This is a genomic window from Citrobacter sp. Cy070 (genome assembly GCF_030332245.1).
GTDB classification, from domain to species: domain Bacteria; phylum Pseudomonadota; class Gammaproteobacteria; order Enterobacterales; family Enterobacteriaceae; genus Citrobacter; species Citrobacter youngae.
Genome location: NZ_JAOWIG010000053.1, coordinates 56792 through 113451 on the forward strand (window position 1 = coordinate 56792; position 56660 = coordinate 113451).

The following is a 56660-nucleotide window of genomic DNA, read 5'->3' on the forward strand; positions in this document are numbered from 1 at the left end:
ATGAGCATCCCGCAGGCTGGTATCTGCAACCGATTATAACGGATACTTAACCTCAAGCGTGAAGTCAGCACATATTTATTACATGTAAAGATTACTCGTCTTTTTGTCCCGGATGTTGGCGGCCGAAAATAACTTCCATGCGCGCTCCGCCCAGCAGACTGTCGCCAGCGATAATCTGCCCGTCATATTGCTCGGTGATCTCACGTGCGACAGCCAAACCCACGCCTTGCCCGGGGCGTAAGGTATCCACGCGCTGACCACGGTCGAACACCACTTCACGTTTACTGTGTGGAATACCGGGGCCGTCATCTTCTACCACAATGTGCAGATGGTCTTCCGTTAATTGCGCTGAGATCTCGACAAATTCCAGGCAATATTTACAGGCGTTATCCAGGACGTTGCCCAGCACTTCGACGAAATCGTTCTGTTCACCCACAAAGCTTGTCTCAGGCGAAATGTCGAGATTAATGTTAACCCCTTTACGCTGGTACACCTTGTTTAATGCAGAGGTCAGTTTATCCAGCAACGGTGCAACCGGATGCAATTCCCGGCTGAGAAGGGCGCTACTGCCGCGCATGCTGGCACGATGCAGATAATAGCCAATTTGCTGTGAAATACGGCTAATTTGCTCCAGCATGACGGGTTCAGCATCGCTCACGCTCATTTTCTCATTACGCATCGAGCGTAGCGTGCTTTGCAATACGGCCAACGGTGTTTTCAGGCTGTGGGTGAGGTCGGTTAACGTGGTACGGTATTTATCGTAGCGCTCACGTTCGCTCTTTAATAAGCGGTTGAGGTTACGCACCAGACTGGTGAGTTCACGCGTGGTGGCAGGATTAAGCATCTCGCGATGATGCTCTTCAAGCTCACGGACTTCGCGCGCCAGTGATTCGATAGGTCGCAGGCTCCACCAGGCTGCAACCCACAGCAACGGGATAACCAACAGTAAATTGGCAACCAGCACATAAATAAACCAGCTCCAGACCATATATGAGCGTTTGAGCTCAATAGGAATGGTATCAACAACCACAATGGTCAGTTGTGGCATTCTGGCGGTGGCAGGGTAGATGTTCACTGCCACGGAGTGGGTCATTTCTGCATTATCGTCATCTTCTCTGACTTCTCTTAGCTTCTGTTGCGCCGAATGATCCTCGCGTAGCAATGTGCTGGTGGCGTCGACATTGGCTTCAATCTCATGAAAACCATTTGTCTTTAGCCAGTCTGGTTGAATACGTTGTACCAGCCAGGGTACGTCGCGTTGGGCCCAGAGCAGCTTACCGTTTTCATTATAAATCAGCGACATTGTAGGGCTTTGCATATCGAGATTTTCAGGTAGCTCGACATTGATTTTGCCGTTTTCCCATTTCGCCAGGGTATAGAACAGATTACTTTCGCCACGTAGCAGACGAAATGTTGTTTTATCAAAGCTGACGCTATAGCCAACCAAAGCCACCATGCCGTAAGCCAGCGAGAGGACCAGTACAACGCCTGCGGTTGCCAGCAAAAAGCGCAGCCGCAGTGATAACGGGAAAAAATGACGCAGTAATTTATTCATCAGCGCAGTTCAAAAAGATAACCTTGCCCACGTACCGTGGTGATCACATCGTCCGGATATTGCGCCTGAATTTTCTTGCGCAGACGTCCCATTAAGACATCAATGGTGTGACTTTCACGCAGTTCAGCATCCGGGTAGAGCTGTAACATAAGCGAATCTTTACTAACGACTTTGCCGCTATTACGGATCAGCGTCTCCATAATGGTGTATTCGAACGCCGTGAGTTTGATCACTTCATCGTTCACGGACAGTTCGCGGCGAGAAAGGTCCACCTGAAATGGCGGAAGCGAGATTATCTGCGAGGCCAGACCACTATTGCGGCGCATCAATGCCTGCATTCTTGCAACCACTTCTTCAATGTGAAACGGTTTTGTGACGTAATCATCTGCACCGGCACTGAGCACTTCCACTTTGTCCTGCCAGCCTTCACGGGCAGTTAACACCAGAATGGGCAATGAAACGTCATTACTGCGCCAGCGGCGGATCAGTGACAGTCCGTCTTCATCGGGGAGTCCTAAATCGACGATCGCAATATCCGGCAAGTGTTCATTAAGAAAATAGTCTGCTTCCTTTGCATCTTCTGCATCATCCACCTGGTGGCCTAAATCCTGTAGCTGAACCTTAAGGTGGTGGCGTAATAATGCATTATCCTCAACAACCAGCACGCGCATCATTGTTTCTCCCTAAATTCATGGTACGAATAGTTTAACGCTGATTATGTGGCAGTGGGGATAAACATTTAATAAACCGGGGGAAGGGATGTTAATGCGGCGATAAAAAGCCGGAATCGCTTACGCTTATCCGGCTTCTGTTCAGCATCTGGCGGAGTGCAGATTACTTCAGTTCATCAACCATGGTGATGGCGCGACCAATGTAATTGGCCGGCGTCATGGCTTTCAGGCGGGTTTTCTCGTCTTCCGGCAGTGCCAGACCATCGATAAACTGCTTCATGCCTTCAGCGTCAACGCGTTTGCCGCGAGTCAGTTCTTTCAGCTTCTCGTACGGTTTTTCAATGCCATAGCGACGCATCACGGTCTGGATCGGCTCTGCCAGAACTTCCCAGTTATGATCCAGTTCATCCAGCAGATGATCGCGGTTCACTTCCAGTTTGCTCACACCCTTCAGCGTGGACTGATAGGCGATCAGCGCATAGCCAATGCCCACGCCCAGGTTACGCAGAACGGTTGAATCGGTCAGGTCGCGCTGCCAGCGGGAAACCGGCAGTTTGCTCGCCAGGTGTTGCAGAACCGCGTTAGACAGGCCCAGGTTACCCTCAGAGTTTTCGAAATCGATAGGGTTTACTTTGTGCGGCATGGTGGAAGAACCAATTTCACCGGCAACAGTTTTCTGCTTGAAGTGACCCAACGCAATGTAACCCCAGACGTCGCGATCGAAATCGATCAGAATGGTGTTAAAACGGGCGATGCAATCAAACAGCTCAGCAATGTAGTCGTGCGGCTCAATCTGCGTGGTGTAGGGGTTCCACTGGATGCCCAGCGAGGTGACGAACTCTTCGCTAAACTGATGCCAGTCAACTTCCGGGTAAGCGGCGATGTGGGCGTTATAGTTACCCACAGCACCGTTGATTTTACCGAGGATTTCAACCTGGTTGAGCTGGCGATACTGACGTTCCATGCGGTACGCCACGTTTGCCATCTCTTTGCCCATCGTTGACGGGGTGGCAGGTTGACCGTGAGTACGGGAGAGCAGGGGAATATCGCGATATTCAACAGAAAGCGCGGTGATGCCATCAATCAGTTGGCGCCAGTACGGCAGGACTACTTCGTCGCGCGCCGTTTTCAGCATCAGCGCGTGAGACAAGTTGTTGATGTCTTCTGAGGTGCATGCGAAGTGGATAAACTCGGAAACAGCGTGCAGTTCCGGGATATCCGCCACTTTTTCTTTCAGGAAATACTCAACTGCCTTCACGTCATGGTTGGTCGTACGCTCGATGGTTTTGATACGCGCAGCATCTTCTTCATTGAAGTTAGCGACGATCGCATCAAGGTAACCGATTGCGTCGGCAGCAAAAGCAGGAACTTCCTTGATCGCTGCGTGCGCGGCCAGTTTTTGCAGCCAGCGTACTTCAACCTGTACACGGAATTTCAGCAAACCGTATTCGCTGAAAATCCCGCGCAGCGCGCTGACTTTATCGCCGTAGCGTCCATCGACAGGGGAAACGGCGGTCAGTGAGGATAATTCCATAGATCACAACTCCGGGGTTAAATGAGCAAGAATTTGTTTTGCCTGAGTCGTCAGGCGATTACGAGAAAACATGAGTTGCAGACGGCCGCCACCTACCTGATGCCAGAGCACGGCAGCGCGAATGCCAGCCAGCAATGAAGCGCGTACTTTGGCCTGAACCTGTGGGCTCTGCAGGATAGCCGGGGAGCCAGTGACCTGAATACGCGGGCCGAGTGGGCTGATGACGTCAACATAAATGCCGGCCATCGCACTCATCAGTGTTTCTGACTGCAAATCAAAATGGTCCAGTTGGCGCTGCAAGCCGTTGATACGGTCTCCCAGCGTGTCCATGGCGCCTTTGGCGGCTGAAAGCTTACGCTCCAGTACCATCAGGCTTAATGTATAGCGGGTAAGTTCCGCGTTCAGCCCCTGACGGCTGCTGGCGTTGAGCACGCCGAGCATCGTTTCCAGACCGAGACGCAGGTTGGCCTCGCTGCCGCCAAACACGCCCAGCGTAGAGCTGGGATTCATGTCAATGACGCTGTTCAGTGAAACGTGTAATGCATCGGCATCACAATGCCCCTGGTGCGCCAGTTCTTGCACCAGGCGTGCCGACTGACAAATGCCTGCCAGGGCGAGGGTGATGTCATAATAATTCTTTGCCACGTTCACTGCTTCCTTGTATCAAATGTGTAAATAATTATACCGGCAGAGGCAATCGTTGTTCGATAATGCCGCCGCCGAGGCACACTTCGCCATTGTAAAAGACCGCCGACTGACCCGGCGTTACCGCCGCGACGGGTTCATCGAAAATGACTTCAATACGCTCGGCATCCAGTGCCTTAACGGTGCACGGAATGTCGGTCTGACGATAGCGGGTTTTCACCGTGCAGCGCATGGTGCCGGTGAACGGTTGACGGTCGACCCAATGTAATTGCTGTGCAATCAGGCCAACGGACATCAGGCGCGGGTGTTCATGACCCTGAGCGACAACCAGAATGTTGTTCTCAACGTCTTTATCCACCACATACCATGGATCTTCGGTACCTTCTTTTGTTCCGCCAATACCCAGACCTTTACGCTGCCCCAGGGTGTGATACATCAGCCCCTGATGCTGGCCAATTTCTTCACCGTCAACGGTAATGATCTTGCCGGGTTGTGCTGGCAGGTAACGACCGAGGAACTCACGGAACTTACGTTCACCGATGAAGCAGATGCCGGTGGAGTCTTTTTTCTTCGCAGTAACCAGACCCAGATCTTCGGCAATTTTACGTACCTGCGGTTTTTCCAGTTCGCCAACCGGGAACAGGCTTTGCGCGATTTGCTCATGGCCGAGGGTATAGAGGAAATAGCTTTGGTCTTTATTGCCATCAAGCCCACGCAGCAATCGACTTTTACCGTCGACATCCGCGCGACGCACGTAGTGACCGGTGGCGATGTAATCGGCACCTAAATCTTCAGCGGCAAATTCGAGGAAGGCTTTAAACTTAATTTCTTTGTTGCACAGAATATCCGGGTTCGGCGTACGACCCGCTTTGTACTCTTCAAGGAACAGTTCAAAGACGTTGTCCCAATATTCTGCGGCAAAGTTGACGGTATGCAGCTCAATGCCGAGTTTGTCACAGACAGCCTGAGCATCCGCAAGGTCGGCGGCTGCTGTGCAATATTCCTCGCCATCGTCCTCTTCCCAGTTCTTCATGAACAGGCCTTCTACCTGATAACCCTGTTGTTGCAACAGCCAGGCAGAAACGGAGGAATCGACACCGCCGGACATGCCGACGATCACTTTTTTTGGGCTTTCAGACATAGGAATACTCACGACATTGAACTTCAAGGCGGCATATTCTAGCACGCAGCCCCTTACTTGACACCCTCTGTAAACGGCCAGTTAAATTCACCGATCATCGCCAGCGGGTAGCGTTGTCCGCTCTGGTAGCAGCGAATGCTCTCCGCAACCAGCGGTGAGCGCAGGTTTGGCGCGCAGAGAACCTCTTCTGCGCTGACCCAGTGACAGCAATCTATATCGCTGTCATGAGGTTCGGTAGCGCACATATTGGCAAGCTCGATAGAAAACAGAAAACGTAAAAAGGGCGTTTTATCCGGCGCAATCCATTGATGCATTCGAATGAAATGCTGTGGCTGTGCGTGGATACCTGTCTCTTCCCAGAGCTCGCGCGCGGCGGCCTGCACTAACGTCTCATCCGCTTCCAGATGTCCTGCTGGTTGATTCCACAAGGCTTTGCCATTGATTGTTTCCTCAACGACCAAAAACTTATCTTCTGCATGCACAATGCAGGCGACCGTGACGTGCGGTTTGAACATACCTGTTCCTTATTCAGTTAGTTACATCCCGCCATTGACCATTGGCGAGATTATCCAGTGTGTAATCCCCCATGGCGTAGCGAATGAGACGCAGCGTCGGGAATCCAACGTGGGCTGTCATGCGGCGAACCTGGCGGTTGCGGCCTTCATATAAGATCACTTTCAGCCAGGTGGTGGGGATATTTTTCCGCTCCCGAATGGGCGGGTTTCTCGGCCACAGCCATGCAGGCTCTTCTACCACTTCAACGCCTGCGGGCAGCGTGGGGCCATCGTTAAGCGTTACGCCTGTGCGTAGCGCATCCAGCGCTTCTGCAGTTGGCTCGCCTTCAACCTGCACGTAATAAATTTTCCCGGTGCGCTTTCCGGGTTGTGTTAAACGGGCCTGCAGTGCACCGTCATTGGTCAGCACCAAAAGCCCTTCACTGTCCCGGTCGAGTCGGCCCGCAGCATAGATTCCCGGCACGGGAATAAAATCTTTTAACGTGCTTCTGCCTGCCTCGTCCGTAAATTGCGGCAAAACATCGTAGGGTTTATTGAACAAAACCACGCGTTTTGGCTGGTTTTCTTTACGCTGCCTGGTGACTTGTCGTGAGCTGAATCGCTCAACCCGGTGATTTCTAAAAGAAGTTTTTTGCATGGTATTTTCAGATTATATCAATTGCCGCATTATAGCCTAAGAACGAGTGTCTTTCATGGCGGCAAACATTAGGGTAGTATTGACATGCTCATTACAAAACATTAACAAAAAATTGCTCTAACGCATTCGTGCAGCAGGACGCAAACGCACATGCAGCGCGATGACAGACGAGCAGAACCAGAAGCGCTCGAAGGAGAGGTGAATGGAAAGCAAAGTAGTTGTTCCGGCGGAAGGTAAGAAGATCACCCTGCAAAACGGCAAACTCAACGTTCCTGAAAATCCGATTATCCCGTTCATTGAAGGCGACGGTATCGGCGTTGATGTAACCCCACCGATGATCAAAGTTGTCGATGCTGCTGTCGAGAAAGCCTATAAAGGCGAGCGTAAAATCTCCTGGATGGAAATCTACACCGGTGAGAAATCCACTCAGGTTTATGGCCAGGACGTCTGGCTGCCTGCTGAAACCCTTGATCTTATTCGTGAATATCGTGTTGCCATCAAAGGCCCACTGACCACTCCAGTTGGCGGCGGTATTCGCTCTCTGAACGTTGCCCTGCGTCAGGAACTTGACCTGTATGTCTGCCTGCGTCCGGTGCGTTATTACCAGGGTACACCTAGCCCGGTTAAACACCCAGAACTGACCGACATGGTCATCTTCCGTGAAAACTCAGAAGATATCTATGCGGGGATTGAGTGGAAAGCTGACTCCGCTGATGCTGAGAAAGTGATTAAATTCCTGCGCGAAGAGATGGGCGTGAAGAAAATCCGCTTCCCGGAACATTGCGGTATCGGTATCAAGCCGTGTTCCGAAGAAGGGACCAAGCGTCTGGTTCGTGCAGCGATTGAGTACGCCATCGCTAACGATCGTGATTCTGTTACCCTGGTTCATAAAGGTAACATTATGAAATTCACCGAAGGCGCGTTCAAAGACTGGGGTTACCAGTTGGCGCGTGAAGAGTTCGGTGGTGAACTGATTGATGGCGGTCCGTGGGTTAAAATCAAGAACCCGAAAACTGGTAAAGAGATCGTGGTTAAGGACGTTATCGCCGATGCGTTCCTGCAACAGATCCTGCTGCGTCCCGCTGAGTACGATGTTATCGCGTGTATGAACCTGAACGGTGACTACATCTCCGATGCGCTGGCAGCACAGGTTGGTGGTATTGGTATCGCACCGGGTGCCAACATTGGTGACGAATGTGCGCTGTTTGAAGCAACCCACGGTACTGCACCGAAGTACGCAGGCCAGGATAAAGTGAACCCAGGTTCCATCATCCTGTCTGCAGAAATGATGCTGCGCCACATGGGTTGGGTTGAAGCGGCTGACCTGATTGTTAAAGGTATGGAAGGCGCGATTAACGCGAAAACCGTCACTTACGATTTCGAACGTCTGATGGACGGCGCTAAGCTGCTGAAATGTTCAGAGTTTGGTGACGCGATCATCGAAAACATGTAATCCAGATTCTGGGTTGTGTGAGAACGGGAACCGGGTGGTTCCCGTTTTTTTTTCAATGGAATTCGGTGGCGATTAAAACCGCTTTAAACCTGCCGGGGCTCTACGCCAGATTTGTATTTTTTACCCTCATGGTATTTGTGATTAGTGTTGGCGAACACAAATTGATATTTACGTCTGGTCTGTAAGCTCAATGACGCGGTTCTTGCCAGGATATCTCGACCCGACAAGCAATCATATTTTTTATAGATGAGCTGCAAAACCAGGTTCTGGTGATTCATTGCACAGCACTCATTCGATGAGAGGCGTGAAACCCTCTGCCGGAAAAACAATATCCTGCTGTTGCCTGAAAAAATAGACCTTTATATTTATGTGTGTTTATTTTTACCACTTAAACAGGCAGCTTATTTTTTGTACGGTGGTAGCGAAATTTACTGTGTCGCAAATAACAGCAATGGCCTTTTTTAAGCAATGTCAAAAAATAAATTTAGATTAACTCTTTGATTTTAATGGGCTAAAAGATGGGGATGCTTACAGTATCAATAATCGCTGGGCAGCATGTGTAAATAGCATAATAACTAAATTATAATTCTCTTACATTCGATAGATTGGTGAGGTTAGAATGCGGTTAATTGTCATGTTGTTAAGCTTTGTCGTCACTACCCAGGCCTGGGCCGGTGAACTTTCCAAACCTGTCGGTAAAGTCCTTTTAACAGTGTCCGGTAATATAGAAAATACCAATGAAGACGGGAAAGCCATTTTTGATATCGCCAGTCTCGAGAATCTGGGCACGGTAAGTTTCCAGACCTCCTCACCCTGGTATAATGGACGCACTACCTTTACGGGTATCTCACTGCAAAAGCTCATGGATTATGTCGGGGCAAAAGGTTCTGTTGTTAAAGTCACTGCGCTCAATGACTACACCACCGTTATCCCACTCAGTGATTTCAAAAAATATAATGTTATTCTTGCTCTAAAAATCAACGGAGAATATATGCGCATCCGTGATAAAGGCCCACTATTCATCGTGTATCCCTATGACAGCATTCCTGAACTGAATAATCAGATTTTTTATTCAAGGTCAGCATGGCAGGTCAGCTCAATGAAAATTGAGTAGGGGTTCAGAGGACCATCATGAACAGAATACTGGCTGGCATTATATTCTTCCTTTTTATATCTACCGGATATATATCTTTTCTTGTGCACGAAAGACAACAAGAACTACAGAAACTGACTCACTACACCGACTCATGGTCTGCTGTTCAAATGGTATCAGAATATTACCGATTTGAATCGTGGCTTGGTCTCTACATTAGTGATGATACGATGACGCTCGATGCTGTGCGCCTGCGTCTCGATATTATGCTCAGCCAGAGCGATTTAATAAAGGAAGGTGATTTAGGGCATTATATAGAGAGCAATCAAGCGCATTATGAACTGGCTATACAGCTTGAAAAAATGCTTAATTATCTGGATGTTCATCTTGAGAAAATGAATCGTTCAGAACTCAAGGCATACCTGAAAGAAATGCATGCGCTTGATGCACCGCTAGCCCGTCTTTCATCCGGTGCGTTAGATAAAGATGTTAGCTCGATTAATAATACAAATATTAATATTCAAACCCTGTATTATATTTATTCAGCTATTTCAGTATTGCTTATAATATTGAGTGCGATACTGGGGGTTCTGATTTTTTTTCAGAACAGAAACATTTTGAGAGCACATCTCCAGGTTAAGTGCCTTGCTGAGGAACTTCAGGAATCTAAAGAAAAACTGCAGATCCAGAATGCAAAACTGGAGTATGACGTCTATCACGACTCTCTCACCGAGATGAACAATCGCCAGTTGTTCTGGGGGGATTTAAATAAAACCATCGAGATGGCAGAAAAAAACAATGACTCTGTGACGGTGATGTTGTTCGATTTAGATCGATTCAAAGAGGTAAATGATACGTATGGCCATGATGCCGGTGATATGTTATTACGTCAGATATCCCATCGTTTGATTTCTATGAGCCAGGGTTCCGACACGCTATATCGTTTAGGCGGCGATGAGTTTGCTTTTCTTTCGAGCGGTCTGACAGAGAGTCATGCTGTTTCCCGAGCCCAAAAAATATGTGATTTTATCAACCAACCCTACACTATTTATAACGCAATTATAAATATAACCACTTGTGTTGGTATTGTTATCTCTGAAACTGAACGCCGTTCCGACTATCTTTATAAATTTGCCGATCTGGCGCTTTATGAAGCGAAAAATGAAGGCTCGGGTAAAATAAAAGTCTTCCGACAGCGGATGTTAGAAAAGCTGCAAGAAAGCAGAACTCTTGAGCATGATATGGCAATGGCCATAGTGAATAAAGAATTCGTGGTTTATTATCAGCCTATTGTCGATTCTTTCAGCCAGGAAATTTACAGCTATGAAGCCCTTATTCGTTGGATACATCCTCTAAAAGGGCTTCTGTCGCCGGATAGTTTTATTCCTGTTGCAGAAAAAACAGGAATGATTAACGAGATGGGAAAATCTGTGCTTGAAATTGCATGCAGGGAAGCAGCGTCCTGGACCGTACCGGTTAAAATTTCAGTCAATGTTTCACCTGTCCAGCTAAGCAGCAAGGCCTTTGCCGGAATCGTGCTGTCCATTCTGAAAGAAACCGGACTTCCGGCAGACCGTCTCGAGCTGGAAGTGACGGAATCCTCTCTCTTTACGGAGAGCAATACGCCGATGAATACGCTTAACAAGCTCAGAGCTCTGGGGGTAAAAATCTCCATCGATGATTTTGGTACCGGATACTCTTCTCTTTCGCGACTGAGTCGGCTTGCTTTCGATAAAATCAAAATAGACAAGTCCTTTGTGCATTCGATATCTACGCAGGAAGACGCCCTTAATATCATCAGGCTTATTACTGGTATGGCGAAATCGCTGAATATGAAAGCTGTTGCAGAAGGTGTCGAAACAGAGGAACAGCTGGCGAGCCTTCAGGCTTTGGGCTGCGATTTCGCGCAAGGGTATCTGTTTGGTAAACCGCAGCCGGGTATCAATGGGAAAATCAGAAACGGTTAAATAACGCCCGTTCCTCGTGCCCTGGCGATATGCTAAATCAGCGTAACGACAACGTACTTGCCAGCGCTAAGACGTTGGCAATTGCCGCTTTCGCTTGCGGACTGTTTTTCCAGCATGTCGAGCCGACCATTGACGCCGCTTGCTGGGTAATATCGTCGACAGTAGAGTTTTTAAGATCGGCAAGCGAGTGGAAACCAAGTTGCTCAAGCCGCTCGATGACTTTGGGGCCAACGCCTTTTAATGACAGAAGTGCCTGACGCTCAGTGGTTGAAAAGGGCATTGTCTCTCCTTACGTATGCGCAATACTGACAATCCGCTTACGAATACATGCTGATAGCGGCCAGGCTATCAGTTATAGCCTGGCCAACAGAGGTAAGCAAAACTAGAACTGGTAGTTTAAGGATACCCAGTAGTTACGGCCCGGGTTGACGTATCCGGTCGTGGATTGTGCAGTCTGATAGTAGTCGCCTGCATAAGTACTATTGCGGCCAACCTGATACAGCGTGACGTCACTAAAGTCTTTATCCAGCACGTTGTTCACCGCCGTATTCAGCGTCAGTTCTTTGGTCAGTTTATAAGACATCCCCATGTCCAGAACGGTCCAGGCTTTTAAATTTGCACCTTTGTCGTCATACACCGCCTTTTGGACGGCGCTGAGGTTGTCGTAATTCTCCGTATAGCGTGGAGCCTTACCGCGGTAGCGAGCGCTCAGCCAGGCGTTCATATCTTCCGTTGCCTGCCAGTTCAGACGGGCGTTCGCCATGTGTTTCGGGGTATAACTCAGTGGCGCGCCTTTATTCTCGCCATCTTTTTGCTTGCTCTGGGTATAGGTGTAGTTGAGAGATAAACTCAGCGAGTCCGACCATAGCGGGAATGTACTGGCAAACTCGATACCATCGGTTCTTGCTTTACCGCTGTTGGTGTAGCTGTTGGTATTATCATCGATAGAATACGAAACGATTTTATTTTTGTATTCAGTATAGAAACCCGTGACGTTGGCGTTCAGCCCAGCGTCATTCTCATAGTAAAGCCCGGTTTCGTAACTGGTACTTTCTTCAGGTTTAAGGTTCGGGTTCCCGACGGTATTGACCGTCCCCTGTGCCGTTACGCCACTGATGCCATTATGAAGTTGGCTGAGTGATGGCGCTTTATAACCCGTTGTGACGCCGCCTTTGAGGGTCCACTCATCGGATACGTCCCAGACCATATAGGCACGTGGGCTGAGGTGCCCACCAAAGACGTCATTATGTTCATAGCGAGTCCCCACGGTTAAGGCCAGAGAATCGAGGATATGCCATTCATCTTCAGCATAGGCCGACCATGTTTTCTGGTGGAATGTCTCGCCGGTATTGGCCAGCACGACACCATCCTTCATGCGGGCATCCCAGTATTCTCCCCCGAGAGTCAACAGGTGCGAGTCACCTAACGGCGTCAGCAGCATGGAATCCAAAATAACGTTGGTGTTCTTCAGTTCACGTGCGTCGCCGGCCCGGCTCGCGTTCTCTGGTGTCAGTGCCGAGGAGACCAACTGGCGGCCTTTGTTCTCGGTTTCATTCCAGCCTACAGAGGATTTCCAGGTACCAAATGTTAATGCGGTATCGTGGCCGAGCGTCACTTTGTTACGCTCATAACGCAGCGTCTTATCATATCCGCCGGTCAGATTGCCAAGCTGTCCATCATCGTTATCGTAGCGTTGTCTGGCGGAATCGAGATCCAGCCACAACGTATTGCTGTCACTGGTTTTCCAGTCCAGGCGAGTGCCGATATTGTAATTCTCAGATTCCGTAGGATACGGCACGCGGGTGGAAGAGGTATCGCTCAGCGAAGTGACACTGGAGCCTTGACGCTGCGTGGTGCTGCCGCGAACTTGCATATCCAGTACACCGGCGATCAATGGGCCGCTTGACCAGAAGTTGGCGACAGTGCTGTTACCCCATTTATTACTTTCTTGCAGGTTAACGCCGGTATTAATGGACGTGCTCCATTTATCGGTGCTCTTTTTGGTGATGATATTGACGACGCCGCCAATGGCATCGGAACCGTATAACGTCGACATCGGACCGCGGATCACTTCAATATGGTCGATTGCCGCCAGTGGAGGCATAAAGCTGGTGTTCATGGCTGAAAAGCCGTTCGGTGTCACGTCGCTGCTACCATTTTGACGGATACCGTCAATCAAGAGCAGGGTATAGCTGGCGGGCATACCACGGATGCTAATTTCCAGACCGCCGGTTTTACCCGTGCTACTTTCGACATCCACACCTTCCACAGAACGCAGAGCTTCACCTAAATCGTTATATTTATTGGTTTGTAACTCTTGCTGTGAAATAACGGAAACGCTGGCAGCCGCATTGGTGATCTTTTTTTCGTAACCAGAAGCGGTTACTACCATCACGTCTTCAGCGAAGACAAAGGGGCTGGTAAACCCTATACAGGACAGAACGACAGAGGCAACAGGTTTTAAACGCATAGTCAAACTTCCTTTGTTAAAAATTCAAAGGCAGTAAGATAATTGATGAAAATGATAATACAAATAATTATCATTATATATTTACATAACTTGTCACTTATTGTGTCTTTCTTTAATAAATATACATAAATTGTCATGAATTTGAGGTAGGTAAAAACCGAAGCTGGTGAATAGTTTTTCCTGCAACTATTGCTTCTTATTTAATATAAAGGCGAGTAAATACGGTGATTTTGCTTAGGCACTTCAGCGAAGTGAGAGGTGAAAGTACCGGGTATTAGAAAGTCGTATGATGTTTTTTAAAAATCGTCATACTTTTCTGCGCTGCATCATTTTTTTCGACATTGCTGTCCGCCATAATCCCTTCCCCAGGAGACCGTCTAACGTAAATTGTTCGTTAAACGCGATAAAAATAACGTAAATCTGGATAAGAGAATGATTAAAGGCAAGCTGGCACTGCTGACGTGCGCACTGACTCTCGCATTAACCTCACCACTCCTCGCTGCGCAAAATGCAGACGAAGGCCAGACGTTAAAACTGGCCATTGGGCCCGAGCCGACGGAGGGATTTGACCCAATGTTGGGCTGGAGTCATGGCAGCTATCTGTTGTTGCATGCACCTGTGTTAAAGCAAAATGCGGATATGAGCTGGGGAAACCTGCTGACGGAAAAAGTGGTGACCAGTGCCGACGGCAAAACCTGGACGCTGACGCTTAAGCCCGATCTCAAATTCTCTGATGGTTCGCCGCTAACGGCTGAAGATGTGGTCTTCACCTATAACAAAGCCGCAAAAAGTGGTGGGAAAATTGACATGGGGAATTTCACCCATGCCCGCGTGATAGACAACCGCACGGCAGAAATTACGCTTAGCCATCCGCAGAGCACTTTTGTGAACGTGCTCGGTTCGTTAGGTATTGTTCCGGCAAAACAGTATGACGAAAAAACATTTGCCAAAAATCCGATTGGCGCAGGTCCTTACCGCCTGGTGAGCTTTCAACCAGGGCAGCAACTGATCGTGGAAGCAAACCCGTGGTATGCCGGTAAGAAGAATGATTTCAACCGGCTTGTGTTTGTATTCCTCGATGAGGATAACGCATACGCCGCAGCGCGTAGTGGCCAACTGGGACTGGTACGTATTGCGCCGTCGATGGCGGTGGCGCCCGCACAGCAGAATTTAAAACTGTGGGTTCGCGACAGTGTAGAAAACCGCGGTATTGTTTTCCCAATGGTTCCGGCTGGGAAGAAAGATGCTAATGGTTATCCGGTTGGGAACGATATTACAGCCGATATTGCTATCAGGCGTGCGATCAATTACGCCATTGACCGTAAGCAGCTTGCCGGGCAGGTTATGGAGGGGCATGCGATCCCCGCGTATAGCGCGGTTCAGGGGTTGCCATGGCAGGGGACTTCGGTGTCATTCAAAGATGGCGACGCTGAAAAAGCCCGGACGATTCTGGATCAGGCCGGCTGGAAAGTGGGCAAAGACGGCGTACGGGTGAAAGACGGTGAAGAGGCGCGTCTGACGTTGTGGTACGCCAGCGGCGACAGTACGCGCCGGGATTTAGCCGAGGCCGTACGTGCGATGCTGGAGCCAGTGGGTATTCAGATTTCGCTGCAGTCGGGTAGCTGGGAAACCGTTGAACGTCATATGCATGCTAATCCTACGCTGTTTGGCTGGGGAAGCCTGGACCCGATGGAGCTTTTCCATCACTACAGCGGGCAGGCGGCGGGTGTGGAGTATTACAACCCGGGCTACTACAGCAATCCGGTGGTCGAGCAACATCTCAAGCAGGCCATTGATGCACCAGACTGGCAAAAAGCGTTGCCTTTCTGGCAACAGGTTGAGTGGGATGGTAAACAAGGCGCAGGCGTACAAGGGGATGCCGCATGGGCATGGCTGCTGAATATTCAGCACACCTATCTGGCGAATCCGTGCATCGATCTGGGCAAAGGTGCACCGGAAATTCACGGTAGCTGGTCACTGCTCAATAATCTGGACGAATGGACCTGGACCTGCCGTTGATGAAGTCTGTTTTAGGCCATGTATTACGGCTGATAGTGTTGTTAGTGCTGGTCGCGGCTGGCACTTTCATCTTGCTCAGCTTTTCGCCGGTCGATCCAATCCGGGCCTATATTGGCAACGATTTGCTGCATGTTCCGCCGGAGCAATATGCACGTATTGCTGCTCGTTGGGGCCTGGATCAACCCCTGTGGGAGCGTTTTTTCCACTGGTTCTTACGCGTGCTACAGGGCGACCTTGGTTACTCGATGTTGTTTAATGCCCCTGTTGCCAGCGTGATTAAGGAGCGGTTTGCGACCTCGTTTGCGCTGCTGAGCGGTGCGTGGCTGGTTTCCGGTTTATTGGGAACGACAATGGGGTTTGTTGCCGGCCGCTACCTGAACCGTTGGCCGGATAAAGCCATCTGCCGACTTAGCTATCTGCTTTCTTCCTTACCGACCTTTTGGATTGGCATGCTGCTGTTGGCAGTATTTGCGGTACGCTGGCCGCTGTTCCCGGTCTGTTGTGCGTGGGAACCGGGAAATAACAGCGATATGGCAACGCTGACTGAACGTCTGCGCCATTTGGTTCTCCCTGTTTGCGCACTTAGCCTGCTGGGGCTGGGGCAAATTACGTTGCACACGCGGGAAAGTATCGCCAGCGTGATGAAAAGCGAATTTGTTCGTTTTGCGCGTTCGCAGGGTGACAAGGGGTGGTCGCTGTTGCGTCACCAGGTTCTGCGACACGCCATCACGCCAGCGCTATGTCTACAGTTTGCCTCGTTGGGCGAACTGTTGGGCGGTGCGTTGCTGGCTGAGAAAGTTTTTGCCTATCCGGGGCTGGGGCAGGCTACCATCGATGCCGGATTACGCGGTGACCTGCCGTTACTGATGGGGATTGTCTTGTTCAGTACCGTGCTGGTGTTTATTGGTAACTCTCTCTCTGCCTGGTTTGTCCATGTTCTGAATCGCGCGCTGGAGCGACCTGATGCTCTATAACCCGACGCCGACGCTTGTTCGTCTTCTGCTATCCGTGAGCGGCCTGTTATTTATTGCAGTATATGGCGCAGCTATGCTGGATAATCCGTTGAACGTGAATCTTCTTGTGCGTCATCTTCCGCCTGATGCGCTGTACTGGTTTGGTACCGACAATCTGGGGCGCGACCTGTGGGTTCGTTGCTTTCAGGGGGCGCTAACCAGCCTGCAAATCGGTATTGGCGCGGCGCTGTGCAGCGGATTCATTGCGTTACTGATGGCGGCGATTTCCCGTCTGCACCCACGCCTGGATGTCGTCATGCGTCTGATCACCGATGCGATGTTGTCCATGCCGCACCTTCTGCTGCTGATTTTGATCTGTTTTACCTTGGGCGGCGGGAAAAGCGGGGTGATTATGGCGGTTGCGCTCACACACTGGCCGCGGCTGGCATTGATTTTACGTGCTGAAGCGGAACGCGTTGCCCACAGTGATTACCTGACACTCACCTGGCGACTGGGGCATGGCCACTTTTACTGCTGGCGGCATCACTATTTACCTGCGCTATTGCCCCAGTGGTTAACGGGAACGTTGCTGATGTTCCCTCATGCGGTATTGCACAGTGCAGCGTTAAGTTTCCTTGGCTTCGGGCTGGCACCCCACGAACCTTCGCTGGGACTGTTGCTGGCAGATGCGCTGCGGTTTATCAGTCATGGCGACTGGTGGCTGGTGCTGTTTCCAGGGCTGATGCTATTTCTCCTTGTGATGCTATTTGATCAACTTGCCCGGGCGGTACATCGTTTATGGTTGAGAGGTGATGCATGTTGAGTTTGCGACAGATTTCGCTGGAAGTGGCGCGTTATCGCTGGTACGGCGCAAAAAAATGGTCCTCGTTGCTGCAGGATGTCTCTTTTGATGTTGCGTCGGGCCAGATGGTGGCGTTAGTGGGGGGCAGTGGTGAGGGTAAGAGCCTGCTGCTGCAATGCTTACTCGATCTGTTGCCGGAAAATTTGCGCTTTCATGGCAATATCACCCTTAATGGGAAAATGCTGGATAACAATGACATCAGGGCATGCCGTGGCAGTACGTTTAGTTATGTTCCGCAAGGTGTGCAGGCGCTGAATCCGCTGCTGTCTATTGAAAAGCATTTACGAAGAGCCAGCCAGCTTTCCGGTCAGGCGTGGAATGCAGGGCAAATTGAACACTTGCTCGAACGTCATCATCTGGAAACCACCGTGTTAGAGGCTTTCCCGCGTCAGCTTTCGGGAGGAATGGCCAAACGCATTCTGGCGTGTCATGCCGCACTCAGCCAGGCTCGTTATATTCTTGCTGATGAGATTACCGCCTGGCTTGATGCGCCTCTGGCAAATCAACTGCTGGAACAGCTACGCGGCCTGTGTGAGCGGGGCGCGGGCGTTTTATGGGTGACACATGATCTCACTCTGGCTGCACGTCACGCAGATCGCATTGTCGCGCTGCATCAAGGAACGGTGTCGGATAATGTTAGCCGGGAACAGCTTTTACGCGGTGAAATTAGTGAACATCTAAAACGGCAATGGCGAGCGCTGCCCGAAAGAAATCAACTTTTTGGAGAGCGGTATGCTGTGCTGTCGTGATGTGTTCATTCGTCAGGGAGGTAAAATACTGTGGCAAAATCTCTCGTTCTCGTTGTCACCAGGGGAGCGCATTGGGATTTGCGCACCCAGTGGAACCGGAAAAACAACGCTGGGACGTGTGCTTGCGGGGTGGCAAAAGCCGACGTCCGGCGACGTTCTGGTTGATGACCAACCGTTGCCGCGCCATCAATATTGCCCGGTGCAGCTTGTACCGCAGCATCCGGAATTAACCTTTAACCCCAGACGGAGTACCGGTGATGCGGTTCATGATGCATGGCGGCCAGATGCAGAAACGCTTGCCCGACTGCATATTAAGCCGGAGTGGCTAACGCGTCGTCCCGGACAACTTTCGGGCGGTGAGCTGGCGCGAATTGCCGTACTGCGGGCGCTCGACCCGCGTACGCGTTTTCTGATTGCCGATGAAATTACCGCCCAGCTCGATCCTTCCATTCAAAGGGATATCTGGGCGCTGCTGCTTGAAGAATGTCAGCGTCGGCCATTGGCTATGCTGATTATCAGCCATCAGCAGGCCCTGCTTGATCAGCTTTGTTCCAGCAAGCTCATTGTAGCGTGAAATGAGACAAGGGCTTGCAGCTGGCCTATTGATTTAATTGATATGTTATATTATAACATTCCACTCGCAAATGATTTGAGGGTGAAATTTTGGCTATGCATTTGGAAAAATTGGCAGTCGTTCTGGGGATGCTTTTTGTTAGTAGCCAGGTACTGGCGCATGGTCACCATTCCCATGGTGCACCAATGACCGAAATAGAACAAAAGGCGGCAGAAGGCGTTTTTGATGAAAAAAATGTGCAGAACCGTACGCTAGCCGACTGGGATGGCATGTGGCAGTCTGTCTATCCGTATCTGGTGAGTGGCGAACTGGATCCGGTATTCAAAAAGAAAGCGGAGAAAGACAAGAGCAAAACGGCAGAGCAGGTTAAAGCCTATTACCGTAAGGGCTACGCGACCGATGTTGACACTATTGGTATTGAAAACGGCGTAATGGAGTTTCATACCGGTAAAAAGGTGGCATCGTGTAAGTATGATTATGCCGGATATAAAATTTTGAACTATACGTCAGGCAAGAAAGGTGTGCGTTATTTGTTCGAGTGTAAAGACGCTGGCAGCGACGCGCCGAAATACGTGCAATTCAGCGATCACATTATTGCGCCACGTAAATCGAGCCACTTCCATATCTTTATGGGTAATACCTCGCAGGCTGCCTTGCTTGAAGAGATGGATAACTGGCCAACCTATTACCCTTATCAGCTCAAGGGAGAAGAGGTGGTGGATGAAATGCTGCACCATTAATCCCGACTGAAACTGTTCACAAAAACCCGCCGATGTTGGCGGGTTTTTGTGTATTACACTGACAGGAACATTATTTCCCGGATGTCAGCGTGTTGTAGCTGGTCATCAGGTTGCGATAGTCAGGAATATGGTTGGAGAACAACGTTCCCAGCCCTTCAATATCGTTGCGCCAGTCACGGTGTAATTCGCAGGCCAGACCGAACCACGTCATTAATTGTACGCCGGCAGACGACATACGATTCCATGCGGAATCACGGGTCAGCGGATTAAACGTACCGGATGCATCAGTGACCACAAACACGTCGAAACCGGCTTCAATGGCAGAAAGCGCAGGGAATGCGACGCAGACTTCGGTCACCACCCCGGCAATAATTAGCTGCTTTTTGCCTGTCGCTTTGATCGCGTTAACAAAATCTTCGTTATCCCAGGCATTAATCTGGCCAGGACGTGCGATGTAAGGGGCATCCGGGAACAGTTCTTTCAGCTCAGGAACCAATGGACCGTTAGGACCCGTTTCAAAGCTGGTGGTCAGAATCGTCGGGAGTTTGAAATATTTCGCCAGATCGCCTAATGCCAGAACGTTGTTTTTAAACTTGTCTGGATCGATGTCACGGACCAGCGAAAGTAAACCCGTTTGGTGATCGACTAGTAGTACGGCAGCCTGATCTTTATCAAGACGTTTATAAGCAATAGTCATTTTTCTTTCTCCATGTGATGAGAGGGGGCCTTGCGGGCTGAATCTACTGATAAACATTAGTGGCTAAACGGGGCATTGGGTAGGCGCAAAAGTGGGTTTCATCGTTGCAAATCTGGAACGAATAATGATGTTGCAATCGGACTGAAACAGAATGCTATATTCTAAAGCTTCTCTTTCCATCCCCTGGCGCATTCGTTAGCATATTGTCTCGCAGCAAGTGCATGTGTTTTTTCAGGAAGAGGTTAACGTGTTCGCAGAGTATGGAGTTCTGAATTACTGGACGTATCTGGTGGGTGCTATTTTTATCGTGCTGGTACCGGGGCCAAATACGATATTTGTGCTGAAGAACAGCGTCGGTCGTGGAGTGAAGGGTGGTTATTTGGCAGCAAGCGGTGTGTTTATCGGTGATGCCGTATTGATGTTTCTGGCCTATGCTGGCGTAGCTGCGCTAATCAAAACAACACCCGTATTGTTCAATATTGTTCGTTATCTCGGCGCGTTTTATCTGCTGTATCTCGGTGCGAAGATCCTGTATGCCACACTGAAATCGAAAGCCAGCGACGCTGCGCCAGAAGAAGTTCCGTTTGGTGCGATTTTCAAACGTGCATTAATTTTGAGTCTGACGAATCCTAAAGCCATTCTGTTTTATGTATCGTTCTTCGTACAGTTTATTGATGTCAACGCGACTCACTCAGGGTTGTCGTTCTTTATTTTGGCGATGACGCTTGAAATAGTGAGCTTTTTCTATCTGAGCTTCCTTATTTTCTCCGGTGCGTTTGTGACACAGTATATTCGTACGAAGAAAAAACTGGCTAAAGTTGGGAATTCCCTCATTGGCTTGATCTTTGTCGGTTTTGCCGCACGTCTGGCGACGCTTCAGTCGTAACGCTATTGGCCCGCTGTTGACGGCGGGCTTTCAGTATTAAGCTGTTCCCTTCATTGAAAAATGGGATTGTTATAACCAATAAATGGTATTTTAAATATATATTTTGAAGCGTACCCTGTTCACAGCAGCGATTCAATAAGACTCGCTGGTTGTCGACTGGAAAAGGGAAGAAAAATGCTTCAAATTCCACAGAATCATATTCATACACGCTCAACGCCGTTCTGGAATAAAGAAACTGCACCTGCCGGAATTTTCGAACGCCACCTTGATAAGGGTACCCGTGCCGGGGTTTATCCTCGACTTTCTGTGATGCAGGGGGCGGTCAAATATCTCGGATTTGCAGATGAACACAGCCCGGAGCCAGAAGAGGTGATGATTATCGAAGCCGGTCAGTTCGGCGTTTTTCCACCGGAGAAATGGCATAACATCGAAGTAATGACTGACGATACCTACTTTAATATCGACTTTTTCGTGGCGCCCGAAGTGTTGATGGAGAGCGCAAATCAACGAAAAGTTGTGCGTACCGGCAAGGAGTAAATCATGGGTAAAGCAACCTACACCGTTACAGTCACCAATAACAGCAATGGCGTGTCTGTCGATTATGAAACTGAAACGCCGATGTCGCTGTTGATTCCGGATGTCGCCGCTGAAGTGGTTAAAGACCTGGTCAATACGGTTCGTTCATACGATACCGAGAATGAGCACGAAGTCTGCGGCTGGTAGATGTTAGCCTCTGCCTCTGATTGAATATTTTCGTTTTTGATTTATAAACCGCACTGCGTTTTGATGGCGCAGTGCGGTTTTTTTGTCCGTGTTAAACCTGGAAATATCCGGAAAAAGATTTCTTAAGAATACCTTAAGAAATCCGCATTGATTGCTAATGTTGGATCATTCACAGGGGTTATGATCGTGAAACAGTCACAATACAGAACCTCGCTTATGAAACTGAATACCCGACTAACATTACCCATTTTCATTCTTGGGCTGGTCATCGTAGCGATCCCGTTCACTGCGAACTGGAATCTACCTTTGCTCAACGGTACTGTCGTCAGATGGATTGAGAATGGCCAGGCGTTATGGCTGCTGTTTGGTGCGCTTTTTACTCTCAGCTACATCCGGCCTTTATCACGTCCGGAAGGCGAGAAACAATTTTGGCTTTGGGCGGCTGTGTGGTGGTTGGTGTTGCTGGGTCGCAGTACCAGTTGGGGCCGTGATTATTTTCCGGAGCACCCTAAACTCCTGTTCAGAGCTATCTCAGTGGTATTGATTGCGATGATTATTTTGCCTGTCCTGATATCAAAACACTTACGCCAGGATATTGCCCGTCGCTTACGCAATGAACCGCTGCCGCTATGGCTGTTAGCGATCACCACCTGTGCATTTTTGATCTCCGATACGGTAGAGCATCATCGTCTGCTGGCCCCTATCTTTTTGCACAATGCGCAGTACGGCGATCTCATTGAAGAGCTGTATGAACTCCCGTTTATGGCGGGATTGTTTCTGATGAACCTCGGTTTTATGCAGCGGGATAAGCAGGTGGAATCAGCTGCCATTCGCTTTAGTGAACCACAGCTGGCGAAATAACGAGAAAAAGCCTGAGTCTGGGAAGTCAGACTCAGGCGGCCTGGGCGGTGACTTACTCAATGGCCTCGCACAGGCGTGATTTCATGTCGCTATACGTTTGTGCGGCATACTTCTCTGCCCATCCTTGATCGCTAATGTGCTCAATATTGACGGCACAATATTTGGTTTCCGGGGTCTTCGAGATGGGGTCCAGATTATCCTGGGTCAACTCATTACACGCGCCAATCCACCATTGATAGGTCATATACACCGTTCCGGTGTTGATGCGTTCAGAGACATCAGCCCGACTGATAACCTTGCCACGACGCGAACTGACCCATACCAGGTCACGATGACGAATACCTAATTTTTCTGCATCATGGGTATTGATTTGCACATACCCAGGCTCATCGGCCAGGGCCTGCAATGCTGCGCAGTTGCCGGTCATCGAGCGGCACGAATAGTGGCCGACTTCGCGCACAGTGCATAATACCATTGGGTACTTTTCATCAGGTACTTCTGCAGGAGCACGCCACTGTGCGGCAAACAATTTACCTTTGCCATTGGCGGTATCAAACTGGCTGTGTGCATACAGATACGGCGTACCTGGGTGATCGAGTTCCGGGCATGGCCACTGTACATGACCCATATCACCCATTTTTTCGTAAGTCACGCCGTAGAAGAGCGGGCATAGCTCGCGCATCTCATCCCAGATTTGCTGGTTACTTTGATACTGCATCGGATAGCCCATTGCGGTGGCCAGCAGACTGATGATTTCCCAGTCGCGTTTGACATCCCCCGTAGGTTCAATCGCCTGTTCAAACCGCTGGAATCCGCGGTCGGCGCAGGTAAAGACGCCGCCGTGTTCGCCCCAGGAGGTGGCCGGCAGGAGGACGTCGGCCATTTCCGCTGTCTTGGTCATGAAGATATCCTGCACGACAATAAAATCGAGCGCGTTAAACCCTTCGCGGACCAGACCTAAATCGGCCTCGGTTTGCAACGGATCTTCCCCCATGATGTAGTAGGCTTTAATTTTGCCTTCGATAGCCAGATGCGGAACTTCGGTGATGCGCGTCCCAACCTTGTCATCCATCTGATTAACGTCAATCCCCCAGGCGTTGGCGAATTTCTCCCTGACGGTGAAATCGGTCACGTCCTGATACCCTGGGAACTGGTTAGGCAGCACCCCCATATCGCACGCGCCCTGCACGTTATTTTGCCCACGCACCGGCCCAACGCCGACGTTAGGGCGTCCCAGGTTGCCGGTCAGCAACGCCAGGCTCGACAAGCCACGAACCACGTCAACGGCCTGACCAAATTGGGTGACGCCCATTCCCCACATCACAGTTGCCGAGGGCGCTGCGGCAAAAGTACGCATCGCCTGACGAACCTGCTGTGCGGGAACACCCGTTAAATGTTCAACGGCTTCAGGCGCGTAATCCTTGACGGTTTCCCAGTATGTTTCCAGGCCTTCGGCATGTTTTTGCACATATTCGCGATCGTAAAGTTGCTCTTCGATAAGCACATGGCCAAATGCGTTGACCAGCGCCATGTTACAACCGTTTTTCAACTGCAGATGCTGGTCTGCAATTCGGGCAGTTTCAATGCGGCGGGGATCGCAGACAATGATTTTTGCCCCGTTCTGGCGAGCTTTGATCACCCGGCGAGCCACAATCGGGTGCGAGTCGGCACAGTTGTAACCAAAGATCAGCAGGCATTTTGAGTTTTCAATGTCGCTGATGGAATTGCTCATGGCGCCATTGCCTAACGTTTCCTGTAACCCGGCAACGGAAGGGCCATGGCAGACACGGGCGCAGCAATCGACATTATTGGTATGGAGAACACCACGCGCGAATTTTTGCATCACGTAGTTGGTCTCATTCCCTGTTCCACGTGAAGATCCGGTGGTCATGATGGCGCGAGGACCATAGGTATTTTTGATATCGGATAAGCGTTTTGCGGTGTAACGAATGGCTTCATCCCAGCTAACGGGAGTGAATTTCCCACCTTTTTCATAACGGATCATCGGACGAGTCAGACGGGGAGTAAGAAGGCGAGTGTCGTTAAGAAAGTCCCAGCCATAGTAGCCTTTCAGGCATAACTGGTTTTGGTTCGTTACACCCTCTGCGGCTTCGGCGCGGATGATTTTGTTATTTTCAACAACAAGCTTGAGCTTGCACCCGGCCCCACAGTAAGGGCATACACTGGTGATTTTTTTCATCAATAACAGACCTGTTAAATGCTGAAATAGCGCGAATTGTAAACGGAGCCACGCGATACGCATCGCGGACTACGATTTGTCATAGTGACAGGCTGTTTATGCATAAAGTGTGCCAGAAGTGGAAACCCAGCAATGGCAGGGGCTGAGGGCGAGTAAGTAGACCTGAATGACTGACGATTCGACATTAATGACGAGCTACGTCAGGGCAAATGCCGCCATCGAATGGTTTAACCTTATGAAAGATCAGAAAAAGATGAAAATAACAGGTGATATTGGTCACAAATTTTAATTTTTCAGCGCTATGCTATGCTTTTATACAACGAGTGAATCGTTAACTTAAAAACATAAGCGAGGGATATTATGGGCATTATTTCATGGGTGATTTTCGGTCTTATTGCGGGGATTTTGGCAAAATGGATTATGCCGGGTAAAGATGGCGGTGGATTCTTTATGACCATTATCTTAGGGGTGGTTGGTGCGGTAGTGGGCGGTTGGATCAGTACCTTCTTTGGTTTTGGTAAAGTCGATGGTTTCAACTTTGGCAGTTTCGTCGTAGCCGTTATTGGTGCGATTGTGGTGTTGTTTATCTACAGAAAAATCAAAAGCTAAGCAAACATACTGACAATAAAGGCCACTGATAAGTGGCCTTTTTCTCAGATTACCACCAGCCCAGTTCCGTTCCCAGCACGACAATAATGGCCACGCCAATCATAATAAGCGTTGTTTTTTTCATCGTTATGCTCCTGGTGAGGCGTAGCCGCCAATAAAGAACCAGGACAGGAAAACGACAGCGGAAATGAAAATAATAACGGGGAAAATAATACCGAGTCGCATACGCTTATCTGCCAGAATAATTTAAAGACGATTAAGCATAACAGGGCTTAATGTACGACAAAAGCGGTTTTATCCTGGCGTTTCTTATCCTGATACATCGCACTGTCTGCAAGATGAAGTGCACAGTTGACGTCTGTCTCCAGCGAGTCAATTTCTACAACTCCCAGACTGGCTCCCGGATAATACAGACAGATATCACCCAGGTCATAGTCACCGCAAATTAGCTGCTGTAAGTGGTTTTTCACGCTTTGCAAACGAACACACGGCGACATTTCGATTCCCCCTGACAGGCTGGCGACTAAAAATTCGTCACCGCCCAGACGACCAAGAATATCATTCTCACTGCATCCACGGCGTAAACGCTGGCCAATTTGGATCAAAAACTGGTCACCGACTTCGTGCCCAAAACGATCGTTGATCAGTTTGAAATCATCTAAATCAATATAGGCGACAATAATTTTGTGCCTCAGGTGGCGTGCCAGCGAGAAGAGGGTTTCGATATTTTCAAATATTGCCCGACGGTTAGGTAGCCCGGTCAGAACGTCAGTGTAGGAGTGGGCGATCAGCGCAGCATTCGCTTCACGTAATTGAGCAACCAGCGATTCTTTCTGAATAGACTGCGCTATCAGGCCCGCGAACAGATGCAGTACCTGTTCACCTCGTTCACTAAGCGGTTGTTGCTGACGACTGGTGGCGCAGAGGGTGCCATAGAACGTGCCATCGGGCAGGTGGACAGGAGTACTCAGAAAGGTTGTGATCTCCAGCGCGCGTGCGGCGGTACATTCTGGCCAGCGCGCGGGAACGTTATCGCTATACAGACAGTTTGCGTCTATTGCGCGCTTGCAGAGTGTCTCATCCCACGGCACCGACAGCCCTTCGGGGATCTGCATTTGCTTACTATTACGCGCATACAGAATATGCTGCAGACGCGCATCTAAATCGACCTTAGTAAGATAGGTCGACTCCATCTCAGTCACTACCTCCAGCATCTCCAGAAGTTGCCGAACCAGACTCTCAACAGACTGCTCTGTGGCTAATGATTGTGAGACTCGGGCAAGGATCATGTCTGACATGAGAGGCAAATACTCCAGAATGCTGATAAGTCCTGTATTGCCCGCATAATAGAACATCGGAGGGAAAGATGAAACACGCTATCCGGGGCAAAATGTAGACATGGGATTGAAACTCGTCAGTAAAACATGGAGATAGGTGGGGAGTCGGGGTACTCTTCCAGTGTAACGTTTTTAACAGGAGTGAATATGAAACTTGCCTCTATTGTTGTGCCCGGCATTTTGGTGCTGGCGGGGTGTTCCACATCACCTGAAGCACCAGTACCACCGAAAATTGGCATGGCGAACCCGGCATCCGTATATTGTGAGCAAAAGGGCGGCGTGCTGGTTGCGGTGCAGACACCGCAAGGCGTAAGGTCGGATTGCAAACTACCCGGTGGCGAAGTTATTGATGAATGGGCGCTTTGGCGCAGAGATCATCCGGCAACGGGCAAATAACCCGCTGTCACAATTGACGTAACCACTCAGCCAGAACCAGCGCATGGTTTTGCTGTGTATCCTTCGCTGCATACAGCAGCGTTAACGGCTGTTGCCGGGCAATGTCCGCGAGTCGCTTGCCTTCCTGCTGTTGCTGGGCAAGTTCTACGCGGTATTGCTCGGAGAAATGAGCAAAATCGATGATATCTGCGTGGAATGCCTTACGTAAATCAGATGAGGGCGTCAGCGCTTTATCCCATTCATTGAAAACAAGATCGGTTTTTTTCACCCCGCGCGGCCACAGCCTGTCGACCAGAACACGATAGCCATCACTTTTTTCTGCCGGGTCATACACGCGTTTACACTGAATATTCATCTCTTAATCCGCTCCGTTAAGCTACTGAACTCGTCTTCACTACGGCTAAATAAGATCGTAAAACGTGACCATTATAGCATTTTGGCCACATAGACTCTCAATTTAAGGGATTGTGGTAACAACAAAAAATCGGTAGGCTGAGGCTCCTTATGTTGTCCCTCATTGTCTGGACATAAGGAAAGTTAATGGAAATTTCCCCTGTTAAAGATACGCTTCGCATTGCGCTGGTGGGCGATTACAGCCCCGATATTGTGGCGCACCAGGCTATTCCCCTTGCCATCGATGATGCTGCTGCCGTTCTGGAATTAGTGGCTGATTATGACTGGCTCACCACATCTGATATTAGTAGTGGCGAAGATTTAGTCGGCTATGATGCCATCTGGGTGGTCCCTGGCAGTCCTTACCAGCACCCGGAAGGCGCGCTGACGGCAATACGTTACGCCCGCGAAAACAGCATTCCATTTTTGGGCACTTGTGGCGGTTTTCAGCATGCCATTCTCGAGTATGCTCGCAATGTGCTGGGCTGGCGTGATGCTGCGCATGCGGAAACAGAGACCTCAGGCCGTATGGTGATTGCACCGCTGACCTGCTCGTTGGTCGAAAAGACGGATGATATTGAACTGCGCGCGAATACGCTGATCGCCAGAGCCTACGGACGGGATGTCATTACAGAGGGGTATCACTGTAACTATGGCGTGTCGGAAACTTTTGCTGCTGAGCTTGAAAGCGGCGATCTGCGAGTGACGGGCTGGGATGACTCTGGTGATGTTCGCGCTATTGAACTGGTGACACATCCGTTTTATGTCGGGACGCTTTTTCAGCATGAACGAGGGGCACTGGCAGGAAAGCCTGTACCGCTCGTCCAGGCACTGCTGTGCGCGGCCAGAGGATAACAACTGGGCAGGTTGCTTATTCACCTGCCCGGTGTATTACGTGCTGGCGATCTCTTTGTCGCGTCCTGAACAGACGCCAAACACGGCCATGATGAGAGCGAGCAGTGCGACGCCAACCAGCGGGATCTGCCAGCTATCGTTAAGATCGTGAATTTTCCCCATCACCGGCGGCCCACATGCGGCCAGCAAATATCCGACAGATTGCGCCATGCCTGATAGCGCGGCAGCCTAGTGCGCTGAGCTTGCACGTAGCCCGATAAAGGTGAGACCGAGGATCATCGTGGCACCGGAGCCAAAGCCAAACAGCACGGTCCACAGGGCCGCCTGCCCGGGCATAACAGCAAACCCTGCAGCGCCGACAGCGCACATTAACGAGACCAGTGCGGCGATAGTACGCTGATCTTTAAACCGATACAGAACGAGGGGGATCAGTAGCCCGGGAGCTGCGGTCGCCAGTTGCAGCAAACCATGCAGCGATCCCGCCTGTGCCTCACTGTAGCCGTGGCTGATCATAATGGCGGGTAACCAGCCGATAATGACATAATAGATGAGTGAGTTGATGCCCAAAAACAGCGTGACCTGCCAGGCGAGACTGGAGCGCCAGATCGCGCGGGAGTGCAACGCTCGCGAATTACTGAGGCTGGCATTGGCCGTCTGGCGCCATTGAGGTAACCAGATCAATAACGCCAGCAGCGGAAAGATCATTAACATCATCAGTGCGCCGCGCCAGCCAAATCCATTTAACGCCAGCGGCACGACCATTGCCGACCCCAGCGCTGCTGCAGCGCCCATCGTTAACGAATACGCCCCGGTAAGCTTTGCCACATGCTGTGAAAAATCACGCTTAATGAGTCCCGGCAAAAGGACATTTCCCAGTGCGATGCCACAGCCAATGACTGCCGTCCCACCAAACAAGGCTCCGGATGAAGGGAGCGAACGTATAGCAATACCCACACAGATCAGCAGCATGGCTGCTAACAGGCTGCGCTCAATGCCCCAACGGCGCGCAACGGCGGCAGCGAGGGGGGATACCAGCGCGAAGGCCAGCAGCGGCAGGGTAGTCAGAAGTCCCGTCTGGGCGGTACTCAGGCCGTAGTCGGCGCGAATGGCATCCAGCAATGGGGCTGCACCGGTAAAGGTGACGCGTAGTGTGGTGGCAATCATCAGGATCCCCGCGATCAGCAGCACTGCGCTTTTGCCGCGGGAGGAAGGTGTAATAATCATTTTTTTCTCATATCGTCAGGCGAGGCGATACTTTAGCGTTTTTACACTATGGATGAATCAAGCTAAAATGACAGTTTATCGCTAAAATAGGACATTCTTATGTTGGGGCTGAGACTGGATGGGTATCAACCCGATCTTTACCACGATGCCGCCGTGGCTTTTTGTATTCAGGCTCAGGAAGATGAACTTTTCAGCCCACTGCATCAACACCGCAAAGGTCAGTTAATCCTGGCGTTGCATGGTGCAATTACCTGCGAAGTGGAGAACGCCATGTGGATGGTGCCGCCGCAATATGCGGTGTGGATCCCTGGCGAAATTCCACACAGCAACCACGTTACCGTGGGCGCGCAATTGTGTTTTCTGTTTATTGAGCCGCAGGCTGTCGTGATGCCTGAATGTTGCTGCACGCTGAAAATCGCTCCGTTATGTCGGGAACTTATTCTTGCGCTGGCGAACAAAACGGATGCCCAGCTCTGTGAACCAGCTACCCAGCGGTTAACGCAGGTGTTGTTTGACGAACTCCCGCAGCAGCCACAGGAGCAAATGCAGTTACCAGTATCCGATCACCCGAAAATTCGCAAGATGGTGGCGACGATGGCGCAGGAACCTGCACAATGGCAAACACTGGGGCAGTGGGCCAACGTGTTTGCCATGAGTGAGCGTAACCTTGCTCGTCTGGTTGTCAAAGAAACAGGATTAAGCTTTCGCCGCTGGCGTCACCAGCTACAGCTGATCCTGGCGCTGCAAGCTCTAATCGACGGGCACAATGTACAGCAGGTTGCTCAAATGCTCGGTTACGATTCAACGACCGCGTTTATCACCATGTTCAAAAAAGGCCTGGGACAAACGCCAGGCCGTTATCTGGCAGGATTGACTACTGCTTCCCAACAATCAACGAGACCAGACCTGCCGCAATGAGCGGTCCCACTGGCACCCCGCGAAACAGCGCCACGCCCAGAACCGTGCCCACCAGTAAACCGGCGACGAGTTGAGGTTGGCTACCCATCAGCGTGACGCCGCGCCCGCCAAGCCAGGAGACAACAACGCCGACGGCGATAGCGACAAGCGACTTCCAGTTTACAAAGGAGTGAATAAGCGTAGAGGGGGGCAGCGTTCCGCTGGCGATCGGCGCCATGACGCCAATGGTCAGAATAATAATCCCAACGGTAAGCCCCTGCTTTTCAATCCACGGGAAGAATGTATTCAGCGGAGTAACACGGACGATTATCAGCACCAGAATTGAAACGGCGACAGTGGTGTTGTGGCTGACAAAGCCCAGAGCTGCCAGTCCAAGCAGGATCAGCAGAGTGACATCAAACATCGTAGTTTCCTTGCCAAAAGAAAAAATAAGCCTGCTTACTGTACGCGTAAACGCGTGACGGAACAGGCTTTTTTTAATGATTATGATTTTTTTTGGGCTAACGCACGATGCGACGTTTTTTACTGCTAACGCAGACCGTTATTGTTCGCGGCGGAAAGGGATTAATTCAGGTTGCGCGATACGCAGGTAATCTGCGGTATCCATGATCACAGATTTTTCCAGCAACCCGGCATTAAACGCAATTTCATGAAAACGCTCAAACAATAGCGGATCGGCGACCAGCTTGAGATTCGGGTGGAAGCTAAACGGCGGGATCGCGCCAAATACACAGCCGGTAAGTTCATCGACTTCCGCCGGGCTGGCAAGCGATGCTCTTAACCCACCAATATGACCCGCTAACAAACTGAGATCGGCCTGCTGGTCAGCGGGCAAAATTGCCAACACATGCTGATTAACGCCGTTGCCTTTGACCTTACAGACCAGGGCTTTTGCTCCCTGGCCGAGCGCGGTACCACGAATTTCAGAAACTGCCTCACATTTGCCGACGGCTTCATGGCTTACCACGCGGTACGTTGCGCCTTGCTCTGACAACAGCGAAATTAAACGCTGATGCGTTGCGTTACCTTTGTTCACTTCCGTCATGACTTACTCCTGGTACAACAATGAAAATCCTGCAGAAAAATAATCACGCACCGGCGCGTTTTTTCTGTTTGTTCATATAGAGCTGTGCATCAGATGCTTTGTAAGCATCATCAATAGTGTCGTTCGGCTGCATATTATAAACCCCGGCTGAGAAGCTGATGGATATATCATGCGCAATAATTTGTAAGTTATAGCGAATTCTCTCCAGCAGGCGGGGCGTTAAATCACTGGGATGGTCGATGAGGATGATACAAAACTCATCGCCGCCGAGGCGGATGGCGTAGTCGCTTTTGCGAATGGAACTTTGAATGGCTTTGGCCAGATGAGTGATAATCCGATCACCTTCTTTATGCCCTAACGTATCATTGATGACTTTCAGCTTATCGCAGTCGATGGCGATAAAGGTGACGAGAGTGCCCGTATTGACCAACTGCTGCAAACGTTGTTCGAGCGTCGGGGTTAAAACTTTCCGATTGTAGAGTCCGGTCATGGCGTCACTGATATTTTCGCGCGTGACGTTGTGATACAAGCGAAAATGCGTTCTGACCAGATTCAACAGCAAAATTGTTGCCAGCAGATAGAAAGCGAAGATTTTCCAGGATGAGACAATAAAGTACATTAAATCAAGCGTTAAGGTTATGCGTATGCCGCCTGGAATGTCCTTCTCGTAGTGAACATAGTGAAACAGGTTAGTCTCACTTTGGTGAACGAGAATCTCTTTACCGGAGCTGGTATCCGAGAGCGTAACGTTAAGATAGCGCCATACCAGAGGCCGGTCGCTGGTATAAAAGATATTCTTTAAATTCTCTTTGTTGATATCCACCATTACTACACCTTTTAACTTACCGGTAGAGTAGACCGGCGTTAAAAAGCTCATCACCTTTTTCCCGGTCAGGTTATCCAGATAAATACTGGAGATCACCGTACGCCCCGTGAAAATACCGTCAATATCATTCTGGTCGATGCCCAGGGTGCCTTTTTGCAAAAACGTCCAGTTATGTATCGCAAATTGGCGCGAGTCGATTCGGTCATAGAAATAGACGTAGTTATTTTTGAGGTCGACGTAATATCGGAATTTATACTCCAGCGTACCTAATCCCTGACCGTAATCTTTCTGCTCACGATTAGCGTTTACCGCCTTATCAAAAGAGGGCAGCAGGAATATGTCTTCAAGTTGTTCGCTACATTTCGTTGAGGTGGTTTGCAGCGTCCCGTGCAATGGCGGGTAGTTATGCTCTGTGAGATTGAGTCCATGAGTGCCGTTAACGCTGTCGAAAGCGTTGCAAAGTGCTTTTTGTTGTTCGACAGACGCGGGTTCCTGAGGGGATGAAAATGTGCGCATCAGATGGGCGGCAATACTTTGATTAGTATACTTATCATAAAGAAATGATGAGTCGGCTTTCTCATTGATATAGCGCATGTACGCATTCATCGCTTTATCGCTGGCAATGAGCTCATAAACCAAAAAAGAAGACGTCAAAACAATTACGCTAACGGAGATAAAGAGCCTGAGCGCTTTATGATGCAATTTCATAATGATTTACAGCCCTGTAAGTCTGATACTTCAGTCTATCACACGGTATAGCTCCTCTCTAACGCTACGCGGAAGGACATTTTGTAATAAAAAACATTCGTACTCTTCACCTTTAACTCTTAATATTGTATTTATAATGCAACTTATAGAAAAGGAGACAGGCAGATGAGCACGACTGAAAAAGCGGGCCATACGTTCTTAGCCAGCCTGGGCAAAACCCGTCTGCGTCCGGGGGGCATTGAAGCAACAGAGTGGTTGTTCAGCCAGTCACAGCTGGCGCCCGACAGCCAGGTGCTGGAAGTGGCCTGTAATATGGCCACCACGGCGATAGAGATAGCACAACGCTTTGGTTGTACGGTCTACGCTATCGATATGGATAAAACCGCGCTATCAAATGCCAGAAATAATGTGGCAGCAAATGGGCTGGAAAATCACATTCATGTGATGGCTGCGAATGCCAGTACCCTTCCTTTTGCGGATAACAGCTTCGATGTGGTGATTAACGAGGCCATGCTGACAATGTATGCCGATAAAGCGAAGGCGAAATTAATTGCCGAATATTATCGCGTGTTGAAACCCGGCGGTCGTCTGTTAACCCACGACATTATGTTCACCACTCAAAGACTGGACGCGAGCGAGCAGGGCAAGCTTGTGGAGGTGGTGAAATCAAACGTGAGTCCGATGACCAGACAAGGCTGGCGTGAGTTATTTCTCAACTGCGGTTTTGAACAGGTCATGCAGCAGAATGGCGCTATGTCGCTGATGTCGCCAGGAGGATTAATTCGTGATGAGGGAGTTACTGGGGCGATTAAAATTATGTTTAACGGTTTACGCACTTACGAAAATCGCCGTCGGTTCCTGAAAATGTTTCGCTTCTTCCGTTCGCAACGTCATCAGCTAAACTACATTGCCTGCTGCTCTGTTAAGGGAAAATAAAAACAGGATGGGGCACTATTTATAAAATCAGTCAGCACATATACGCGCTGACTGATTTGTTTAGGCTAATTATTGCTGGTCGTACTTTGCTTATGGAACAGTTCGCGGAATACTGGGTAAATATCATCCTGATCGCGAATATGCTGCATCGCAAAGTTATCAAAGGTTGATTGCAGATGTTCGTATTCACGCCACAAGGTCTGGTGCGCACGGCGAGTGATTTCGATATAGCTGTAATATCTCACCACCGGCAGCAGTTTTTTCGCCAGGATTTCATGACACAGTGGTGAATCATCTGCCCAGTTATCGCCATCCGATGCCTGAGCGGCATAGATATTCCACTGGGCAGGGTTGTAGCGATCTTTTACCACTTCATCCATTAACTTCAGGGCGCTGGAAACTATGGTTCCCCCCGTTTCCTGAGAGTAGAAGAACTCGTGTTCATCAACCTCTTTCGCCTGAGTATGATGGCGAATATAGACAACCTCCACGTTTTTGTAAGTGCGGCTCAGGAACAGATACAGCAGGATATAAAAACGTTTTGCCATATCTTTAGTCGACTGATCCATTGAGCCGGAGACGTCCATCAGACAGAACATCACCGCCTGGCTGGAAGGATCGGGTCGTTTCTCATAATTCTTGTAGCGCAAATCAAAAGTATCTATAAACGGCACGCGTTCGATTTTTGCCCGTAGTTCGGCAATCTCTTTGCGTAACCTTTCCTCTTCCAGCAACTGCGCGGGTTCACTTTTGGCGATGGTTTCCAGATCGGCCTCAAGCGCATGCAGTTCACGACGTTTACCCGCCGTCATTGCTGTGCGACGCGCCAGTGAGTTTTGCAAGGAGCGCACCACGCTGATATTGGCGGGCACACCGTTGGAGGTAAATCCTGCACGGTGCGTTTTAAACTCCGTTAACTGACGTTGCTGATTCTGCTTCAGATTAGGAAGCGCTAAATCTTCGAACAGCAGATCAAGATATTCATCTTTAGATATCTGAAAGACGAACTCATCCTGACCCTCTCCATCCTGACTGGCCTGGCCTTGTCCGCTACCTGAACCGCCGCCGCCCCCCTGCGGACGTTCGATACGGTCATTCTGTACAAAATGATCATTACCTGGATGCACGCGATGACGCAGGCCACCGCGCCCCTGATGAAACATCGGTTCGCTAATATCATCGGTCGGAATAGAGACAGATTCGCCGCTATCTACATCGGTCACCGAACGCTTGTTAATGGCCTCGGAGATCGACTGTTTAATTTGCGATTTATAACGGCGCAAGAAGCGTTGGCGATTTACCGTGCTCTTGTTCTTGCCGTTAAGACGCCGGTCAATAAACCAGGTCATATGCCCCCCGTACTGCCAACTGTTCGCCATGTCTGTAAGTGCCGGATGGCGCTGGCGCTATCCGGCCTACGGAACATTATTTTGCAAGCCCGGTAAGCGCATGCGCCACCGGGCACTTATGTTAAGACGATTTACGTACGCGCAAATACCATTCGCACAGTAAACGTACCTGTTTACGCGTATAGCCTTTTTCCATCATACGGTCGACAAAATCGTCGTGCTTTTTCTGCTCGTCAGTCGAGGTTTTAGCGTTAAACGAAATGACCGGCAGCAACTCTTCGGTATTGGAGAACATTTTCTTCTCAATAACCGTGCGCAGTTTTTCGTAACTGGTCCAGTTTGGATTGCGACCGCTGTTATTCGCTCTGGCACGCAGAACAAAGTTGACGATCTCGTTACGGAAATCTTTCGGGTTGCTGATACCCGCCGGCTTTTCAATTTTCTCCAGTTCTGAGTTCAGTGACTCGCGATCGAACAGCTGACCGGTATCTGGATCGCGATACTCCTGATCCTGAATCCAGAAATCCGCATAGGTCACATAACGGTCAAAAATGTTCTGTCCGTATTCGGAATAAGATTCGAGATAAGCCGTCTGGATCTCTTTGCCGATGAATTCAGCATATTTCGGGATCAGATAGCCTTTCAGGAACTCAAGATAACGCTCAGCCTGCTCCTGCGGGAATTGCTCGCGTTCGATTTGCTGCTCCAGTACGTAGAACAGATGAACCGGGTTAGCTGCCACTTCGGCATGGTCAAAGTTAAAGACGCGAGAGAGGATCTTAAACGCGAAACGCGTGGACAGACCGTTCATTCCCTCATCAACCCCGGCGTAATCCCGATACTCCTGATAGGATTTCGCTTTTGGATCGGTATCTTTCAGGCTTTCGCCATCGTAAACGCGCATCTTCGAGTAAATGCTCGAGTTCTCAGGTTCTTTCAGGCGAGAAAGAATGGTAAAGCGAGAGAGGGTTTCCAACGTGCCCGGTGCGCAAGGCGCATGGGTCAGCTCACTATGGTTAAGCAGTTTTTCGTAAATTTTGATCTCTTCAGAGATCCGCAGGCAATAAGGCACTTTGACGATGTAAACACGGTCAAGGAACGCCTCATTGTTTTTGTTATTACGGAACGTTACCCATTCAGATTCGTTCGAGTGGGCAAGAATAATCCCGTTAAACGGCAGGGCGGAGATACCTTCTGTCCCGTTGTAGTTTCCTTCCTGGGTGGCGGTCAGCAGAGGATGCAGCACTTTAATCGGTGCTTTAAACATCTCAACGAATTCCATAATCCCCTGGTTGGAGCGGCACAGCGCACCTGAGTAGCCATAGGCGTCAGGATCGTTCTGTGCATGGTGTTCGAGTTTACGAATATCTACTTTCCCGACCAGAGCGGAAATGTCCTGGTTGTTTTCATCACCAGGCTCCGTTTTAGCGATGGCGATTTGCTCGAGAATAGACGGCCAGACTTTGACGACGCGGAATTTAGTGATGTCCCCGCCGAAATCATGCAAACGCTTCGCAGCCCACGGCGACATGATTGTACCGAGATAGCGACGCGGAACCCCATACTCTTTTTCCAGGATCTGCGCGTCTTCCTGCGGATTAAACAGGCATAACGGATGATCGTTAACCGGGCTACGTTCACCATTGGCGCTGAGAACATAAATGGGCACTCGTTGCATCAGCGACTTCAGTCGCTCAGCAAGCGATGATTTCCCGCCTCCCACAGGCCCCAGCAGATAGAGGATCTGCTTCTTCTCTTCCAGCCCCTGAGCCGCATGTTTCAGATAAGAAACAATCTGTTCAATCGCGTCTTCCATGCCGTAAAACTCTTCAAAAGCGGGATAACGAGCAATCACCCGATTCGAAAAGAGTCGAGAAAGTCGAGGTTCGTGGGCAGTGTCAACCATGACAGGCTCACCAATAGCCATTAATAGCCGCTCTGCCGCGTTGGCATAAGCACTGCGATCTTGCCGACAAGTGGTAAGAAACTCCTGCAGCGTGAACTCTTCGTCCTTGGCAGCTTCATAACGCTGGCGATAGTGATCGAATATATTCATGGTATGCCGTCCTTTCGTTTTTTAGCACATGTTAAGAGCCGTTCATATGAATAGTAGAGGCCCCTGAAGAGGTAAACTGAACGACGTCGCTGCTGAAGAAATAAGCAACTCTCATGCCATTTCGATGGTCAGGAGATCAACGTATTCGGTGATACACCTTCTAAATTTAAGCGTAGATGGCATTTGCAAAACTTGCCTGTACGCGCAAATGAATTTCAATGGCATATCAATAACTCATCAGCAAAAAAAGCACATGTTATGTAAAGAAATGGGGCTGAATTCATGTGGTGTTCACCGTACTGCAAGCAAAATGTCATCACTCGTTGAGAAATTAGGGGGTTACATTGGGCAGGTAATACGTAAAATAGTTGGGCTGAAGCGTATTGGCGGTTACACTTTCGTCGCTAAACATTTGAATAAGGAATTATGGATTGTGACCAAACTCAAACTTCTGGCACTTGGCGTGCTTATTGCCACGTCCGCGAGCGTCGCGCAAGCAGAAAGCAACCTGACGCTGGGCGCAGGCGTTGGTGTGGTTGAACACCCTTACAAAAACTACGATAGTGACGTTTACCCGGTCCCTGTTGTGACCTATGAAAGCGACAACTTCTGGTTCCGTGGTCTGGGCGGCGGTTACTACCTGTGGAATGACAATACAGATAAATTATCTGTGATGGCGTACTGGTCGCCACTGTACTTCAAGCCGGGCGACAGCGACGATAGCCGTCTGCGCAATCTCGATAAGCGCAAGAGCACCATGATGGCCGGGCTTTCTTACGTGCATAACACACAATATGGTTTCCTGCGTACCAGCCTCGCGGGAGACGCACTGGATAACAGTAATGGTATCGTATGGGATCTGGCATGGCTGTACCGTTATACCAACGGGGGCCTGACGCTGACACCGGGGATTGGTGTTGAGTGGAACAGTGAAAACCAGAACCAGTACTACTACGGTGTATCGCGCCACGAATCGTCCCGCAGTGGTTTACGCAGCTACGATCCTGAAAGCAGCTGGAATCCGTACCTTGAACTCAGCGCCAACTATAATTTCTTAGGCGACTGGAGCGTGTACGGTACTGCGCGTTACACCCGTTTGTCTGATGAAGTGACAGACAGCCCGATGGTAGACAAATCCTGGACGGGTCTGATCTCAACGGGTATCACCTATAAGTTCTGATGCATTTCCAATGCTGAACATGAGCCCGCGTTATGCGGGCTTTTTTATGCCTGACGGGAATGAATGTTGATCTCAAGCATGAGAATTCACGATTTCTGCTGATTCTGCCTTATGCGATGCTGCAACGAATAATTAACGTGTTTTACCTGGTGTAGTTACCAAAAAGGAACGTATTATTTAATTAGTCTGATATCGATTTTCTTACAGCGTAAGAAATACAGGTGTCGCAGAACCAATCATCGTTAGCGACTAACAAAATCTACTACGGCAATATACTGAAAATGCACTGTTTTGTTATTACTCCTGGATCTCAATTAACCTTGCAAAACGTGTTGAAAATATCTGATAACTATTTTTATCGTTTAATTTAACCATGAAAGTCATCTTTCATGTGAAAACTAAAAAACAAAACGTTTAATTTTTATTTTACATTCTTTAGGTAATTATCTGAAAAAATTAAAATTGACATTAAATATTCTATTGCAGATATTACTCAAACTTTGAAAGTAGTGAGCGTAATTCTTTCTTGCAGAAATATAATCTGCGATGAAGGTTTTTGAGAATAAACCTGGTATAGATAATGAAAAAATTAATCATGATAGCTGTGATGGGTGGGGTTCTGGCGGGTTGTTCTACCGAGGCCTCTCGCATGAATGACTGTGAGAACAAGGGCGTCAGTCGGGATGCATGCTACGTTGTTGAGCAGAATCGTCAGGCTACAATCAATGCTGCAGCGGAAAAACAGGCTATGGAAAATGCACAGAACCTGTACATCACAAATGACGGTAATTCCAGCCATCATCATAATCACAATAAATATTAAGGTTTTACTCATGAATAAATTAATTATTACCGCTGCGCTGGTGGCATCAACTGTTGTCCCTGCTCATGCTATTAGCGAGGCTTACCGTCGTCAGTTGCAACATGATCATAAAACCATGGTTAGTGAAGCGAATGTTCCGGTTAACGCCAGTATGGTAAAATCTATACATGTGAATAAACTGGGGGTTGATTTTAAACGTGGTACCGATGGCATTGCCTACATTAATGGTAGCCCGGCAGCCAATGATGAAAATAATGCAGATGCGCAAACTTACAGTGCAGGCCTGATTTCGGTTATTGTGTATAAGAACGGAAAAATAAACGCCATGAAAGAAGGTAAATATTTAGGCCGTTTAAAATAATCTCAGTACAGCTAACAAGTTATCTGTCTGAGCCCGGAAATAAATACTGTTCCCGGGTTTTTTATTGTGTCTGATTAACGACGAGCCCTCCAAACGAGGATGGTGCAATTTGTGCACCATCACAGGACACATCACCCATGTTTTGCTTTACTGTGGTGCATGTGCTCAGGGGGAACTATGACAGTAAAACAAGTGATGTTTACAAAACAGGTATCACTTCCTGCTATTGGGCAGGGAACATGGAACATGGGGGAGAACCCCTGCCGTCGTCGTGATGAAGTCTCGGCGTTGCAGGCTGGCCTGGATCTGGGGCTGCGTCTGATTGATACGGCAGAAATGTATGCTGATGGTGCAGCAGAAGAGATTGTTGGCGAAGCCTTAGCGGGACGGCGCGATGGTGCATTTTTGGTTTCAAAAGTTTATCCGTGGAATGCCGGAGGCCAGAAAGCGATTGCTGCCTGTGAAGGCAGTCTGCGCCGGCTGAAAACCGACTATCTGGATCTCTATTTGCTGCACTGGACGGGGGACTTTACTTATGAAGAAACCGTCAGCGCCATGGAAAAACTCATCGCTCAGGGGAAAATTCGTCGGTGGGGTGTTTCGAATCTCGATTATGACGAGATGCAGGCGCTATGGCAGGTTGCAGGTGGACGACAATGCGCCACTAACCAGGTGCTATATCATTTAGCGTCGCGCGGCATTGAATATGACTTGCTGCCATGGTGTCAGCAACAGCAGATGCCGGTCATGGCTTACAGTCCGCTGGCCCAGGCGGGACGGTTGCGCCGTGGTCTGCTCACTCATTCGGTGATTAGCGACATTGCACGTGCACACGATGCCAGTACCGCCCAGATCTTGCTGGCGTGGGTTATTCGTCAACCGGGCGTGATCGCGATTCCAAAAGCGGCAAGCGTAGCGCATGTCGAACAAAATGCCGCCGCGCTGAATATCACGCTCTCGGTTGATGAACTGAAGTTGTTAGATGAGGCATATCCGGCGCCAAAAGGTAAAACGGCGCTGGATATGGCCTGATTTGCCTGATGGCGCTGCGCTTATCAGGCCTACGGCTACGAGCGGTTTGTAGGCCGGATAAGGCGTCAGCCGCATCCGGCATGATGCGCAGAGTTGTCTTAGCGTTTAGCCACACGAATAGTCTGCGCGAGGCGAGATGGTTTTTCTTCGGTGGTTTTCTGCGGAGCGGTCGCGTAAGCCGTTTCTACACAAACAAACGTTTTGTAACCGTCATCCGGCATGTCGCCCATGCTAATGGACAGCGCCGGACCCGGGTTCCAGCCGACAACGTTCAGATGGTGGTGGTGCACGACATCGATATTGCGCTTGAGCGAATCATCATGAATCACGCTGCACGCTTCCGGATTCAGATAGACACGATCGGTGCGGTCCGGGAAGGTCTGAATGCCGTCAGCCAGCACATCTTCTTTCGCATCGTTCACTTTATCGATCAGGCGATCGCCAAGACCACTGACTTTCACTGCGGCAATATCACCCACGTTGAAGTAGGTATGCAGTGCGGAGGTGGTTTCAAACTCACCGTGGGCTTCCAGTTCGATTTCACAGGTAGCACCGACCTTAAAGCGGGCAAGCAGGGTAAAGTCGTGTGGCCATAGCTGACGCGTTTCAGCGTTGCTCTGCAGTTCAAACGTCAGTACCACGCCGTTGTCATCTTCGTTGTGCGCCTTCAGCGTCCAGGACAAGTTACGAGCAAAACCATGAGAAGGCAAACCCTGTTGAGCCGCCGGGCCAAACCACGGCCAGCAAATGGGGACGCCGCCACGCAGCGCTACGCCTGTTTTGAACGGGGTATTGTTACTTAGCCACAGGACTTCCTCTTCGCCGTTTGGTTTCCAGGAAAGAAGATGTGCGCCCTGCAGCGCGAAAGAAGCTTTAACCTGTGGGTGATCGACAACAAGAACCTCAAGTTCATCAAGCTGACGGCGGGAGAGGACAGGGGTAAGCTGTTCAATGACCGGGAGAGCGAAAATTTTGTTAATCATGATGCAATCCTTGGTATGTAAATATTTTGGTCATAAAAAAAGGCGACCGAAGTCGCCTTTTTGGATCAGATACTCATCTCAACTTATTTGGAGATGTGAGCAATCAGGTCCAGAACTTTGTTGGAGTAGCCGGTTTCGTTGTCGTACCAGGATACCAGTTTCACGAAGTTGTCGTTCAGTGCGATACCAGCTTTAGCATCGAACACGGAAGTGCAAACTTCACCGTTGAAATCGGTAGATACTACGTCGTCTTCGGTGTAACCCAGAACGCCTTTCATCGGGCCTTCGGAAGCAGCTTTGATTGCTTTCTTAATTTCTTCATAAGAAGCAGCTTTTTCCAGACGAACGGTCAGGTCAACAACGGATACGTTCGGGGTAGGAACGCGGAACGCCATACCGGTCAGTTTGCCGTTCAGTTCTGGCAGTACTTTACCTACAGCTTTAGCAGCACCGGTAGAGGACGGGATGATGTTCTGGGATGCGCCGCGGCCGCCGCGCCAGTCTTTGTGAGACGGGCCATCAACGGTTTTCTGAGTAGCGGTGGTCGCGTGAACAGTGGTCATCAGACCTTCGATGATGCCGAAGTTGTCGTTGATAACTTTAGCCAGCGGAGCCAGGCAGTTAGTGGTGCAGGAAGCGTTAGAAACGATGTCCTGACCTTCGTATTTGTCAAAGTTTGCGCCTTTAACAAACATCGGAGTGTTATCTTTGGACGGACCAGTCAGAACCACTTTTTTCGCGCCAGCAGTGATGTGCTTACGAGCAGTTTCGTCTGTCAGGAACAGGCCAGTAGCTTCAGCAACTACGTCAACACCAACTTCGTCCCATTTCAGGTTAGCCGGATCACGTTCAGCGGTAACACGGATTTTTTTACCGTTTACGATCAGATGACCGTCTTTCACTTCAACGGTACCGTTGAAACGGCCGTGAGTGGAGTCATATTTCAGCATGTAAGCCATGTAGTCAGCGTCTAACAGGTCGTTGATTGCAACGATCTCGATGTCAGAGCGTTCTTGAGCAGCACGGAAAACAATGCGACCGATACGGCCAAAACCGTTGATACCTACTTTGATAGTCATATATTCCACCAGCTATTTGTTAGTGAATAAAAGGTTGCCTGTAAAATTACAAAAACCTTACGCAGCGTCAAGCGGAATCGTGTCAATCATTGCGACAAATCAATCTGCTGCCTAAGCTTTGCGCAACTGACTCGCCTCACTCTTCCTTTGGGCTTGAAACCACATGGGGTCGGCGGCCCGAATTTTAAAGGGCAATTAAGATAAAAACGTGATTCTTATCACGAATTGCAGGCTGCCATTTCGCAAGGATCAAGTTTAGAACAAAAGTTCGCACTCCGGTGTTAATGTTTTGTTAGAATCTGTCTCGCAATGTGAGTTTAGATAAAGTGAGATGTGAGCAAATGGCTAATCAACCTTCTCCAGAAGAACTGAAAAAAAATTTAACCGAAATGCAGTTCTACGTGACGCAGAATCACGGGACAGAACCGCCATTTACCGGGCGTTTGCTGCATAACAAGCGTGACGGCATCTACCACTGTTTGATCTGCGACAAACCGCTATTTCGTTCCGAGACAAAATATGACTCTGGCTGCGGCTGGCCCAGCTTTTACGAGCCCGTCAGTGAAGAGGCTATCCGTTACATGAAAGATACTTCACATGGCATGCAGCGCATTGAAATTCGCTGTGGTAACTGTGATGCGCACCTCGGACACGTTTTTCCGGATGGTCCGAAACCTACCGGTGAACGTTACTGCGTTAACTCAGCGTCTTTGAACTTCACCGATGGTGAAAACGGCGAGCAAACCAAGGGCTAAAGAAACGATTCAGCAAATTATTCTACGGAGAGTGGATTTAACATGAATCTTGATGAGATGATCAACAGCATGACGCCGGAAGTTTATCAGCGCTTATCGACTGCCGTTGAACTCGGAAAATGGCCGGATGGCGTGGCGCTAACGGCAGAACAAAAAGAGAACAGCTTACAGCTGGTGATGTTATGGCAAGCGCGAAACAATATTGACGCACAGCATATGACGATCGATACCAACGGTGAGATGGTGATGAAGAGTAAGCAGCAGCTTAAAATGGAATTTGGGATTACGCCCGAACCGATTGCGACGTTTAAATCCTGATTAACCTGGCCCGGCAAACATCGGTGTCGGGCCCGCAGTTGATGTTATTTCTTGTTCATCATCGCCTTCAGATCGGCAAACGGATTGTATTTAGCCTCGCCGACGTCTTTCTGCGCATCTTCCCCCGCCACTACAGTGGAACCATACTGATCAACCTCAGTGTATTTCGAATGCTCATGATCGTGACAGTACAGGCATAACATCTCCCAGTTGCTACCGTCTTCCGGGTTATTGGAGTGATCGTGATCGATGTGATGTACCGTCAGCTCGCGCAAATTTGAATACACGAACTCACGGGAACAACGTCCACAAACCCAGGGGAAGAGCTTTAGCGCCTTTTCCCGGTATCCGACTTCCAGACGGGCGTAATTTTTAGGGATAAAAGCCATAAAAGCGCATGCCTCCAGTAGAAAATGAAGAGCTGCGCCAAAGGCTGGCGCAGCAGAATGGGCTAATCATAACCTATTGTGTCAGGCGTTGGGATCAGTGTTTGATGCCTAACGAATCGGCTAACTGCTTCGCCAACTGGTTTTGGTCATCTGCACCGTATTCCCAGAACATGGCACCTCCCAGTCCCTTGCTCTTGATGTAGTCAGCCTTGATCGCTACCGAGCGCGGGTTTTCATAAGAGAGGGCAAAAAGTGCTTTTCCATCTGCAGACTGCACCGATATCCACGGCACTTTTGCTTCATCATCCCAATGCTGGCTAAAGCGCTTCTGCGGATCGTTGATCAACTTCGCCACAATATCGTTGTACTTCACATAGGTATCTTTACTCAGATCGACGCCCAGTGATTTGAACAACTCAATTTGCGCAGGCTCGAAATAGGGCTGGGTAACAGGATTTTTCTGCGCGTCAGGTTTGCTCCAGTCAATACCTGGCTCAACGGCGCGTTTTGGTACGCGTCCATAAAAACCGATGCCCAGGTTCATTTGACTCGCTTTTAGACCGGCAGCAAGGTAGTTGTCGACGACAAAATTGGCGCTGTACCTATCCGCTGCGGCGACCGTTGGCCATTGTGTCGAATCGTACAGATTCGAGTTGAAATACTGAGTACCGTAGGCCATGTCATAGGTCATCAGGTTGATGTAATCGAGCGATGGCGCAATGGCTTTCACATCCACCCAGCTTTTCGGACTTTCCGCATTCGCACCCACGGCGATGGTTAGCAGTTTTTTATGACCCAACGCGGCACGCAGCTCTGTTAACAGCGCGGTAAAGTTCGCGCGGTCGGCTGGCTGGCTTTCAACCAGTCCCCAGGCGCCGTTGACCGGATATTCCCAGTCAAGGTCGATGCCATCCAGTCCATATTTCGCAATTATCTCCTGCGCAGACTGAATAAACACCGCGCGCGATTCTTTCGTTGCTGCAGCCCCAGAGAATCCGCGTGCGCCCCAGCCGCCGACGGAAAGCAGAACTTTCAGGTTCGGATTCTGTTTACGCAGCTGTGGAATTTTCAGCAAATCATCCTGCACTTTCTGTGAAAGCCAAATTTGATGGAGCTTGCTGGCATCTTTTAAGGCGTCATTGGTCTCGCCTTTTTCATTGTTATAGACAAGGCCAAACGAATAGTTGAGATGGGTTATCTGGCGAACATCCAGTTTATTGATATCGCCACCAGGACCCGCGGTGACGTCACCACCGCCATTGAAGTAGCCAACAGACATCAGCGAACTGGCGGAAACAACGCTCGCGCAGAGCAGGGGTAATGCTGCCAACAAAGGCAAAAGTTTCATCGGTGTTCCTCTTTGACATTTAAACAAGCAAACACGCCACGGAAATGGCGTGGCGAAAAAAACAGCACTTGCAGGTTAACAGTTTCATAACAGAAAAAATGCGAAGGGGTTCACGGCATTTTAGCCAAGCGGCTGCAATGTGCCGTTGGCTTTCGACTCAATCTGGCACTTATTTGTGATCTAAGTTGTGAAATGCAGATAATAATCTGTGTTTTAAAGATTTTGTGTTGACCTCAAAAATTATATGGATAAGTATGATGCCAGGTGATGCAAAACTAAACACAAAGGAAAATTCAATGAAAGCACTGGCAAGATTTGGCAAGGCCTTTGGCGGCTACAAAATGATTGATGTCCCGGAACCGGTATGCGGCCCGGATGACGTAGTGATTGAAATCAAAGCTGCAGCTATCTGCGGCGCGGACATGAAACACTACAATGTCGACAGTGGATCCGACCAGTTCAATTCGATTCGTGGTCACGAATTTGCCGGCCAAATTGTGCAGGTTGGCGATAAGGTTAAGGACTGGAAAATCGGTCAGCGAGTGGTTTCTGACAACAGCGGGCATGTCTGCGGTGTTTGTCCGGCTTGTGAACAGGGCGATTTTCTGTGTTGTACAGAAAAAGTGAACTTAGGTCTCGACAATAACACATGGGGCGGAGGGTTCTCTAAATATTGCCTGGTGCCGGGGGAAATCCTCAAAATTCACCGCCATGCGCTGTGGGAAATTCCACAAGGCGTTGATTATGAAGAAGCGGCGGTGCTGGATCCTATCTGTAACGCCTACAAATCTATTGCTCAGCAATCCAAATTCCTTCCCGGCCAGGACGTCGTGGTTTTCGGCACCGGCCCATTAGGGCTCTTTTCCGTGCAAATGGCGCGCATCATGGGGGCCGTAAATATCGTAATGGTCGGGCTGGAAGACGATGTCGCAGTGCGTTTCCCGATAGCCAAAGAAATGGGGGCCACGGCTGTCGTCAACGGTTCGACCGAAGATGTGGTTGCACGTTGTCAGGAGATCTGCGGGAAAGATAATCTGGGACTGGTCATCGAATGTTCCGGTGCCAATATTGCCCTGAAACAATCTATCGAAATGCTGCGTCCTAACGGTGAAGTCGTCCGCGTGGGGATGGGCTTCAAACCTCTCGATTTTTCTATTAACGACATCACTGCGTGGAATAAAAGCATCATTGGTCATATGGCCTACGATTCCACTTCCTGGCGCAATGCTATTCGCCTGCTCGCTAGCGGTGCGATAAAAGTCAAACCGATGATCACTCACCGTATCGGCTTATCGCAATGGCGAGAAGGTTTTGACGCGATGGTCGATAAGACTGCGATTAAGGTCATCATGACCTACGACTTTGATGAATAACTCCATTTATTAAAGGAAGGTTCCCGGATGGAACAAATAGCAAAACCGCACTGCGGCGCGAGGTTGGACAGGCTGCCTGACTGTCGCTGGCATACGTCAATGTTTGCCATGGTTGCCTTCGGATTACTGGTTTGCTGGAGTAATGCCGTCGGCGGATTAATTCTCGCGCAGTTAAAAGAACTTGGCTGGACTGATAATTCCACCACCGCCACGTTCTCTGCCATTACGACGGCTGGAATGTTTCTCGGTGCGCTCGGCGGGGGAATTATTGGCGATAAAATCGGGCGTAAAAATGCATTTATTCTGTATGAAGCGATTCATATTATTTCTATGATCGTGGGTGCGTTTTCACCCAATATGACCTTTCTGATCGCCTGCCGTTTTGTAATGGGAGTTGGATTAGGCGCGCTGCTGGTCACCTTATTTGCCGGGTTTACCGAATATATGCCTGGCAGAAATCGTGGTACATGGTCGAGTCGGGTCTCGTTTATCGGCAACTGGTCTTATCCACTCTGTTCGCTGATTGCGATGGGGCTGACGCCACTTATCAGCGCGGAATGGAACTGGCGCGTACAGCTGTTGATTCCAGCGGTGCTGTCGCTCATAGCTACTGTTATTGCCTGGCGCAGTTTCCCTGAGTCGCCTCGCTGGCTGGAGTCTCGCGGGCGCTACCAGGAAGCCGAAAAGGTGATGCGGGCAATTGAAGAAGGTGTCATTCGACAGACCGGTAAGCCACTGCCGCCAGTCGTGATAAAGGATGATGGCAAACAACCGCGTTCTGTACCGTACTCCGCCTTATTAACAGGTGTATTGCTGAAGCGGGTTATTTTGGGTTCTTTTGTTCTGATTGCCATGAACGTCGTTCAGTACACCTTAATTAACTGGCTACCGACAATATTTATGACTCAGGGTATTAATCTGAAAGACTCCATTGTCTTAAATACCATGAGCATGTTCGGTGCGCCGTTTGGGATTTTTATCGCCATGCTGGTCATGGATAAAATTCCGAGAAAAACAATGGGAGTGGGGTTATTAGTGTTAATTGCTGTACTGGGTTATATCTATTCGCTGCAAACCAGTATGCTGTTAATTACATTAATCGGTTTTTTCCTGATTACCTTTGTTTATATGTATGTTTGTTATGCCTCCGCTGTCTATGTTCCGGAAATATGGCCAACCGAAGCGAAACTTCGCGGTTCGGGACTGGCCAACGCGGTCGGGCGTGTCAGTGGTATCGCCGCACCTTATGCAGTCGCAGTATTACTTAATAGTTACGGCGTGACAGGGGTGTTTGTACTGCTAGGTGCGGTCTCCATTATTGTCGCCATTGCTATTGCTACCATCGGAATTGAAACCAAAGGCATCTCTGTCGAAAGTCTCGGGATTGATGCAGTCACCAGCAAATAATATTGACGGGAAATAAAATGAAAAACTCGAAAGCGATATTAAAAACGCCGGGCACGATGAAAATCATCGCCGCCGATATTCCGGTGCCCAATGAGCATGAAGTGCTGATTAAAGTGGAATACGTTGGCATTTGCGGTTCAGATGTTCATGGATTTGAATCAGGTCCTTTTATTCCGCCAAAAGATCCTCATCAGGAAATTGGTCTGGGGCATGAATGCGCCGGTACGGTGGTGGCGGTAGGGAACCGTGTAACCAAATTTAAACCGGGTGATCGGGTGAATATTGAACCCGGTGTACCGTGTGGTCACTGCCGCTACTGCCTGGAAGGGAAATACAACATCTGCCCGGACGTCGATTTTATGGCTACGCAGCCCAACTACCGCGGTGCGCTAACCCACTATCTGTGCCATCCGGAGAGCTTCACTTACAAGTTGCCCGATAATATGGACACCCTGGAAGGTGCGTTGGTGGAACCTGCGGCGGTGGGTATGCATGCTGCAATGCTGGCAGACGTTAAACCGGGTAAGAAAATCGTCATTCTCGGGGCGGGGTGTATTGGTTTAATGACTCTGCAAGCGTGTAAATGTTTGGGCGCAACCGAGATCGCGGTGGTTGATGTGCTGGACAAACGTCTGGCTATGGCCGAACAACTCGAGGCGACAACCGTGATCAACGGTGCAAAAGAGGACACCATTGTCCGCTGCCAACAGTTCTCTGGCGATATGGGCGCGGACATTGTTTTCGAAACCGCCGGTTCAGCCATCACCGTTAAGCAGGCGCCGTATCTGGTGATGCGCGGCGGGAAAATAATGATCGTCGGTACAGTACCTGGTGATTCCGCAATTAATTTCCTCAAAATTAACCGTGAAGTGTCTATTCAGACCGTTTTCCGTTACGCCAACCGCTATCCGGTTACTATTGAAGCCATATCCTCCGGTCGGTTCGATGTGAAATCGATGGTGACGCATATTTACGATTATGCAGATGTTCAGCGCGCGTTTGATGAATCCGTTAATAACAAAAGCGAAATTATTAAAGGCGTAATTAAAGTAAATCATTAATTTATCGCAAAGGGAGAAATAACTATGCTGGCAGATATTAAATATTGGGAAAATGATGCCCAAAATAAACATTATGCGATTGCTCACTTTAACGTGTGGAATGCAGAAATGCTAATGGGGGTGATTGATGCGGCGGAAGAGTCGAAATCGCCGGTGATTATCTCCTTCGGTACTGGTTTTGTGGGGAATACCTCGTTCGAAGATTTTTCGCACATGATGGTTTCAATGGCTAAAAAGGCCTCGGTTCCAGTTATTACCCACTGGGATCACGGACGCAGCATGGAGATAATCCATAACGCCTGGACTCATGGCATGAATTCGCTGATGCGTGATGCCTCTGCCTTTGATTTCGAAGAGAATATTCGTCTGACAAAAGAGGCCGTGGATTTTTTCCATCCACTGGGTGTGCCGGTCGAAGCGGAACTGGGCCATGTGGGCAATGAAACGGTGTACGAAGAGGCACTGGCGGGTTATCACTATACCGATCCGAACCAGGCGGCGGAATTTGTCGAGCGTACCGGCTGCGATTCGCTGGCGGTGGCGATTGGTAACCAGCACGGCGTCTATACCTCAGAGCCGAAACTGAATTTCGACGTGGTTAAACGCGTGCGCGAAGCCGTATCCGTTCCGCTGGTGCTGCACGGCGCGTCCGGCATTAGCGATGCGGATATCAAAAAAGCCATTTCATTAGGTATCTCTAAAATCAACATTCACACCGAACTGTGCCAGGCTGCGATGGTGGCAGTGCAGGAGAACCAGAATCAGCCCTTCCTGCACGTTGAACGTGAAGTTCGCAAAGCGGTAAAAGAGCGTGCGCTGGAGAAAATTAAACTGTTCGGTTCTGACGGTAAAGCGGAATGACAACATGGATAATATCGAGGTTATTTGTATAGGGGCTGCTATTGTTGATATTCCTTTACAGCCTGTGAGTAAAAATATCTTTGATGTTGACTCTTATCCGTTAGAACGAATAGCGATGACAACCGGCGGCGACGCAATTAACGAAGCGACAATTATTTCTCGTCTCGGTCATCGTACAGCGTTAATGAGCCGGGTTGGGGCTGATGCAGCAGGTCATTTTATTCTCGACCACTGTCGTCGGGAGAATATAGATATTCAGAGCCTGAAGCAGGATGCCGCAATTGATACATCTATTAACGTGGGATTAGTCACCGCCGATGGCGAGCGTACTTTTGTGACTAACCGTAACGGCAGCTTATGGAAGCTGAATATCAGCGATGTTGATTTTGACCGTTTCTCTCAAGCAAAGTTGTTGTCGCTGGCGAGTATTTTTAATAGCCCGTTACTGGATGGCGATGCACTGACTGCAATTTTCACTCAGGCGAAAGCGCATCGGTTAATTATCTGCGCGGATATGATCAAACCGCGGCTTAATGAAACACTGGACGATATCCGTGAAGCGCTGAGCTACGTGGATTATCTGTTTCCCAATTTTGAAGAGGCAAAACTGCTCACCGGGAAAGAGACGCTGGATGACATTGCCGACAGTTTCCTGAACTGTGGCGTGAAAACCGTCGTGATTAAGACCGGCAAGAGAGGCTGCTTTATCAAGCGTGTCGATATGAAAATCGAGGTTCCAGCCGTTTCGGGAATTACCGCCATCGACACTATCGGCGCGGGAGACAATTTTGCCTCGGGATTTATTTCAGCGCTGCTTGAAGGCAAAACCCTGCGTGAGTGCGCGCTGTTTGCTAATGCAACGGCAGCCATATCGGTTTTGAGCGTAGGGGCCACGACGGGTGTGAAGAACAGAAAGCTGGTTGAACAACTTCTCGATGAATATGAAGGATAATAGCAGCAGATGAAAATGATTCCTTTAGGCAGTACGGATATTACGCTTTCCCGCATGGGATTAGGCACCTGGGCGATTGGTGGCGGTCCGGCGTGGAACGGCGATCTCGACCTGCAGGTCTGTATTGATACCATTGTTGAGGCGCATCGCTGCGGTATCAATCTGATTGATACCGCGCCAGGCTACAACTTTGGCAACAGTGAAGTGATTGTCGGTCAGGCGCTGAAAAAGCTGCCGCGCAACGATATCGTTGTTGAAACCAAATGCGGCATCGTCTGGGAACGAACAGGAAGTTTGTTTAACAAAGTGGGCGACCGGCAGCTGTATAAGAATCTCACGCCCGAGTCGATTCGCGAAGAGGTGGATGCCAGCCTGCAAAGACTGGGTATTGAGAGCATTGATATCTACATGACCCACTGGCAGTCGGTCGAACCCTGTTTTACGCCGATTGCAGAAACCGTCGATACACTAAACGCACTCAAGAAAGAGGGGAAAATTCGTTCTATCGGTGCGGCGAACGTCGATGCGGAACATATCAGGGAGTATCTCAAACACGGTGAGCTGGATATCATCCAGGCCAAGTACAGCATCCTTGACCGGGCACTGGAGGCTGAACTGCTGCCGTTATGCCAGCAGCATGGCATCGTGGTGCAGGTCTATTCACCGCTCGAGCAGGGGTTGTTGACCGGTACTATCGGCAGAGATTATGTCCCGGGCGGGGCGCGGACCAACAAAGTCTGGTTCCAACGGGACAATATGCTACGGGTGATTGACATGCTTGAGCAATGGCGGCCGTTGTGCGAAAAATACCGCTGCACAATCCCCGCGTTGGCACTGGCGTGGATTTTGAAGCAAAGCAATTTAATCACCTTGCTGAGCGGCGCAACTGCGCCTGAACAGGTTCGTGATAATGTTCAGGCGTTAACGATTTCCCTAACCGATGATGATTCTTCATTGATGAGGCGAATGGCTGAGGCGTTGGATACAAAATAAGCCAAATGGGAGTTACCTCTGTTTCTGTGTAAAATAGTATTAAAATCTGTGATTCAGACATGTTCTTTTGAAAATAAACATAGCCTGTGAGATACTTGGGTCTTATTATTACTTTGCAGGAAACAGAGGTGTCATCGTGGCGGCAAAAGACAGGATTCAGGCCATTAAGCAAATGGTGGCGAATGATAAGAAAGTAGCGGTATCTAATTTAAGTTCGATCTTTCAGGTGACTGAAGAAACGATTCGCCGCGATCTGGAAAAACTGGAAGATGAAGGTTTTTTGACCCGAACATATGGCGGTGCAGTGCTCAATACCACCGCGTTGTCCGACAATATCCATTTTTATAAGCGTGCAAAATCTTTTTTTGAAGAAAAGCAGATCATTGCCCGTAAAGCATTACCGTTTATTAAAAATAAGACCACCATGGCTGCCGACTCCAGCAGTACCGCGATGGAATTATTAAAACTGTTGAAGGAAAGAAACGATCTGACGCTCCTGACCAACTCGGCCGAAGCTTTTCATGAGCTGGCACAGTCAGAGATTAACGTTGTTTCTACTGGCGGTGAATTAAATAAAAATACGCTGTCGCTTCAGGGAAGGATCACCAAGGAGATTATCAGCCGCTATCATGTTGATATCCTGGTGATGAGCTGCAAAGGTCTGGATATGCAGAGCGGGGCGCTTGATTCTAACGAAGCGGAAGCTGAAATCAAAAAGACGATGATCCGCCAGGCGACCGAAGTAGCTCTGTTAGTTGATCATTCGAAGTTCGATCGTAAAGCGTTCGTCCAGCTCGTGGACTTTAGCCATATTAATTACCTTATAACCAATAAGGCACCGGGTGCAGAGTGGATTGCATTTTGCAAAGAGAATAATATTCAACTCGTATATTAATTTTAACGTAGGGCGTGTCGATATTTTTTTAGTTTGCACCTGGACAATGCCATAAGAACCTAATGATGATGGATGGCGCGGCGAAATTTATTCTGCCGCGATCGCCATACTTTCTATTTAGCTTAATTTGAGGCATCCAGATGGAACAATGTGACCCTATCGGTGCAAGATTAGATCGCTTACCTTTATCTCGATTTCATTTTCGTATTTTCGGCATTATCAGTTTTAGTTTATTAGTCACCGGTTTTCTCAGCTATTCCGGGAATGTGGTATTGGCAAAATTAGTCAGTACCGGTTGGTCAAATAATTACCTCAACGCCGTGTTTACCTCGGCTCTGATGTTTGGCTATTTTATTGGCTCACTAACCGGTGGCTTTATTGGTGATTATCTTGGCCGACGCAAGGCGTTTCGCTTCAATTTGCTGATCGTCGGGGTCTCTGCCTGTGCGGCAACGTTTGTGCCTAACATGTACTGGCTTATCTTTTTCCGCTTCCTGATGGGGAGCGGAATGGGAGCGCTAATTATGGTGGGCTATGCCTCATTTACTGAATTTATTCCGCCCGGGGTGCGTGGGAAGTGGTCTGCTCGCCTGTCGTTTGTCGGCAATTGGTCGCCGATGCTGTCGGCGGCAATTGGCGTTGTGATTATCGCCTTTCTAAGCTGGCGGATGATGTTTTTACTCGGTGGCATGGCAATGCTCTTAGCATGGTATCTGTCGGGAAAGTACTATATTGAATCTCCTCGTTGGTTGGCTGGCAAAGGACAGAGAAACGAAGCTGAAAAACATCTTCTACAGGTGGAACTGCAAATTGAGAAAGAAAAAAACATTACTTTACCTTCCTGTCATAGCGATTGCCTGACGGCGGATATAAGCACGGAAAGTGATTCATTTTGGCTCTTGTTCAAAGGACCGATGCTGCGTTGTACGCTGGTGGCAATCACTGTGCTTATTGCGATGAATATTTCGCTCTATACCATTACGGTATGGATCCCGACGATTTTTGTTAATTCGGGAATCGATGTGACGAAATCTATTTTTATGACCGCGATAATTATGATTGGCGCACCCGTTGGGATATTTATTGCCACACTGATTATCGACCGTTTTCCACGACGATTGTTTGGTTCATTCTTGTTGATTATTATCGCGCTGCTCGGCTATTTCTATTCGATTCAAACCGAAGAGTGGGCTATTTTGAGCTACGGGTTGGTGATGATCTTTTTTTTGTATATGTATGTGTGCTTTGCCTCTGCGGTATATGTCCCCGAACTGTGGCCCACACACCTTAGATTGCGGGGATCGGGCTTTGTGAATGCCGTGGGAAGAATTGTCGCAGTATTTACGCCCTATGGCGTCGCTATCTTGTTGACCCGCTACGGCTCGATTACGGTCTTTATCGTGCTAGGCATAATGCTGGTGCTGTGCGCGCTGATTCTTTTTTGCTTTGGCATCGAAACACGCAAAGTTTCGCTGGAAGAGATTTCAACGCTGGCCTGAGATAACGTGCCGACAGGGGAGATCCTGTCGGCATCAATTAGCGCTGGGTTTCCAGCCAGTCATCAAGCGTATACAGCGTTGCGCCCGCCGCCGCCATGTCCATAAAGGCGTTTGCACTGTCCTGGGGTTGAATATTGACGCCGCGGCAGCCATCGGTAATAACGCTGACGGTATAACCCAAATCGAGCGCATCCAGAACGGTAAATTTGACGCAATAATCAGTTGCCAGTCCCATAATGATGAGGTCGGTAACATGATGTTGCTGAAGCCACGCATTCAGTGCAGTAGCCTGGCGACGACCGTTATCAAAAAACGCACTGTAACTGTCGACCAGCGGGTTCTCGCCCTTGGTAAAGGTTTGAGATATCGCTCGCTGTTTCAGCAGTGGATGTAGGCTTGCTCCTTCACTGTGCTGTACGCAATGATCGGGCCAGAACGTCTGCGCCAGGCCATCGAGTTGTCCCTGGCTGTAGGGGGCAACCTGATTCTGGCTGGCAAAACTACCGTGATTAGCCGGGTGCCAGTCCAGGCTGGCAACGACCATGTCACCGCGTACGGCACACCAGTCAATCAGACGGTTGGCAATATCGATTGTGCTGTCACCTTGCGGGACCGCGAGGGCACCACCGGCACAAAAGTCATTTTGTAAATCGACCAACAGTAAGGCTCGGGCCATGGGCATAGACTCCTTTAATCGTCAGGCGTGAGCTCACCACGCAGATTTTGCGTCATCGCTTCACGGATCGTCTGCGTATCCAGTTCCTGACTCAGTAAATAGTGCAATTTGGTGAGAGTGGCTTCGACCGTCATATCCGCGCCGCCAATCACGCCAGCATGCGCCAGCGCATTGCCTGTTGCGTAGCCCCCCATGTTCACCTTGCCGGACATACACTGCGTAAGGTTTATCACCACGATGCCACGCGAGCTCGCATCTTCAAGTTCTTGCAGAAACTCTTTATTCTGCGGTGCATTCCCCACGCCGTAGGAGCGCAAAATTAATGCTTTTACAGGTTGGCGCAGGAAGTTGCGTACTACATCAGCGGAGATCCCAGGATAAATGGTGACCACGCCAATCGGTTGCGGAGTGATAGGATGCACAATCAACTCACCTGTACCGTGAGGTGCGGGCGGTGTCCCCAGGCGACGAATGTGGATCCCGGCTTCCAGCAGTGGTGCAAGGTTGGGTGAGGCAAAGGCGTCAAAACCATCGGCATGCGCTTTAGTGGTCCGGTTGCCGCGAAACAGTCGATTGTTGAAAAACAGGGTAACTTCATTAATCGGGTAATTTGCTGCAACGTACAGCGCGTTGAGAAGGTTGATTTGCCCGTCAGAACGTAGCTCTGCTAACGGGATTTGTGACCCTGTCACAATGACCGGCTTGCCCAGATTCTCCAGCATAAAAGAGAGCGCCGAAGCCGTAAACGCCATGGTATCGGTGCCGTGCAGAATGACAAAACCATCGTAATCGTCGTAGTGCGCTTTAATGTCTTCCGCAATATGCTGCCAGTCTTCCGGCGTCATATCGGAGGAATCCATCAGCGGGGCGTATTCGTGGATGGTGAAGTCTGGCATCTCCGGACGGTGGAATTCAGGCATCAACGCCAGCTGGCGCTGCAGGTGACCGGAAACGGGAATATAACCCTGTTCTGAGCGCTGCATACCAATGGTACCGCCGGTATAGGCAACGTAAATTGATTTTTTCTGCATGACTTTTCTTCTGTCTCAAAGAAAACCCCTCTTCATCCCGAAGAGGG

57 protein-coding genes and 2 pseudogenes are annotated in these 56660 nt (G+C 49.4%); 32 read left to right on the forward strand and 27 right to left on the reverse strand.

The annotated features are described in order from the left end of the window. Window positions 1–91 precede the first annotated feature (91 nt). The 7 genes from phoQ to rluE form a co-directional block, all read right to left on the reverse strand. Window positions 92–1555, reverse strand: a complete 1464-nt coding sequence (gene phoQ / locus OGY19_RS07685; protein WP_048211949.1) for a two-component system sensor histidine kinase PhoQ — start codon at window positions 1553–1555, stop codon at window positions 92–94. Then, window positions 1555–2226 (reverse strand): two-component system response regulator PhoP, encoded by a 672-nt coding sequence (phoP, locus tag OGY19_RS07690; protein ID WP_061068817.1) that lies wholly within the window; start codon window positions 2224–2226, stop codon window positions 1555–1557. Before phoP ends, phoQ begins: the two co-directional genes overlap by 1 nt. Before the next feature lie 163 nt (window positions 2227–2389). Next, a complete protein-coding gene (purB, locus tag OGY19_RS07695; protein ID WP_005120992.1) occupies window positions 2390–3760 on the reverse strand; it encodes an adenylosuccinate lyase in 1371 nt (456 codons plus the stop codon). 3 nt (window positions 3761–3763) lie between these two features. Further along, on the reverse strand, window positions 3764–4405 hold the full coding sequence (gene hflD / locus OGY19_RS07700; protein WP_016153409.1) for a high frequency lysogenization protein HflD: 642 nt from the start codon (window positions 4403–4405) through the stop codon (window positions 3764–3766). 34 nt (window positions 4406–4439) lie between these two features. Next, window positions 4440–5546: a tRNA 2-thiouridine(34) synthase MnmA gene (gene mnmA, locus OGY19_RS07705; protein ID WP_048212599.1), complete on the reverse strand. Its 1107-nt coding sequence runs from the start codon at window positions 5544–5546 to the stop codon at window positions 4440–4442. Window positions 5547–5599: 53 nt separating this feature from the next. Then, window positions 5600–6061 carry an NUDIX hydrolase gene (locus OGY19_RS07710; RefSeq protein WP_048211947.1) on the reverse strand — a complete coding sequence of 154 codons (462 nt, stop codon included), beginning with the start codon at window positions 6059–6061 and terminating at the stop codon, window positions 5600–5602. 13 nt (window positions 6062–6074) lie between these two features. Then, entirely contained in the window at window positions 6075–6698 is a 624-nt protein-coding gene (gene rluE, locus OGY19_RS07715) for a 23S rRNA pseudouridine(2457) synthase RluE (protein ID WP_115602173.1), read from the reverse strand. Between the two features lie 202 nt (window positions 6699–6900). Between rluE and icd the strand changes: the two genes are divergently transcribed. The 3 genes from icd to OGY19_RS07730 all read left to right on the forward strand — a co-directional run bounded on the left by icd (window position 6901) and on the right by OGY19_RS07730 (window position 11211). Continuing rightward, entirely contained in the window at window positions 6901–8151 is a 1251-nt protein-coding gene (gene icd / locus OGY19_RS07720; protein WP_003030769.1) for an NADP-dependent isocitrate dehydrogenase, read from the forward strand. A 619-nt stretch (window positions 8152–8770) separates the two neighbouring features. Then, window positions 8771–9265 carry a putative pterin-binding protein gene (locus tag OGY19_RS07725; RefSeq protein WP_115602172.1) on the forward strand — a complete coding sequence of 165 codons (495 nt, stop codon included), beginning with the start codon at window positions 8771–8773 and terminating at the stop codon, window positions 9263–9265. A gap of 17 nt (window positions 9266–9282) precedes the next feature. Continuing rightward, entirely contained in the window at window positions 9283–11211 is a 1929-nt protein-coding gene (locus OGY19_RS07730; RefSeq protein WP_048211944.1) for a putative bifunctional diguanylate cyclase/phosphodiesterase, read from the forward strand. A gap of 37 nt (window positions 11212–11248) precedes the next feature. On the opposite strand, the gene OGY19_RS07735 is transcribed toward OGY19_RS07730, so the two are convergent. Further along, window positions 11249–11491 carry a helix-hairpin-helix domain-containing protein gene (locus OGY19_RS07735; protein ID WP_048211943.1) on the reverse strand — a complete coding sequence of 81 codons (243 nt, stop codon included), beginning with the start codon at window positions 11489–11491 and terminating at the stop codon, window positions 11249–11251. Between the two features lie 102 nt (window positions 11492–11593). Continuing rightward, window positions 11594–13681, reverse strand: a complete 2088-nt coding sequence (locus OGY19_RS07740; RefSeq protein WP_005120392.1) for a TonB-dependent receptor — start codon at window positions 13679–13681, stop codon at window positions 11594–11596. A 432-nt stretch (window positions 13682–14113) separates the two neighbouring features. Between OGY19_RS07740 and OGY19_RS07745 the strand changes: the two genes are divergently transcribed. The 6 genes from OGY19_RS07745 to zinT all read left to right on the forward strand — a co-directional run bounded on the left by OGY19_RS07745 (window position 14114) and on the right by zinT (window position 19578). Beyond that, window positions 14114–15700 carry an ABC transporter substrate-binding protein gene (locus tag OGY19_RS07745; RefSeq protein WP_115602171.1) on the forward strand — a complete coding sequence of 529 codons (1587 nt, stop codon included), beginning with the start codon at window positions 14114–14116 and terminating at the stop codon, window positions 15698–15700. After that, entirely contained in the window at window positions 15700–16674 is a 975-nt protein-coding gene (locus OGY19_RS07750) for an ABC transporter permease (protein WP_061068819.1), read from the forward strand. The genes OGY19_RS07745 and OGY19_RS07750 overlap by 1 nt, the downstream gene beginning before the upstream one ends. After that, window positions 16664–17476, forward strand: coding sequence for an ABC transporter permease (locus OGY19_RS07755; RefSeq protein WP_061067746.1), 813 nt, complete (start codon window positions 16664–16666; stop codon window positions 17474–17476). The genes OGY19_RS07750 and OGY19_RS07755 overlap by 11 nt, the downstream gene beginning before the upstream one ends. Further along, entirely contained in the window at window positions 17470–18264 is a 795-nt protein-coding gene (locus OGY19_RS07760; protein WP_115602170.1) for an ATP-binding cassette domain-containing protein, read from the forward strand. Before OGY19_RS07755 ends, OGY19_RS07760 begins: the two co-directional genes overlap by 7 nt. Continuing rightward, window positions 18248–18838 (forward strand): ATP-binding cassette domain-containing protein, encoded by a 591-nt coding sequence (locus OGY19_RS07765; protein ID WP_115602169.1) that lies wholly within the window; start codon window positions 18248–18250, stop codon window positions 18836–18838. Before OGY19_RS07760 ends, OGY19_RS07765 begins: the two co-directional genes overlap by 17 nt. 95 nt (window positions 18839–18933) lie before the next feature. Beyond that, a complete protein-coding gene (gene zinT, locus OGY19_RS07770; protein WP_186336741.1) occupies window positions 18934–19578 on the forward strand; it encodes a metal-binding protein ZinT in 645 nt (214 codons plus the stop codon). 70 nt (window positions 19579–19648) lie between these two features. Here zinT and ycaC read toward each other — a convergent pair whose 3' ends face one another. Beyond that, window positions 19649–20275: an isochorismate family cysteine hydrolase YcaC gene (gene ycaC / locus OGY19_RS07775; protein WP_005120379.1), complete on the reverse strand. Its 627-nt coding sequence runs from the start codon at window positions 20273–20275 to the stop codon at window positions 19649–19651. A gap of 247 nt (window positions 20276–20522) precedes the next feature. Here ycaC and leuE point away from each other — a divergent pair, with 247 nt between their 5' ends. The 4 genes from leuE (at window position 20523) to OGY19_RS07795 (ending at window position 22745) form a co-directional block, all read left to right on the forward strand. Continuing rightward, window positions 20523–21161, forward strand: coding sequence for a leucine efflux protein LeuE (leuE, locus tag OGY19_RS07780; RefSeq protein WP_048212597.1), 639 nt, complete (start codon window positions 20523–20525; stop codon window positions 21159–21161). Between the two features lie 174 nt (window positions 21162–21335). Continuing rightward, entirely contained in the window at window positions 21336–21698 is a 363-nt protein-coding gene (gene yeaR, locus OGY19_RS07785; RefSeq protein WP_045441926.1) for a DUF1971 domain-containing protein YeaR, read from the forward strand. 3 nt (window positions 21699–21701) lie between these two features. Continuing rightward, window positions 21702–21884, forward strand: coding sequence for a DUF1869 domain-containing protein (locus OGY19_RS07790; protein ID WP_048211936.1), 183 nt, complete (start codon window positions 21702–21704; stop codon window positions 21882–21884). Between the two features lie 216 nt (window positions 21885–22100). Further along, window positions 22101–22745: a hypothetical protein gene (locus tag OGY19_RS07795; RefSeq protein WP_061068820.1), complete on the forward strand. Its 645-nt coding sequence runs from the start codon at window positions 22101–22103 to the stop codon at window positions 22743–22745. 52 nt (window positions 22746–22797) lie between these two features. Here the strand turns inward: OGY19_RS07795 and fdhF are convergent, their stop codons facing one another. Then, on the reverse strand, window positions 22798–24945 hold the full coding sequence (fdhF, locus tag OGY19_RS07800; protein WP_048212596.1) for a formate dehydrogenase subunit alpha: 2148 nt from the start codon (window positions 24943–24945) through the stop codon (window positions 22798–22800). Window positions 24946–25305: 360 nt separating this feature from the next. Between fdhF and OGY19_RS07805 the strand changes: the two genes are divergently transcribed. After that, window positions 25306–25554: a GlsB/YeaQ/YmgE family stress response membrane protein gene (locus OGY19_RS07805; protein WP_005120370.1), complete on the forward strand. Its 249-nt coding sequence runs from the start codon at window positions 25306–25308 to the stop codon at window positions 25552–25554. A gap of 49 nt (window positions 25555–25603) precedes the next feature. Here the strand turns inward: OGY19_RS07805 and yoaJ are convergent, their stop codons facing one another. From yoaJ to OGY19_RS07820, 3 genes are read right to left on the reverse strand one after another with little or no spacing between them, the layout of a single operon-like run. Continuing rightward, a complete protein-coding gene (gene yoaJ / locus OGY19_RS07810) occupies window positions 25604–25678 on the reverse strand; it encodes a protein YoaJ (RefSeq protein ID WP_099530266.1) in 75 nt (24 codons plus the stop codon). 2 nt (window positions 25679–25680) lie between these two features. Further along, window positions 25681–25779: a YoaK family small membrane protein gene (locus OGY19_RS07815; protein WP_086523648.1), complete on the reverse strand. Its 99-nt coding sequence runs from the start codon at window positions 25777–25779 to the stop codon at window positions 25681–25683. Between the two features lie 47 nt (window positions 25780–25826). Further along, window positions 25827–26852, reverse strand: coding sequence for a sensor domain-containing diguanylate cyclase (locus OGY19_RS07820; protein ID WP_115602167.1), 1026 nt, complete (start codon window positions 26850–26852; stop codon window positions 25827–25829). 186 nt (window positions 26853–27038) lie between these two features. Here OGY19_RS07820 and OGY19_RS07825 point away from each other — a divergent pair, with 186 nt between their 5' ends. Next, complete coding sequence (locus OGY19_RS07825; RefSeq protein ID WP_005120367.1) at window positions 27039–27287, forward strand: putative hemolysin; 249 nt, start codon at window positions 27039–27041, stop codon at window positions 27285–27287. Between the two features lie 7 nt (window positions 27288–27294). Here the strand turns inward: OGY19_RS07825 and OGY19_RS07830 are convergent, their stop codons facing one another. Beyond that, entirely contained in the window at window positions 27295–27642 is a 348-nt protein-coding gene (locus tag OGY19_RS07830; protein WP_048211933.1) for a DUF488 domain-containing protein, read from the reverse strand. Window positions 27643–27827: 185 nt separating this feature from the next. Here OGY19_RS07830 and OGY19_RS07835 point away from each other — a divergent pair, with 185 nt between their 5' ends. Continuing rightward, window positions 27828–28535, forward strand: a complete 708-nt coding sequence (locus OGY19_RS07835; protein ID WP_115602166.1) for a CTP synthase C-terminal region-related (seleno)protein — start codon at window positions 27828–27830, stop codon at window positions 28533–28535. Between the two features lie 36 nt (window positions 28536–28571). On the opposite strand, the pseudogene OGY19_RS07840 reads toward OGY19_RS07835, so the two are convergent. After that, window positions 28572–29759 (reverse strand): annotated as a pseudogene (locus tag OGY19_RS07840) (CynX/NimT family MFS transporter). Window positions 29760–29858: 99 nt separating this feature from the next. Between OGY19_RS07840 and OGY19_RS07845 the strand changes: the two are divergent. Beyond that, window positions 29859–30651 (forward strand): annotated as a pseudogene (locus OGY19_RS07845) (AraC family transcriptional regulator); the annotation flags it as partial. Here the strand turns inward: OGY19_RS07845 and OGY19_RS07850 are convergent. The 3 genes from OGY19_RS07850 to dgcJ all read right to left on the reverse strand — a co-directional run bounded on the left by OGY19_RS07850 (window position 30634) and on the right by dgcJ (window position 33256). After that, on the reverse strand, window positions 30634–31080 hold the full coding sequence (locus OGY19_RS07850) for a DUF441 domain-containing protein (protein ID WP_042308914.1): 447 nt from the start codon (window positions 31078–31080) through the stop codon (window positions 30634–30636). The pseudogene OGY19_RS07845 and the gene OGY19_RS07850 sit on opposite strands and share 18 nt — an antisense overlap. 138 nt (window positions 31081–31218) lie before the next feature. Beyond that, window positions 31219–31722 carry a YbaK/prolyl-tRNA synthetase associated domain-containing protein gene (locus OGY19_RS07855; protein ID WP_048211929.1) on the reverse strand — a complete coding sequence of 168 codons (504 nt, stop codon included), beginning with the start codon at window positions 31720–31722 and terminating at the stop codon, window positions 31219–31221. A gap of 43 nt (window positions 31723–31765) precedes the next feature. After that, a complete protein-coding gene (dgcJ, locus tag OGY19_RS07860) occupies window positions 31766–33256 on the reverse strand; it encodes a diguanylate cyclase DgcJ (RefSeq protein ID WP_101741748.1) in 1491 nt (496 codons plus the stop codon). A 165-nt stretch (window positions 33257–33421) separates the two neighbouring features. Here dgcJ and OGY19_RS07865 point away from each other — a divergent pair, with 165 nt between their 5' ends. Continuing rightward, entirely contained in the window at window positions 33422–34192 is a 771-nt protein-coding gene (locus tag OGY19_RS07865; RefSeq protein ID WP_048211927.1) for a class I SAM-dependent methyltransferase, read from the forward strand. A 65-nt stretch (window positions 34193–34257) separates the two neighbouring features. Here OGY19_RS07865 and OGY19_RS07870 read toward each other — a convergent pair whose 3' ends face one another. Beyond that, the gene (locus tag OGY19_RS07870; RefSeq protein WP_048211926.1) at window positions 34258–35541 is read right to left on the reverse strand and encodes a YeaH/YhbH family protein; all 1284 of its coding nucleotides are present in this window, start codon (window positions 35539–35541) and stop codon (window positions 34258–34260) included. 121 nt (window positions 35542–35662) lie between these two features. Beyond that, window positions 35663–37597, reverse strand: coding sequence for a protein kinase YeaG (gene yeaG, locus OGY19_RS07875; RefSeq protein ID WP_005120355.1), 1935 nt, complete (start codon window positions 37595–37597; stop codon window positions 35663–35665). A 433-nt stretch (window positions 37598–38030) separates the two neighbouring features. On the opposite strand from yeaG, the gene OGY19_RS07880 reads away from it, so the two are divergent. From OGY19_RS07880 to OGY19_RS07895, 4 genes are all read left to right on the forward strand, one after another. Further along, a complete protein-coding gene (locus tag OGY19_RS07880; RefSeq protein ID WP_048212595.1) occupies window positions 38031–38777 on the forward strand; it encodes a MipA/OmpV family protein in 747 nt (248 codons plus the stop codon). A 580-nt stretch (window positions 38778–39357) separates the two neighbouring features. Beyond that, complete coding sequence (locus tag OGY19_RS07885) at window positions 39358–39600, forward strand: hypothetical protein (protein ID WP_048211924.1); 243 nt, start codon at window positions 39358–39360, stop codon at window positions 39598–39600. A 10-nt stretch (window positions 39601–39610) separates the two neighbouring features. Beyond that, window positions 39611–39961 (forward strand): hypothetical protein, encoded by a 351-nt coding sequence (locus OGY19_RS07890; protein ID WP_048211923.1) that lies wholly within the window; start codon window positions 39611–39613, stop codon window positions 39959–39961. Between the two features lie 177 nt (window positions 39962–40138). Beyond that, window positions 40139–40993 (forward strand): aldo/keto reductase, encoded by an 855-nt coding sequence (locus OGY19_RS07895; RefSeq protein WP_048211922.1) that lies wholly within the window; start codon window positions 40139–40141, stop codon window positions 40991–40993. Between the two features lie 98 nt (window positions 40994–41091). Here OGY19_RS07895 and OGY19_RS07900 read toward each other — a convergent pair whose 3' ends face one another. Both OGY19_RS07900 and gapA read right to left on the reverse strand, forming a co-directional pair. Beyond that, entirely contained in the window at window positions 41092–41976 is an 885-nt protein-coding gene (locus OGY19_RS07900) for a D-hexose-6-phosphate mutarotase (protein WP_115602163.1), read from the reverse strand. An 83-nt stretch (window positions 41977–42059) separates the two neighbouring features. Further along, window positions 42060–43055, reverse strand: coding sequence for a glyceraldehyde-3-phosphate dehydrogenase (gene gapA, locus OGY19_RS07905; protein WP_003030697.1), 996 nt, complete (start codon window positions 43053–43055; stop codon window positions 42060–42062). A gap of 341 nt (window positions 43056–43396) precedes the next feature. On the opposite strand from gapA, the gene msrB reads away from it, so the two are divergent. Then, window positions 43397–43810 carry a peptide-methionine (R)-S-oxide reductase MsrB gene (gene msrB, locus OGY19_RS07910; RefSeq protein WP_048211920.1) on the forward strand — a complete coding sequence of 138 codons (414 nt, stop codon included), beginning with the start codon at window positions 43397–43399 and terminating at the stop codon, window positions 43808–43810. Between the two features lie 42 nt (window positions 43811–43852). After that, complete coding sequence (locus tag OGY19_RS07915; protein ID WP_048211919.1) at window positions 43853–44128, forward strand: YeaC family protein; 276 nt, start codon at window positions 43853–43855, stop codon at window positions 44126–44128. A gap of 44 nt (window positions 44129–44172) precedes the next feature. Here the strand turns inward: OGY19_RS07915 and yajD are convergent, their stop codons facing one another. Together yajD and chiD are read right to left on the reverse strand one after the other, a co-directional pair. Beyond that, window positions 44173–44517 carry an HNH nuclease YajD gene (gene yajD / locus OGY19_RS07920; RefSeq protein ID WP_003030690.1) on the reverse strand — a complete coding sequence of 115 codons (345 nt, stop codon included), beginning with the start codon at window positions 44515–44517 and terminating at the stop codon, window positions 44173–44175. A gap of 94 nt (window positions 44518–44611) precedes the next feature. Further along, the gene (chiD, locus tag OGY19_RS07925; RefSeq protein ID WP_115602162.1) at window positions 44612–45865 is read right to left on the reverse strand and encodes a chitinase ChiD; all 1254 of its coding nucleotides are present in this window, start codon (window positions 45863–45865) and stop codon (window positions 44612–44614) included. A 296-nt stretch (window positions 45866–46161) separates the two neighbouring features. Here chiD and OGY19_RS07930 point away from each other — a divergent pair, with 296 nt between their 5' ends. The 8 genes from OGY19_RS07930 (at window position 46162) to OGY19_RS07965 (ending at window position 54906) form a co-directional block, all read left to right on the forward strand. Continuing rightward, window positions 46162–47238: a zinc-binding dehydrogenase gene (locus OGY19_RS07930; RefSeq protein ID WP_115602161.1), complete on the forward strand. Its 1077-nt coding sequence runs from the start codon at window positions 46162–46164 to the stop codon at window positions 47236–47238. A 27-nt stretch (window positions 47239–47265) separates the two neighbouring features. Then, window positions 47266–48645 carry an MFS transporter gene (locus OGY19_RS07935; RefSeq protein ID WP_115602160.1) on the forward strand — a complete coding sequence of 460 codons (1380 nt, stop codon included), beginning with the start codon at window positions 47266–47268 and terminating at the stop codon, window positions 48643–48645. A 17-nt stretch (window positions 48646–48662) separates the two neighbouring features. After that, the gene (locus tag OGY19_RS07940; RefSeq protein ID WP_115602159.1) at window positions 48663–49706 is read left to right on the forward strand and encodes an NAD(P)-dependent alcohol dehydrogenase; all 1044 of its coding nucleotides are present in this window, start codon (window positions 48663–48665) and stop codon (window positions 49704–49706) included. A gap of 24 nt (window positions 49707–49730) precedes the next feature. Continuing rightward, entirely contained in the window at window positions 49731–50567 is an 837-nt protein-coding gene (locus OGY19_RS07945) for a ketose-bisphosphate aldolase (protein WP_016152822.1), read from the forward strand. 4 nt (window positions 50568–50571) lie between these two features. Then, window positions 50572–51519, forward strand: coding sequence for a carbohydrate kinase family protein (locus tag OGY19_RS07950; RefSeq protein WP_048211913.1), 948 nt, complete (start codon window positions 50572–50574; stop codon window positions 51517–51519). A gap of 9 nt (window positions 51520–51528) precedes the next feature. Continuing rightward, entirely contained in the window at window positions 51529–52512 is a 984-nt protein-coding gene (gene ydjG / locus OGY19_RS07955) for an NADH-dependent methylglyoxal reductase (RefSeq protein WP_115602158.1), read from the forward strand. A gap of 136 nt (window positions 52513–52648) precedes the next feature. Next, window positions 52649–53407, forward strand: a complete 759-nt coding sequence (locus tag OGY19_RS07960; RefSeq protein ID WP_286596305.1) for a DeoR/GlpR family DNA-binding transcription regulator — start codon at window positions 52649–52651, stop codon at window positions 53405–53407. 140 nt (window positions 53408–53547) lie between these two features. Further along, window positions 53548–54906 (forward strand): MFS transporter, encoded by a 1359-nt coding sequence (locus OGY19_RS07965; protein ID WP_048211910.1) that lies wholly within the window; start codon window positions 53548–53550, stop codon window positions 54904–54906. A 37-nt stretch (window positions 54907–54943) separates the two neighbouring features. Here the strand turns inward: OGY19_RS07965 and pncA are convergent, their stop codons facing one another. Together pncA and ansA are read right to left on the reverse strand one after the other, a co-directional pair. Next, entirely contained in the window at window positions 54944–55582 is a 639-nt protein-coding gene (gene pncA / locus OGY19_RS07970) for a bifunctional nicotinamidase/pyrazinamidase (RefSeq protein WP_115602157.1), read from the reverse strand. Window positions 55583–55596: 14 nt separating this feature from the next. Beyond that, window positions 55597–56613 carry an asparaginase gene (ansA, locus tag OGY19_RS07975; RefSeq protein WP_115602156.1) on the reverse strand — a complete coding sequence of 339 codons (1017 nt, stop codon included), beginning with the start codon at window positions 56611–56613 and terminating at the stop codon, window positions 55597–55599. Window positions 56614–56660 lie beyond the last annotated feature (47 nt).

Excerpts from the sequence above, each read along its gene's own strand:
- ycaC (WP_005120379.1), bottom strand. The coding sequence starts at position 20,275 with ATGACTATTGCTTATAAACGTCTTGATAAAGATCAGGCTGCCGTACTA.
- OGY19_RS07850 (WP_042308914.1), bottom strand. The coding sequence starts at position 31,080 with ATGTTTGATGTCACTCTGCTGATCCTGCTTGGACTGGCAGCTCTGGGC.
- ansA (WP_115602156.1), bottom strand. The coding sequence starts at position 56,613 with ATGCAGAAAAAATCAATTTACGTTGCCTATACCGGCGGTACCATTGGT.
- OGY19_RS07870 (WP_048211926.1), bottom strand. The coding sequence starts at position 35,541 with ATGACCTGGTTTATTGACCGGCGTCTTAACGGCAAGAACAAGAGCACG.
- OGY19_RS07915 (WP_048211919.1), top strand. The coding sequence starts at position 43,853 with ATGAATCTTGATGAGATGATCAACAGCATGACGCCGGAAGTTTATCAG.
- OGY19_RS07820 (WP_115602167.1), bottom strand. The coding sequence starts at position 26,852 with ATGTCAGACATGATCCTTGCCCGAGTCTCACAATCATTAGCCACAGAG.
- OGY19_RS07895 (WP_048211922.1), top strand. The coding sequence starts at position 40,139 with ATGACAGTAAAACAAGTGATGTTTACAAAACAGGTATCACTTCCTGCT.
- phoP (WP_061068817.1), bottom strand. The coding sequence starts at position 2,226 with ATGCGCGTGCTGGTTGTTGAGGATAATGCATTATTACGCCACCACCTT.
- OGY19_RS07755 (WP_061067746.1), top strand. The coding sequence starts at position 16,664 with ATGCTCTATAACCCGACGCCGACGCTTGTTCGTCTTCTGCTATCCGTG.
- OGY19_RS07750 (WP_061068819.1), top strand. The coding sequence starts at position 15,700 with ATGAAGTCTGTTTTAGGCCATGTATTACGGCTGATAGTGTTGTTAGTG.
- OGY19_RS07855 (WP_048211929.1), bottom strand. The coding sequence starts at position 31,722 with ATGACGGAAGTGAACAAAGGTAACGCAACGCATCAGCGTTTAATTTCG.
- OGY19_RS07825 (WP_005120367.1), top strand. The coding sequence starts at position 27,039 with ATGAAACTTGCCTCTATTGTTGTGCCCGGCATTTTGGTGCTGGCGGGG.
- OGY19_RS07900 (WP_115602163.1), bottom strand. The coding sequence starts at position 41,976 with ATGATTAACAAAATTTTCGCTCTCCCGGTCATTGAACAGCTTACCCCT.
- OGY19_RS07725 (WP_115602172.1), top strand. The coding sequence starts at position 8,771 with ATGCGGTTAATTGTCATGTTGTTAAGCTTTGTCGTCACTACCCAGGCC.
- yeaG (WP_005120355.1), bottom strand. The coding sequence starts at position 37,597 with ATGAATATATTCGATCACTATCGCCAGCGTTATGAAGCTGCCAAGGAC.
- OGY19_RS07765 (WP_115602169.1), top strand. The coding sequence starts at position 18,248 with ATGCTGTGCTGTCGTGATGTGTTCATTCGTCAGGGAGGTAAAATACTG.
- yajD (WP_003030690.1), bottom strand. The coding sequence starts at position 44,517 with ATGGCTTTTATCCCTAAAAATTACGCCCGTCTGGAAGTCGGATACCGG.
- OGY19_RS07795 (WP_061068820.1), top strand. The coding sequence starts at position 22,101 with ATGAAACTGAATACCCGACTAACATTACCCATTTTCATTCTTGGGCTG.
- OGY19_RS07760 (WP_115602170.1), top strand. The coding sequence starts at position 17,470 with ATGTTGAGTTTGCGACAGATTTCGCTGGAAGTGGCGCGTTATCGCTGG.
- phoQ (WP_048211949.1), bottom strand. The coding sequence starts at position 1,555 with ATGAATAAATTACTGCGTCATTTTTTCCCGTTATCACTGCGGCTGCGC.
- msrB (WP_048211920.1), top strand. The coding sequence starts at position 43,397 with ATGGCTAATCAACCTTCTCCAGAAGAACTGAAAAAAAATTTAACCGAA.
- OGY19_RS07890 (WP_048211923.1), top strand. The coding sequence starts at position 39,611 with ATGAATAAATTAATTATTACCGCTGCGCTGGTGGCATCAACTGTTGTC.
- chiD (WP_115602162.1), bottom strand. The coding sequence starts at position 45,865 with ATGAAACTTTTGCCTTTGTTGGCAGCATTACCCCTGCTCTGCGCGAGC.
- dgcJ (WP_101741748.1), bottom strand. The coding sequence starts at position 33,256 with ATGAAATTGCATCATAAAGCGCTCAGGCTCTTTATCTCCGTTAGCGTA.
- icd (WP_003030769.1), top strand. The coding sequence starts at position 6,901 with ATGGAAAGCAAAGTAGTTGTTCCGGCGGAAGGTAAGAAGATCACCCTG.
- rluE (WP_115602173.1), bottom strand. The coding sequence starts at position 6,698 with ATGCAAAAAACTTCTTTTAGAAATCACCGGGTTGAGCGATTCAGCTCA.
- OGY19_RS07740 (WP_005120392.1), bottom strand. The coding sequence starts at position 13,681 with ATGCGTTTAAAACCTGTTGCCTCTGTCGTTCTGTCCTGTATAGGGTTT.
- gapA (WP_003030697.1), bottom strand. The coding sequence starts at position 43,055 with ATGACTATCAAAGTAGGTATCAACGGTTTTGGCCGTATCGGTCGCATT.
- yeaR (WP_045441926.1), top strand. The coding sequence starts at position 21,336 with ATGCTTCAAATTCCACAGAATCATATTCATACACGCTCAACGCCGTTC.
- ydjG (WP_115602158.1), top strand. The coding sequence starts at position 51,529 with ATGAAAATGATTCCTTTAGGCAGTACGGATATTACGCTTTCCCGCATG.
- OGY19_RS07935 (WP_115602160.1), top strand. The coding sequence starts at position 47,266 with ATGGAACAAATAGCAAAACCGCACTGCGGCGCGAGGTTGGACAGGCTG.
- OGY19_RS07730 (WP_048211944.1), top strand. The coding sequence starts at position 9,283 with ATGAACAGAATACTGGCTGGCATTATATTCTTCCTTTTTATATCTACC.
- zinT (WP_186336741.1), top strand. The coding sequence starts at position 18,934 with ATGCATTTGGAAAAATTGGCAGTCGTTCTGGGGATGCTTTTTGTTAGT.
- OGY19_RS07865 (WP_048211927.1), top strand. The coding sequence starts at position 33,422 with ATGAGCACGACTGAAAAAGCGGGCCATACGTTCTTAGCCAGCCTGGGC.
- OGY19_RS07950 (WP_048211913.1), top strand. The coding sequence starts at position 50,572 with ATGGATAATATCGAGGTTATTTGTATAGGGGCTGCTATTGTTGATATT.
- OGY19_RS07805 (WP_005120370.1), top strand. The coding sequence starts at position 25,306 with ATGGGCATTATTTCATGGGTGATTTTCGGTCTTATTGCGGGGATTTTG.
- OGY19_RS07710 (WP_048211947.1), bottom strand. The coding sequence starts at position 6,061 with ATGTTCAAACCGCACGTCACGGTCGCCTGCATTGTGCATGCAGAAGAT.
- OGY19_RS07940 (WP_115602159.1), top strand. The coding sequence starts at position 48,663 with ATGAAAAACTCGAAAGCGATATTAAAAACGCCGGGCACGATGAAAATC.
- fdhF (WP_048212596.1), bottom strand. The coding sequence starts at position 24,945 with ATGAAAAAAATCACCAGTGTATGCCCTTACTGTGGGGCCGGGTGCAAG.
- OGY19_RS07885 (WP_048211924.1), top strand. The coding sequence starts at position 39,358 with ATGAAAAAATTAATCATGATAGCTGTGATGGGTGGGGTTCTGGCGGGT.
- mnmA (WP_048212599.1), bottom strand. The coding sequence starts at position 5,546 with ATGTCTGAAAGCCCAAAAAAAGTGATCGTCGGCATGTCCGGCGGTGTC.
- pncA (WP_115602157.1), bottom strand. The coding sequence starts at position 55,582 with ATGGCCCGAGCCTTACTGTTGGTCGATTTACAAAATGACTTTTGTGCC.
- OGY19_RS07735 (WP_048211943.1), bottom strand. The coding sequence starts at position 11,491 with ATGCCCTTTTCAACCACTGAGCGTCAGGCACTTCTGTCATTAAAAGGC.
- OGY19_RS07815 (WP_086523648.1), bottom strand. The coding sequence starts at position 25,779 with ATGCGACTCGGTATTATTTTCCCCGTTATTATTTTCATTTCCGCTGTC.
- OGY19_RS07745 (WP_115602171.1), top strand. The coding sequence starts at position 14,114 with ATGATTAAAGGCAAGCTGGCACTGCTGACGTGCGCACTGACTCTCGCA.
- OGY19_RS07790 (WP_048211936.1), top strand. The coding sequence starts at position 21,702 with ATGGGTAAAGCAACCTACACCGTTACAGTCACCAATAACAGCAATGGC.
- OGY19_RS07930 (WP_115602161.1), top strand. The coding sequence starts at position 46,162 with ATGAAAGCACTGGCAAGATTTGGCAAGGCCTTTGGCGGCTACAAAATG.
- OGY19_RS07965 (WP_048211910.1), top strand. The coding sequence starts at position 53,548 with ATGGAACAATGTGACCCTATCGGTGCAAGATTAGATCGCTTACCTTTA.
- OGY19_RS07945 (WP_016152822.1), top strand. The coding sequence starts at position 49,731 with ATGCTGGCAGATATTAAATATTGGGAAAATGATGCCCAAAATAAACAT.
- OGY19_RS07830 (WP_048211933.1), bottom strand. The coding sequence starts at position 27,642 with ATGAATATTCAGTGTAAACGCGTGTATGACCCGGCAGAAAAAAGTGAT.
- OGY19_RS07835 (WP_115602166.1), top strand. The coding sequence starts at position 27,828 with ATGGAAATTTCCCCTGTTAAAGATACGCTTCGCATTGCGCTGGTGGGC.
- purB (WP_005120992.1), bottom strand. The coding sequence starts at position 3,760 with ATGGAATTATCCTCACTGACCGCCGTTTCCCCTGTCGATGGACGCTAC.